46 protein-coding genes and 6 pseudogenes (2 of these 52 running past the window's edge) are annotated in these 57,671 nt (G+C 59.3%); 14 read left to right on the top strand and 38 right to left on the bottom strand.

Features of this window, described 5'->3' with window-relative positions; translation table 11 throughout:
• Positions 1-1,557, bottom strand: partial view of a beta-glucosidase family protein gene (locus U5A82_RS03095; protein ID WP_326288547.1) — the 5' portion only. Its footprint begins 906 nt before the window's first position; 1,557 of the gene's 2,463 nt are visible here — the first part of the coding sequence; its start codon is at positions 1,555-1,557; the stop codon falls past the left edge of the window.
• On the opposite strand from U5A82_RS03095, the gene U5A82_RS03090 reads away from it, so the two are divergent.
• Both U5A82_RS03090 and U5A82_RS03085 read left to right on the top strand, forming a co-directional pair.
• Positions 1,544-2,140, top strand: coding sequence for a TetR/AcrR family transcriptional regulator (locus U5A82_RS03090; protein WP_326288545.1), 597 nt, complete (start codon positions 1,544-1,546; stop codon positions 2,138-2,140). The two genes, U5A82_RS03095 and U5A82_RS03090, sit on opposite strands and share 14 nt — an antisense overlap.
• 119 nt (positions 2,141-2,259) lie before the next feature.
• Positions 2,260-2,457: a hypothetical protein gene (locus U5A82_RS03085; protein ID WP_326288544.1), complete on the top strand. Its 198-nt coding sequence runs from the start codon at positions 2,260-2,262 to the stop codon at positions 2,455-2,457.
• 112 nt (positions 2,458-2,569) lie between these two features.
• Here the strand turns inward: U5A82_RS03085 and U5A82_RS03080 are convergent.
• Positions 2,570-4,186: pseudogene (locus U5A82_RS03080) on the bottom strand (conjugal transfer protein TraG N-terminal domain-containing protein); the annotation flags it as partial.
• Between the two features lie 668 nt (positions 4,187-4,854).
• The gene (locus U5A82_RS03075) at positions 4,855-5,418 is read right to left on the bottom strand and encodes a TetR/AcrR family transcriptional regulator (protein ID WP_326288542.1); all 564 of its coding nucleotides are present in this window, start codon (positions 5,416-5,418) and stop codon (positions 4,855-4,857) included.
• Between the two features lie 106 nt (positions 5,419-5,524).
• Here U5A82_RS03075 and U5A82_RS03070 point away from each other — a divergent pair, with 106 nt between their 5' ends.
• Complete coding sequence (locus U5A82_RS03070) at positions 5,525-5,959, top strand: glutathione S-transferase N-terminal domain-containing protein (RefSeq protein WP_326288541.1); 435 nt, start codon at positions 5,525-5,527, stop codon at positions 5,957-5,959.
• Between the two features lie 324 nt (positions 5,960-6,283).
• Here U5A82_RS03070 and U5A82_RS03065 read toward each other — a convergent pair whose 3' ends face one another.
• Both U5A82_RS03065 and U5A82_RS03060 read right to left on the bottom strand, forming a co-directional pair.
• Positions 6,284-8,443 carry a beta-glucosidase family protein gene (locus U5A82_RS03065; RefSeq protein ID WP_326288540.1) on the bottom strand — a complete coding sequence of 720 codons (2,160 nt, stop codon included), beginning with the start codon at positions 8,441-8,443 and terminating at the stop codon, positions 6,284-6,286.
• Positions 8,444-8,607: 164 nt separating this feature from the next.
• Positions 8,608-10,830 (bottom strand): TonB-dependent receptor, encoded by a 2,223-nt coding sequence (locus U5A82_RS03060; protein WP_326288538.1) that lies wholly within the window; start codon positions 10,828-10,830, stop codon positions 8,608-8,610.
• A 113-nt stretch (positions 10,831-10,943) separates the two neighbouring features.
• Here U5A82_RS03060 and U5A82_RS03055 point away from each other — a divergent pair, with 113 nt between their 5' ends.
• Positions 10,944-12,032 carry a LacI family DNA-binding transcriptional regulator gene (locus U5A82_RS03055; RefSeq protein WP_326288537.1) on the top strand — a complete coding sequence of 363 codons (1,089 nt, stop codon included), beginning with the start codon at positions 10,944-10,946 and terminating at the stop codon, positions 12,030-12,032.
• Positions 12,033-12,430: 398 nt separating this feature from the next.
• Here the strand turns inward: U5A82_RS03055 and U5A82_RS03050 are convergent, their stop codons facing one another.
• On the bottom strand, positions 12,431-12,604 hold the full coding sequence (locus U5A82_RS03050; protein ID WP_326288536.1) for a hypothetical protein: 174 nt from the start codon (positions 12,602-12,604) through the stop codon (positions 12,431-12,433).
• Positions 12,605-12,706: 102 nt separating this feature from the next.
• On the opposite strand from U5A82_RS03050, the gene U5A82_RS03045 reads away from it, so the two are divergent.
• On the top strand, positions 12,707-14,140 hold the full coding sequence (locus U5A82_RS03045) for an IS4 family transposase (protein ID WP_326288534.1): 1,434 nt from the start codon (positions 12,707-12,709) through the stop codon (positions 14,138-14,140).
• Between the two features lie 205 nt (positions 14,141-14,345).
• Here U5A82_RS03045 and istB read toward each other — a convergent pair whose 3' ends face one another.
• The 18 genes and pseudogenes from istB to U5A82_RS02960 all read right to left on the bottom strand — a co-directional run bounded on the left by istB (position 14,346) and on the right by U5A82_RS02960 (position 29,596).
• Positions 14,346-15,095, bottom strand: a complete 750-nt coding sequence (gene istB / locus U5A82_RS03040; RefSeq protein WP_442802142.1) for an IS21-like element helper ATPase IstB — start codon at positions 15,093-15,095, stop codon at positions 14,346-14,348.
• Between the two features lie 42 nt (positions 15,096-15,137).
• Positions 15,138-16,691: an IS21 family transposase gene (gene istA, locus U5A82_RS03035; RefSeq protein WP_326287824.1), complete on the bottom strand. Its 1,554-nt coding sequence runs from the start codon at positions 16,689-16,691 to the stop codon at positions 15,138-15,140.
• A 254-nt stretch (positions 16,692-16,945) separates the two neighbouring features.
• Positions 16,946-17,329: pseudogene (locus U5A82_RS03030) on the bottom strand (TraG/VirB4 family ATPase); the annotation flags it as partial.
• Between the two features lie 106 nt (positions 17,330-17,435).
• Positions 17,436-18,221: pseudogene (locus U5A82_RS03025) on the bottom strand (TraB/VirB10 family protein); the annotation flags it as partial.
• Between the two features lie 144 nt (positions 18,222-18,365).
• Complete coding sequence (locus tag U5A82_RS21675) at positions 18,366-18,500, bottom strand: hypothetical protein (protein ID WP_442802147.1); 135 nt, start codon at positions 18,498-18,500, stop codon at positions 18,366-18,368.
• 265 nt (positions 18,501-18,765) lie between these two features.
• The gene (locus tag U5A82_RS03020) at positions 18,766-19,392 is read right to left on the bottom strand and encodes a prolyl oligopeptidase family serine peptidase (RefSeq protein ID WP_326288532.1); all 627 of its coding nucleotides are present in this window, start codon (positions 19,390-19,392) and stop codon (positions 18,766-18,768) included.
• On the bottom strand, positions 19,379-19,801 hold the full coding sequence (locus tag U5A82_RS03015; RefSeq protein ID WP_326288530.1) for an STN domain-containing protein: 423 nt from the start codon (positions 19,799-19,801) through the stop codon (positions 19,379-19,381). Before U5A82_RS03015 ends, U5A82_RS03020 begins: the two co-directional genes overlap by 14 nt.
• Before the next feature lie 83 nt (positions 19,802-19,884).
• On the bottom strand, positions 19,885-20,514 hold the full coding sequence (locus tag U5A82_RS03010) for a FecR family protein (protein ID WP_326288789.1): 630 nt from the start codon (positions 20,512-20,514) through the stop codon (positions 19,885-19,887).
• Positions 20,515-20,564: 50 nt separating this feature from the next.
• Positions 20,565-21,068: pseudogene (locus U5A82_RS03005) on the bottom strand (IS21 family transposase); the annotation flags it as partial.
• A gap of 94 nt (positions 21,069-21,162) precedes the next feature.
• Positions 21,163-21,618 carry an IS66 family transposase gene (locus U5A82_RS03000; RefSeq protein ID WP_326288788.1) on the bottom strand — a complete coding sequence of 152 codons (456 nt, stop codon included), beginning with the start codon at positions 21,616-21,618 and terminating at the stop codon, positions 21,163-21,165.
• Between the two features lie 53 nt (positions 21,619-21,671).
• Positions 21,672-22,565, bottom strand: a pseudogene (tnpC, locus tag U5A82_RS02995) (IS66 family transposase); the annotation flags it as partial.
• 154 nt (positions 22,566-22,719) lie between these two features.
• On the bottom strand, positions 22,720-23,073 hold the full coding sequence (gene tnpB / locus U5A82_RS02990) for an IS66 family insertion sequence element accessory protein TnpB (protein WP_278391367.1): 354 nt from the start codon (positions 23,071-23,073) through the stop codon (positions 22,720-22,722).
• The gene (tnpA, locus tag U5A82_RS02985) at positions 23,070-23,531 is read right to left on the bottom strand and encodes an IS66-like element accessory protein TnpA (protein ID WP_326288525.1); all 462 of its coding nucleotides are present in this window, start codon (positions 23,529-23,531) and stop codon (positions 23,070-23,072) included. Before tnpA ends, tnpB begins: the two co-directional genes overlap by 4 nt.
• A gap of 66 nt (positions 23,532-23,597) precedes the next feature.
• Positions 23,598-24,665 carry a hypothetical protein gene (locus U5A82_RS02980; protein ID WP_326288524.1) on the bottom strand — a complete coding sequence of 356 codons (1,068 nt, stop codon included), beginning with the start codon at positions 24,663-24,665 and terminating at the stop codon, positions 23,598-23,600.
• Entirely contained in the window at positions 24,662-27,382 is a 2,721-nt protein-coding gene (locus tag U5A82_RS02975) for an FtsZ/tubulin family protein (RefSeq protein WP_326288523.1), read from the bottom strand. Before U5A82_RS02975 ends, U5A82_RS02980 begins: the two co-directional genes overlap by 4 nt.
• 87 nt (positions 27,383-27,469) lie before the next feature.
• Positions 27,470-28,282, bottom strand: a complete 813-nt coding sequence (locus tag U5A82_RS02970) for a hypothetical protein (protein WP_326288522.1) — start codon at positions 28,280-28,282, stop codon at positions 27,470-27,472.
• A complete protein-coding gene (locus U5A82_RS02965; protein ID WP_326288521.1) occupies positions 28,275-29,066 on the bottom strand; it encodes a hypothetical protein in 792 nt (263 codons plus the stop codon). Before U5A82_RS02965 ends, U5A82_RS02970 begins: the two co-directional genes overlap by 8 nt.
• On the bottom strand, positions 29,063-29,596 hold the full coding sequence (locus U5A82_RS02960; protein ID WP_326288520.1) for a hypothetical protein: 534 nt from the start codon (positions 29,594-29,596) through the stop codon (positions 29,063-29,065). Before U5A82_RS02960 ends, U5A82_RS02965 begins: the two co-directional genes overlap by 4 nt.
• 255 nt (positions 29,597-29,851) lie before the next feature.
• Between U5A82_RS02960 and U5A82_RS02955 the strand changes: the two genes are divergently transcribed.
• From U5A82_RS02955 to U5A82_RS02940, 4 genes are all read left to right on the top strand, one after another.
• Positions 29,852-30,355, top strand: coding sequence for a hypothetical protein (locus U5A82_RS02955; RefSeq protein WP_326288519.1), 504 nt, complete (start codon positions 29,852-29,854; stop codon positions 30,353-30,355).
• Positions 30,352-30,948: a hypothetical protein gene (locus U5A82_RS02950; RefSeq protein ID WP_326288518.1), complete on the top strand. Its 597-nt coding sequence runs from the start codon at positions 30,352-30,354 to the stop codon at positions 30,946-30,948. Before U5A82_RS02955 ends, U5A82_RS02950 begins: the two co-directional genes overlap by 4 nt.
• A 302-nt stretch (positions 30,949-31,250) precedes the next feature.
• Complete coding sequence (locus U5A82_RS02945; RefSeq protein WP_326288516.1) at positions 31,251-32,540, top strand: AAA family ATPase; 1,290 nt, start codon at positions 31,251-31,253, stop codon at positions 32,538-32,540.
• A gap of 3 nt (positions 32,541-32,543) precedes the next feature.
• Positions 32,544-33,446, top strand: coding sequence for a hypothetical protein (locus U5A82_RS02940; RefSeq protein WP_326288514.1), 903 nt, complete (start codon positions 32,544-32,546; stop codon positions 33,444-33,446).
• A gap of 95 nt (positions 33,447-33,541) precedes the next feature.
• On the opposite strand, the gene U5A82_RS02935 is transcribed toward U5A82_RS02940, so the two are convergent.
• Positions 33,542-35,650 (bottom strand): protein NO VEIN domain-containing protein, encoded by a 2,109-nt coding sequence (locus U5A82_RS02935; protein ID WP_326288512.1) that lies wholly within the window; start codon positions 35,648-35,650, stop codon positions 33,542-33,544.
• 223 nt (positions 35,651-35,873) lie between these two features.
• Positions 35,874-37,808: a sacsin N-terminal ATP-binding-like domain-containing protein gene (locus U5A82_RS02930; RefSeq protein ID WP_326288510.1), complete on the bottom strand. Its 1,935-nt coding sequence runs from the start codon at positions 37,806-37,808 to the stop codon at positions 35,874-35,876.
• 393 nt (positions 37,809-38,201) lie between these two features.
• Here U5A82_RS02930 and U5A82_RS02925 point away from each other — a divergent pair, with 393 nt between their 5' ends.
• On the top strand, positions 38,202-39,080 hold the full coding sequence (locus U5A82_RS02925; protein ID WP_326288509.1) for a Ros/MucR family transcriptional regulator: 879 nt from the start codon (positions 38,202-38,204) through the stop codon (positions 39,078-39,080).
• Between the two features lie 345 nt (positions 39,081-39,425).
• On the opposite strand, the gene U5A82_RS02920 is transcribed toward U5A82_RS02925, so the two are convergent.
• The 3 genes from U5A82_RS02920 to U5A82_RS02910 all read right to left on the bottom strand — a co-directional run bounded on the left by U5A82_RS02920 (position 39,426) and on the right by U5A82_RS02910 (position 41,362).
• Entirely contained in the window at positions 39,426-40,076 is a 651-nt protein-coding gene (locus tag U5A82_RS02920; RefSeq protein ID WP_326288508.1) for an SOS response-associated peptidase, read from the bottom strand.
• A 64-nt stretch (positions 40,077-40,140) separates the two neighbouring features.
• Positions 40,141-40,719 carry an alpha-ketoglutarate-dependent dioxygenase AlkB gene (locus U5A82_RS02915; protein WP_326288506.1) on the bottom strand — a complete coding sequence of 193 codons (579 nt, stop codon included), beginning with the start codon at positions 40,717-40,719 and terminating at the stop codon, positions 40,141-40,143.
• Between the two features lies 1 nt (position 40,720).
• Positions 40,721-41,362, bottom strand: a complete 642-nt coding sequence (locus U5A82_RS02910; RefSeq protein ID WP_326288505.1) for an SOS response-associated peptidase family protein — start codon at positions 41,360-41,362, stop codon at positions 40,721-40,723.
• A 363-nt stretch (positions 41,363-41,725) separates the two neighbouring features.
• Between U5A82_RS02910 and U5A82_RS02905 the strand changes: the two genes are divergently transcribed.
• Both U5A82_RS02905 and U5A82_RS02900 read left to right on the top strand, forming a co-directional pair.
• On the top strand, positions 41,726-42,451 hold the full coding sequence (locus U5A82_RS02905; protein ID WP_442802135.1) for an ImuA family protein: 726 nt from the start codon (positions 41,726-41,728) through the stop codon (positions 42,449-42,451).
• Positions 42,366-43,886 carry a Y-family DNA polymerase gene (locus tag U5A82_RS02900; protein WP_326288501.1) on the top strand — a complete coding sequence of 507 codons (1,521 nt, stop codon included), beginning with the start codon at positions 42,366-42,368 and terminating at the stop codon, positions 43,884-43,886. Before U5A82_RS02905 ends, U5A82_RS02900 begins: the two co-directional genes overlap by 86 nt.
• Positions 43,887-44,055: 169 nt before the next feature.
• Here the strand turns inward: U5A82_RS02900 and U5A82_RS02895 are convergent, their stop codons facing one another.
• Positions 44,056-44,397 (bottom strand): glycine zipper 2TM domain-containing protein, encoded by a 342-nt coding sequence (locus tag U5A82_RS02895; protein ID WP_326288500.1) that lies wholly within the window; start codon positions 44,395-44,397, stop codon positions 44,056-44,058.
• A gap of 453 nt (positions 44,398-44,850) precedes the next feature.
• Positions 44,851-46,353 carry an aminotransferase-like domain-containing protein gene (locus U5A82_RS02890; RefSeq protein WP_326288499.1) on the bottom strand — a complete coding sequence of 501 codons (1,503 nt, stop codon included), beginning with the start codon at positions 46,351-46,353 and terminating at the stop codon, positions 44,851-44,853.
• A 63-nt stretch (positions 46,354-46,416) separates the two neighbouring features.
• Between U5A82_RS02890 and U5A82_RS02885 the strand changes: the two genes are divergently transcribed.
• Entirely contained in the window at positions 46,417-46,650 is a 234-nt protein-coding gene (locus U5A82_RS02885) for a DUF7661 family protein (protein WP_326288497.1), read from the top strand.
• On the opposite strand, the gene U5A82_RS02880 is transcribed toward U5A82_RS02885, so the two are convergent.
• The 7 genes and pseudogenes from U5A82_RS02880 to U5A82_RS02850 all read right to left on the bottom strand — a co-directional run bounded on the left by U5A82_RS02880 (position 46,647) and on the right by U5A82_RS02850 (position 57,117).
• Positions 46,647-47,876 (bottom strand): pyridoxal phosphate-dependent aminotransferase, encoded by a 1,230-nt coding sequence (locus tag U5A82_RS02880; protein WP_326288496.1) that lies wholly within the window; start codon positions 47,874-47,876, stop codon positions 46,647-46,649. The two genes, U5A82_RS02885 and U5A82_RS02880, sit on opposite strands and share 4 nt — an antisense overlap.
• A 14-nt stretch (positions 47,877-47,890) precedes the next feature.
• Positions 47,891-49,129 (bottom strand): (Fe-S)-binding protein, encoded by a 1,239-nt coding sequence (locus U5A82_RS02875; protein ID WP_326288786.1) that lies wholly within the window; start codon positions 49,127-49,129, stop codon positions 47,891-47,893.
• Between the two features lie 168 nt (positions 49,130-49,297).
• Positions 49,298-50,831 (bottom strand): annotated as a pseudogene (locus U5A82_RS02870) (FAD-binding oxidoreductase); the annotation flags it as partial.
• Positions 50,828-52,117 (bottom strand): 2-oxoadipate dioxygenase/decarboxylase HglS, encoded by a 1,290-nt coding sequence (gene hglS / locus U5A82_RS02865; RefSeq protein WP_326288494.1) that lies wholly within the window; start codon positions 52,115-52,117, stop codon positions 50,828-50,830. The pseudogene U5A82_RS02870 and the gene hglS, both read right to left, overlap by 4 nt.
• Before the next feature lie 97 nt (positions 52,118-52,214).
• A complete protein-coding gene (locus tag U5A82_RS02860) occupies positions 52,215-53,819 on the bottom strand; it encodes an N-acyl-D-amino-acid deacylase family protein (RefSeq protein WP_326288493.1) in 1,605 nt (534 codons plus the stop codon).
• A 10-nt stretch (positions 53,820-53,829) separates the two neighbouring features.
• Positions 53,830-54,849, bottom strand: coding sequence for a GTP-binding protein (locus U5A82_RS02855; RefSeq protein ID WP_326288491.1), 1,020 nt, complete (start codon positions 54,847-54,849; stop codon positions 53,830-53,832).
• Between the two features lie 102 nt (positions 54,850-54,951).
• Positions 54,952-57,117 (bottom strand): TonB-dependent receptor, encoded by a 2,166-nt coding sequence (locus tag U5A82_RS02850; protein ID WP_326288490.1) that lies wholly within the window; start codon positions 57,115-57,117, stop codon positions 54,952-54,954.
• Between the two features lie 274 nt (positions 57,118-57,391).
• Between U5A82_RS02850 and U5A82_RS02845 the strand changes: the two genes are divergently transcribed.
• Positions 57,392-57,671 carry the 5' end (the start) of a pyridoxal-phosphate-dependent aminotransferase family protein gene (locus U5A82_RS02845; RefSeq protein WP_326288489.1) on the top strand. The gene runs 833 nt beyond the window's last position, so 280 of the gene's 1,113 nt are visible here — the first part of the coding sequence; it begins with the start codon at positions 57,392-57,394; its stop codon lies off the right edge, out of view.

Below are 57,671 nucleotides of genomic sequence, written 5' to 3'. Positions count from 1 at the left end.
GGCCTTGATCGCCTTTAGCGGCGAGGAGGGATGATAAATTTTGGGCATAGCAACGCCCATGCCACCGACACCATCGACGACAAGGCTACCGACCGGCGAGACCGAGGCAGACCCGCCGCCTGAGAGTACACCGGCATCAGCATGGCGGCCTATGACAAGGATCCTCTTTGCCCCCTTGGCGGCAGGAAGAATATCGCCTTCATTTTTCAGCAGGACGATGCCACGCTCGGCCGACCGCTGCGCGATCAATCTATGAGCTGCATAGTCGATATCGGCCCCAGGGGTTGCCGGCCTGTCGATCGCGCCGACAGCGAACAGGCTGCGCAATTGACGACGGACCATGTCGTCGATCCTTGACTGGGGAACCCGCCCCTCCTTGACGGCGGTCAGCAGCGGCGCACCGAAAAACGCTGTCGGGTCGAGGTTGGCGCCCGACTGAACGTCCAGGCCGGCAAGGGCGGCCTTCTCGGTAGAATGCGTCGCGCCCCAGTCAGACATCACCCAGCCGGGATAATGCCACTCTCCCTTGAGAACCGTGTTGAGAAGATAGTCATTTTCCGATGCCCATTCGCCGTTCACAAGATTGTAGCCCGGCATAACAGCGCCTGGCTTCCCTATTTCGATAGCCAGTTGGAACGCGAGCAGGTCGGATTCATGGAGAGCAGATTTCTCAAGATCCGAGCTCACCAATACGCGTCCGGTTTCCTGCGGATTGACCGCGAAATGCTTGACCGTCGAGACAATGCCCTGGGATTGGATGCCCGCCACAGAGTTGCCCGCGATCATGCCAGTGAGGAGTGGATCTTCAGAGATATATTCGAAATTCCGTCCGCCTCTAGGCTCACGGATGAGATTGGCGCCTCCCGCGAGCTGAACGTTGAAACCCTTTGCGCGCGCTTCCTGGCCGACCAGAGCGCCGGTTTCATACGCCATCGCAGGATCGAAGGAGGCGCCCAGAAGCAGGGAAGAGGGTAGAGCGGTCGCATTGTCGCCGGGCCTGACATCACCCAGATTGCCAACGCCCAGGCTGGCGTCCGCCTGTTGTTGAGCCGGTATGCCAAGACGCGCGATGGCCGGATAAAATGCCGCAGAGCCTATCGCGCCGTCGGGTTTCTTCATCTCCCCTATGGGAATAGCCATCGGTCCAGAAAGCCAGGCAAATTTCTCTTCCTGTGTCATCGCGCGCACTACCATTTCGGCGCGTTCATCAGGAGATAAGAGGCCGTTCTGCCAGGGACGGGACCCGCGCGGCTGCCTGGATTGCGCCTTGGATGCGCCAACGGCCATAGCGCTGCCGAGCAATATGATTGTGGCAACGCCAGACAGGGCGAGGGTACGGACGCGTCGGTTCATAAATTTGGAGATCCCTGATACACTTGTCATGGTAAAGATACGCCGCGTATCGTTTGTTCCGTTATTCCGAATTTTTGACTTTGTAAGGGTTGTCATGCGCAAGAAGAATGGAATGTCGCCGGTGCGCCGGCAGGGCAGGCCCAGCGCATGGGAGAGCGCCGAGATCGACAGGGGCATATTGACGGTCGCAATGGCTGTCTTCACCAAAGAGGGCTTTGCAAAGGCGCGAATGGAGCAGATTGCGACAGATGCAGCCGTCTCCAAAGCCGCCTTGTACCGCCGTTATGCAAACAAGGCGGCACTGCTCATTGCCATCGTAGACGCAATCACTGATGATCACGCCGCGCCGTTCGAAGAGGCAGAAAACGCGCTTGGCCCAATCGCGCAACTCGAGGCGATCATGCGCATGCACCGGGCTAAGCGGCTGGAGGAGCCGCAGATCGAGTTGACCCGGCTGGTTGCTAGTGTGGCCGCGCATGATCCGACCGTCGGATCGGCCTTCGATGCCGCCCGGCGACGACTGATCGACCCGATCGACGGGCTTATCGGCGAAGCGATCGCGGCAGGAAAGATACGCGACTTACCCGTTGCAGCATTACGGGAGTCCATGTTCGACCTGCTCGTCAATGGGGCAGCGCTCCAACTTGTTTTTGGCATGACGCCGGACGAGGAAACCGGGGTGTTTGACTTTCGCTGGGGCCTTTTGATGAAAGCCGTCGGGACGCCGGACATTCATGACGCGGAATCGATGCGTTCAGCGCCCTGTTTAAAGGTGTTCGGCCTCTAACGCGACGGGATTTGCGCTTTAACAGCCTTGTCAAACTGCGCTTTGGTGGTTGAGCCAGCCGGTAAAGGGATAGGTGAAGTATTTCCCAAGCATACCAACCATCACAATCGTGCCATTGGATGCGGCAGTTCACCACAAACACGCCGCCGTCTTTGCAAACGCTGTCTGGTTTCTACAGTTCGGCATTTGCTGGTTTTACCAATGTGCTTTTCTTTCCGCCGCTGATGCTGCTTGTTTTGCTGCTCGGTTACATCAAGGCCAGACTTAATATGATTGATGTCGGTGGTGTGCCAGACACAGCCCCATGTCTGGATTGACAAAATGACTGTTATGGTCCTTCCGGGACGCTCTGCAAATTTGACCCGCTCGATCCGATGTCTGGAGCTTTGTGGGTGGGTAACCCGCTCAATCCGCTCAACGGCGCCTATATCAATCGGCACCCTTCTTAAACGCGGGTTTACCGTCAAACGGACCAGCGCGGAAATCTGTTGAAAAGCGTCCTCGGTCAAGCAGAGTATTTTGTTCGAAGGAGGTGAGGGGCGCCGTGGGATCCACTACCCCACGCCCACTGTCAGCATCTCCAAGATACCGGTTTCTGATCCCTCCGGCGCCTAATATTTCCTTTGCCAGTTGATCGGTGAAAGCTTGGGCCGGGGCTGGAGATTGGGAGGCCGATCGTTCCGCATTGGCCAGAGCCTGACGCACGTCGTGTTTCACTACATTCAGTTGCACGCTCGCTGTTTCGGTGGTCGTTCCGCTTTCTTGGGTCGAAATTCCGAGCGATCCCCCGGCGCGACCGAATGCGCTATCCAAGGGCGCGGCTTTTGCCGACCTACGTGATGCCGCAGAGCCTGTTCCTCCGCTAATATCGCCTTTAACAGATATCGAGAAGCCGTTTTGGTCCTGTGCAGTTCGCGAGATGGTGCGCTCCCAACCAGTTTGCGCCACGATCGCCTGCACGTCCCGTTGGAGAGTGTCGGCGACCTGGGGTTTGAGGCGCCAATTGCCCTTGCGATCCATCTCGAACCCGCCGCGCAGCCAGTTCGCCATGGCAGTCTTGCCTTCTGCGCCACCGCCCATGAAATGTTCGATCGTGTCGGGTCCAGCCTGTTTGCCGGCTTCAAATCTCGTGCTTGTATCGTTCCGCGCCGACTTCTCAAAGCCGGCGCTGCTGGAAACTAGGAGATCATTGTGCGCGAGGCTGAAGCGAGCATGGCCACCATTTGCGACGGCACCAAGCTGGCTCTCATTGAGGAGGCCGGCTTTCCACATCTGCGCTGCAGTTGCGGGGGTGAGGTTCAGGCTGAAGTCGCCATTCTGGTCCATTGCGATCTGGCGCTTGGTCATTTCTATACCGTTAGACTTGAGGAGGGCTTGCATGCGTGAAAGTCGTTCCTTCTCCACAATGCTGGTCATTCTGCCATTGCGCGCCCGCTCGGCCACGCCATCGGCACCGCCCTCAGCCACGTCGAGCTGGTTGCCCGCGCCATCGCTGAGGGCCCGGATGAAGCTATCGAGCTTGGCGGCCTCGCGTGTCGCCATGCCGGCGGCGGCGGCGCCTTCTGCAAAGCCGAAATTCTCCGACTGCCTGCGCTGCTCTCCGATCCTGGCGGCGCTGCGTGTCCCGTCATGACCGACCTCACGCTGCGCATCGAGCTTGCCTGACCGTTCGGCGAAATCATAGCCGGCAGCCTCGCGCGTGCGGCCATAGACGCTTGTACCTTCCCGGGACGCCTCCGTGGTTGCCCCATCGGCGGTCCCAACCTCGCTTGCGGCTCGGTAGGTCTCGAGCGCGTGCATGACCTGCGCTTCGCTGCGGCCAGTGGCGCGGGCGAGTTGGGAAATGGCGCTAGAACGCGCTTCGCCGGAGAGCGCTGTGATGAAAGAGATGCGGCGGTTCATTTCATCTATCGGCAGGCCCAACATCCGGGCTGCGAACCGCTGGCCCTCGTTACCGCCCGTTCGCCGCGCCTGTTCGGTCGCGACATTGCCGCGCTCGACGGCAGCAATCCGGTCGCCGGCATAAGCGGCTCGATCCTCTGGTGCCTGACACAGGCGGATCTGTTCGCGCCTGCGATTGCCCAGGCTGGGCTTGATCCTGACCGGATCATCTATGTCGAAGCGCGCGATGAAACCGCCATTTTGAGCTGTTTTGAAGAAGGGCTGCGCCATGGTGGCCTTGGCGGTGTCGTCGCCGAGGTCGCGCGATTATCGATGACCGCCTCGCGGCGCCTTCAACTGGCGGCTGAGGACACCCTACAGCATGGCCGAGGTTGTTCCGTCTCGGCCCATACGGAAAAGTGCGCCCACCTCACGGGCTCGATCAAAACAGCGCACATTGCATACCGGGTCAGGGAGGCAACGCGGCCTAATCGCACCCAAAGCCCCTGCCAGCCTGCCTATGATGGGCAAGCTGGCACGTCTGCCTCAGTCAACCAGATCCACACCAAAGCCCTTTTGCCCATAGATCGGTGGATGGGGCCCGCGGGTTCCTCCATGTCAGGATTCCGTACACAAGAGACTGAAACCCTTGGACAAATCCGCCGTTCCTGCGCACGACTGCGAGTGTCTGGTTTCAGCTAACCTGCCAATTGTTATGCCGGGGGCCAGTGGCGGCATGACAATCATTGCGGCTCCCACGCTGTCGGCAAAATCCCGAAGTGGGAGGTTGCTGAAAAACACCTGATTTTCGATCATGGGCTGTGGCTGGCACGTTATTCCGGCAGGAGACCAACGGTGCGGTAAATATTGATTACCGAATCGTAGACCGAAATGTCTGCCCGGCTTCTTGATAGAAGTTGTGCGCCGACGATCGCCGCGAATATTGCACGTGCTTTCTGCTCGTTTACTTCGGAAGCAGCAAGCGTCGCAGCGGCCAGTTGTCTGCTCAGCCACGCGATGTTGACGTCGGCAAAAGCCTGAACCTCCTTCTTTATCGGTGCTGGCAGATCATCATACTCAGCGGCCATAAAGCTTCCAAGGCACATCCTGTTATCATTCTCCAGTGCCTTGCGAAACATGTTGGGGTAGCGGCGCAGACTTTCGAGCGGGTCCTGCGTCTGGTCGGACAGCACGTCCAAAGCAGCGGCTGCGTCCTCCCAATAACGCCTTGCCACTGCAGCACCAAGTTCCGCTTTGGCCGGAAAATAATAGTGGATACTGGCCGCCTTAATGCCGACCTCCGCTGCCAAATCGCGAAAGTTTAGCCCGCCATACCCATGTGCCTGAGCAGTTCGCCGTGCAGCATCCAGGATCAGTTCTCTTGTATTTACGGTCATCTGATATCCATGCGTTGGCTCGCCTATCAAATGACAGATAGGGCGTTGAAGTTCATCGGAGCCCCTGATAGCACATCTATCAATTGGCAGACAGATAGGATGAATTATGAAAATCTATGATCGTGAAGCTGCGCCACACCCAGCGCGCATTCGTATCGTGCTTGCCGAAAAGGGGCTGGGCGAGCACGTAGAGTTTGTCAGTATCGATCTTATCGCCGCAGAGCAGAAGCAGCCTGAGTTCCTGGCCATGAATCCGATCGGAAAAATCCCGGTTCTGGAGCTTGAAGATGGCACGATCATTTCTGAATCGACGGCTATCACGGAATATCTCGACAATCTGGATGGCAATCCGATCCTGACCGGCAAGTCCGTCGCGAAATGCCACGGTGATCCCGTCGCGCACGGCGTTGTGGGGTCATCTTGCGCCCTACTGTGCGAAAATCACTGTCGGATTGCAAATGTGCGCGACAACCTCACGAACAGGGTTTCCCGTCAGGGGGCATCGGCGCTGATATTGCCGCCTACGGCAAGCGTCACCTAGGAGCGGCATCCCTCATGTGATTGCCGTCAGAGGTAGGCACTCAAAATGTTACAAAATCACCATAGCCGAGTTGCTGTGCGAGCGTGGGAGTAGCCGTAACGCCAAGCCTACGACCTAAATCCCCTCGGGTCTTAGGCTTGGGGTCTGTGATAGGCGGCATGAGCTTAATCCAACTTCCGTAGGAATGTCGAACGACGCGGGCTTGCAATCATGATCGCAGAATTTAATTAACGCCCACTGCTGCTCACCGAGTCCAGAAGAGATAGGAACGCTGACCATCCCGCAAACTACTACGAGATAATGACGCGCGACACCGCTGCGTGTTCAATCCTTCCACGTCTTTGCTGCTATGCGGACGATAACGGGTTCATCCAGTTTTGCTGCACTTTCGCCGAGAGCGAAACTGTAATTACCACCCTTAATTACCCAGCTGCCGTCTTTCCAGTCGGCCAGCAAGCGATTGTCGATCTCAAATTTCAACGCGCGACTCTCACCCGCTTGCAGAGCCACTTTCCGAAAACCTACCAATCGCTGGAGCTTTTCGTCATTGCGACCGACCAGATAGAGTTGCGGCACATCTGCCCCAGCCCGATCGCCGTCATTGCGGATTTTAACGTGCAGCCAGACCGACGCGCCGCTATTGGCAGACAATGCACCATGAGAAAAGTGAGTGTAGCTGAGGCCATGGCCGAAAGGAAATAGCGGGGTCTTGCCTGACTTAGCGAACGCACGATAACCGATGTCAGAACCTTCTTCATATACGACCTTCACCGCAGTGCGATCCGGCAGGCCAAGGCCCGGCACGGGAACCTGCGAATATTGATCGGTCGACATGGGATAGGTGACGGGCAGGCGGCCAGACGGATTGACCTTGCCGGTCAAAGTTTCGGCAATGGCCTGCCCGCCCTCCTGGCCCGGATACCACGCCTGCACAACCGCCTTGCTACGGTCGAGCCAAGGCATCGTCACCGGATTTCCTGTTTCCAGTACAACCACAAGATTGGGATTTGCGTCGGCCAATGCGGAAATAAGCCGATCCTGTCCCTGTGGAAGCGAGAGCGAACCGGAATCGACCCCTTCCCCTTCCCATTTAGTCGCAAAGGCGATCACCAGGTCGGCTTTGGCGGCGTAGGCAGCGGCAACTTCCGCTGAATACCCGTTCTGGAAGCTGAATTTGGCGCTGGGCAGCATCTTGCGCAAGGCTTCGAGCGGCGAACCAGGCATATAGATTTGGCGGTTAAACAAGGCCATTACCCCGTCGCCGCCCTGTTCGATGATGCGCGCTGTTCCGTTTGACGGCGTCACCTGGCTGGATCCACCGCCCGACAAAACACCGAAATCGGCATTGCCCCCCACCACCAGGATGGTGCGGGCTTTGGTGGCCAGCGGCAAAATGCCGTCGTTCTTCAGCAGGACGATACCACCGCGAGCGGCATCAAGCGCGACAGCCGCATTCGCTTTGTAATCGATCGTTTGTGGCACGTAAGGGCTGGAAATGCCTACGGCGAACAGACTCCGGAGGTTGCGGCGAACGGCGTCGGAAATGCGACTTTTCGGCACCTCGCCGCTGGCCACACGATCGGCAAGCGGCTGTCCGAACCAATGCTGCTTGTCGAGTTGATACCCCATCTGCTGGTCCAGGCCTGCCTTGATATAGGACACGTCATCGACCGCGCCCCAATCCGACATGACCCAGCCCTTGTAACGCCAGTCACCTTTCAGTACGCGGTTCAACAGATATTCGTTGTCGCACGCTTTGTGCCCGTTCACCAGATTATAAGCGCACATAACCGCGCCCGGTTGCCCGGTTTCAATGCCAATCTGGAAACCCAGCAACTCGCTTTCCCGTAACGCACTGTCCGTGATGATCGAATCCGCCGTATGACGCAGAGTTTCCTGCCCGTTCAGGGCGAAGTGCTTGATGGTAGAAACCACCCCCTGCGATTGAATGCCACGGATGGAATAACCGGCAAGTGTACCGGCGAGCAGCGGGTCTTCGCCCAGATATTCGAAATTGCGCCCGTTACGTGGATCGCGCGCGAGATTCATCCCACCGCCAAGCAGGATGTTAAAGCCCTTGGCCCGCGCCTCCGCCCCAATGGTTTTACCGACCTGCTGGGCCAGGACAGGGTCGAAGGACGACGCCAGTAACAGGCCAGAGGGCATGGCGGTGGCGACATCGCCCTTACGCAATTGGGCCGGGTTCGCAATCCCCAGGCTTGCGTCGGTCGAGAGCTGGGGCGGGATGCCCAGTCGTTCGATGCCGCCCACATAGCCGGCCGTAGCAGGAACGCCCTGGGGGATATTCGTGTCAAGACCTGGAAAAGGAATCGGCATCATGGCCGACAACAGGCTGACCCGTTCGGCATCGGTCATCGACGCTTCGAGCCGCGCCGCCTTCGCATCGGGATCCTCTGAAGCGCCTTGCGCCATCACCGGCTGTGTCGCCAGCAGACATGACAAGGTAAGCAGAGCCGGGCGCATGGTGATTCCTTTCTCAGGCTCGGCCGCTGGCCGACCGATCGTTAATAGTCAAAAACATCAGGCAACGGAGTGATGAGGCCTTGAGACGAGCGCCAGCATGGGGCCTCATCTGGGCTAAAGCCGTAGGAAAACCGCATCCCCGTCGAATCGAAGATGCGGCCATTTCAGAATTTCACACCGACACGCCCGCCATATGTACGCGGATCGGCGATCTGCACCGTACCGATCGCGCCCGATGCTGCGCTCGACACGACTATGCTGTTTTCCAGGTTCTTCACAAAGGCCTGGGCATACCAGCGATTGTCCGGCGCATTATAAGCGATCAACAGGTCCGTTTTTGAATAGCTCGGCACGCGGAACTGGTTCTGCGTATTTAAAGCGGCCAATTGATAACTGTCGGAAACGCGCGTGCGGACGCCGGCCTGAAAATTGCCGCCGTTACCCAGTTCAAAGGTTTGAGTGTAGCCTGCCGTGACGGCAAGGGTTGGCGAGCGATCGAGCTTCTTGCCCGACCAGTCGAAGCCCGGCGCAGGGAAGAATTCCGCATAACGGGCATTGAGCCAGGCGACCGAGAAATCGAACTTGCTGGACCGCGCTGGCGCTATCACGCCTTCCAGTTCGACGCCGTCGACCTTTGCCGCCGCGGCGTTGGTCGTGATGTTGCACGGACCACCGCAGATGGTCGACGTCTGGCTCAGCTGGATTTTTTCATAGTCGTAATGAAATACCGACGCGTTGAGCCTAACGGCATTATTGAGGAATTGGGTTTTAAGTCCTACCTCATAGGACGTCAGCGTTTCCGGTTCGTAGTAGAGCGCCTCCGCAGGCTGCGAGCAGACGGCGCTGGTGCCTGTTTCACAGCCATCGTTGAACCCTCCCGCCTTGTAGCCAGTCGCTACGACACCATAAAGGAGCGTGCGCTCATCGACATCGAAGTCTGCGCCGACGCGCCACGTCACCTTGGAGAATGTTCGGTTGGCGACATTCGGTATCTTCGCATCGCCTGGCTCGTCGCATGTGATTGTGCCGCAGAATATGGTGAAGCCGTCACGCGATTTCTTGTCATTGGAATAGCGGATGCCTCCGGTCAGGCGGAAACGTTCCGCGATAGTGTATGTCGCCTGGCCAAATCCGGCCCAGGACTCGGAGATTGTAGGGTCCTGCGGGAAGCCGTACACATAGCCGAAGGTGCCGGGCGTCGGCGATATCAAACCAAATACGCTCAGGTCGACGGCCGATTTTTCCTTGAAATAGTAGAGGCCTGCCTGCGCCTTGAGCGGGCCATCACCATTAGTCGAAAGCCGCAATTCCTGACTGTTTTGCCAATAGTCGCCGTTGAAGCGGAACGGGAACACCGCACCTAAGCCGCCCAGCACATAGGCATCATTCTCGCGCCTTTTGAACTCGCGATAGGATCCAAGGTAATTCACGGTCACGGGACCCAGATCGTAACCCAGGTCAGCGACGATACCCCATGTATTATTATCGCGCCCGATCGAACCGGTGAAGGATGGGCTGACCGTGCGCAATCGCCTGGCATTAGCTGTGCCGACATAGATCGGATCAACGCCTGGCGTATCGAAATTGGAATAGAAATTGCTGGTCAGTAGCGAATTAGCCGGCGAGCCCTTGATCGAAGAATAGTCGCCGCGAAGCAGTAGTTCGCCCGCGCCGAGGTCGAACAGCGCGGAAAGACGCCCTGAAATATTTTTCTTGAACGGATCCAGTGGGGCCGTCCAGGCGGGGCCGGCAATCAGATAGCTGTCGCGCCGGTCATAATTTGCTGCGGCCCGGATCGCGATCGTCTCGCTGATGGGCACATTGATGACGCCCGTGATTTGCTGCGTGTCGAAATTGCCATATGCGGCGTCGAACGAACCGCTGAAGCGTTCAAATTTTGGCTTGTTGGTAATGATGTTAATAAGGCCAGCGGTGGTATTGCGGCCAAAGAGGGTGCCTTGCGGGCCACGCAGTACTTCGACACGCTGAATGTCGAAGAAGCTCACCTCCTGCGCCTGGGCACGGGCGATATAGATGCCGTCGGCCATGAATGCGGCGGACGGATCTCCCTTTTCGGTAACATCCGAACTGGTTACACCTCGGATCGTGATCTGCAATCCGCCAGCGTTGCGATCGAACGACAAGTTGGGAACCTGATCGGCAAGGGCGGTGGGGTTTGTAATGCCGCCCGACAGCAGGGATTCACCACTGACTGCGGTCAGCGCGATTGGCGTTCTCGAAGCCAAGGATTCATTTCGGGTCGCCGTTACGACAATTTCCCCCTCAGGAAATTGAGCCGCCTCCTGGCTTTGGGCAAACGCGTCACAAGGAACAGAAAACCCTACGAAAAAGGTGAACGCGGACACGCAAAGACGACGACTGATCATGTTTATAACCCCTCCCAATATGCGCATTCTGCTGTGCGCAGATCATCAACTTGCTTGATGTTTGACAAGTATTATCACGATTGTCAACGTTGACAATATGGTTGGAATGATCGTTGACAATCTATGCGCAGGGATCGACATTTCCTCTGGGAGTAGCCGAGCGGATGAGCAGAGATACCAAGCCAACTTTGCACGACGTCGGCGCGCTCGCGGGCGTTACGGCGCGAACTGTTTCACGCGTCGTCAACGGCGAACCGAGTGTATCGAAGAGCACAAAGGAGAAAGTCCGCAAGGCCATAGAAACGCTGCATTTTCATCCGAACTTAGCGGCGAAGGCATTACGGAGCGAACGATCGTTTCTCGTCGCGATCCTTAACAATAACCCTTCGCCGCATTATGTCGCCGATGTGGTGCGAGGCGTTTCTCAAGTCTGCCGCCAGACAGGTACCTTCCTCACGCTGGAAGAATTTTTACCAGACGATGTCAATATAGCCAGGAGCATAGCAGCTCTACTCGACAGGATAGGCTTGGCGGGGGCGATCCTTATTCCTCCAATGACCGATGATTTGGCGGTCCTCGACCTGCTTGAGGCGCGCGGGGTCCCCATAATCCGCATGTCGCCTGCCCACGACGTGGCACGAACCCCGGCCGTATTTGCTCGCGATGGAGACGGTGTCCGGGCGCTGGTCGAACACCTCCACGAGTTGGGACATCGTCAGTTTGCCATTATTGGTGGGCCGTCGAGCCATAGTTCCTCACTCGTCCGGATGGCCGCGTTCAAAAGGGCGCTGTCGGATCACGGCATCCCACTTGCCTCAATCATTATTGAACAGGGCGATTATACTTATGATTCGGGCGCAAAGGCGACCAGAAGAATATTGGAGCGGTCCGGAGATACGCGGCCCTCCGTCATTTGCGCTGCCAATGATGAAATGGCGGCCGGCGTGATCGGCGTGCTGGGCGCCAGCGGTATTGCGGTGCCAGCCGAAGTCGCAGTAACGGGCTTCGACGACAGCGAAATTGCCCGCATGATCTGGCCAACTCTTACAACTGTCAGACAGTCAATCGTCGAACAGGCAGTCTCAGCCGCGCATCTGCTTCTCGACCGCAACAGATTGCCGGACGAACCAAGACGCATCGATCAGAATATAGAACTCGTTATCCGCAAGAGCACTCTGCGCGACAATCGAAGTTCACGATAGTTTCTGGGCTTTTCGATCGTGCCCCTACAATGCGAAGGGTAGCTCCCTTTGGCACGTCAGCCACCCGGATCGTCGGCTGCTTGGCTGCACAAACGGTCTCTATCCCTCTTAATGTCTGATCTGTAATTGCAGAACTCTGGCAATGTGATCCCTTGCGGGTTTCATGGATCTGTCCGCACTGGCCGAACTGAAGTTCGGTCGTGCGGTATCGGTTCTCAAAAGAACGAACGCTGCATTGATTCGAAGCGGGCTACGGGCGCCGATCGGGCTACGTCGCAGATCGTTGTCACTGCGTTCACTCGCGGGACATTTCCCTCGGGTCAGCTTTAGTGCCTCACCGCTAGCAAACCGCTTTTACATCGTCTCCAACCTGGAACAAGGTGGCATGGCGTGCATGATTACTTCGAACCGCCGGGCAGCGCAACGCGCACCTTCTTGAAGCCACGGCGCTTCGCGATATTCATGGCCATTGTTTTCAGCGCGAACTTCTTCTGGCACCGACACAGGAACGAGTTGGCTGCCTCGCAGAGAAGCTTGCGCGTATCCATCCGGCGGCGCTTGCGATTACCCATAAGTATTTGAATCACTTACGGGCCTGAGAGCAAAATTTGTTGAATCAGATGAATCTCTTATGATTCATTCACAGGCACCATGGTGTGTTCGTGAGGTGGGCGATGTCGGCCGGAAGGGATAAGCAGCAGGCTCTTGGTGACCATTGGTCGCAGAGTGAAGTTGATCAGGCGGCGTTCAAGGATGCTCGCCTCGGGCGCCGGTTCAGCGATCTTCTCTGCCGTCTGAGCGACAGAATGGGAGGGACAATCCCCCTCGCTTGCCAGGATTGGGCGGGCACGAAAGCCGCATATAGGTTCTTTTCAAACCCGAAAGTGGAAGAGGGAGAAATTCTTGCGGGCCACATGGATGCGACCAAGGCGCGGTATGCGGCATCGGAAGGGCCAATCCTGGTATTGCAGGATACGACGGAGTTCACATATCAGCGCCGAAATCCGCATGACATCGGTTTTACCAAGAGCGTCAACAGCGGCCGTGACAAGAATGGTCGTCTCCGGCATCACGCCGTTTGCGGAAAACTGATGCACTCCAGTCTGGTCGTCACCGAAGAGGGACTCCCTCTCGGTCTCGCGGCGGTCAAATTCTGGAATCGCGACAAGTTCAAGGGCACTGCCCAGCTCAAGCGAAAGATCAACCCGACGCGAGTTCCAATCGAAGCAAAGGAAAGTGTCCGCTGGCTCGATAATCTCCGCCAGTCGGTTGCTCTGCTGGGACAGCCAGATCGATGTGTCCATGTCGGAGATCGAGAGAGCGACATTTATGAACTTTACTGTCTGGCCAAGAATCTCGGCACCCACTTCGTTGTCCGCACCGTTGTCGACAGGCTTGCCGGTAACGGGGACCACACCGTGAAAAGCGAAATGCATGAGGTACCATCTGCGGGCACCCATAGTATCGATGTGAGGATCGATGACGATACGATCGAGCGCGTAACCCTCGATATCCGGTATAAACGGATCCATGTCCGACCGCCGATCGGGAAGCAAAAACGCTACCCGGCGCTTGATCTGACAGTGATCCATGCGTCGGAAGTCGGCGTTCCATCAGGCCGCAAGCCGATCTTGTGGAAGCTCGTCACCGATCTGGAAGTTGCCGACCTTGACGCAGCGATCGAGAAAATACGTTGGTATTCTCTGCGGTGGAAGATCGAGGTCTTCCATAAAATCCTAAAATCAGGATGTCGCGCCGAGGATGCCAAGCTTCGCACCGCCGATCGCCTGACCAACCTGGTTGCATTGTTTTGTATTGTCAGCTGGCGGGTTTTGTGGATGACCATGATTGCACGCACTGCTCCCGAGGCCAGCCCGACAATCGTGTTTACGGCGACAGAAATCTCTATCCTTGATCGCCTCATTGCCGATAGCGGAAACCGTGGCGCAAAGCCCGGGACGCTTCAGTTCTACCTCAACAAATTATCGCGCCTCGGCGGCTATCTTGCGAGGATGTCCGATCCACCACCGGGAAACACCGTCGTCTGGCGTGGATTGCGGCGCCTCGTCGATATCCAGATCGGCACCGAGCTTGCGACTTATGGGTAATCGCAAGCCGGCGGCGCCCGCCTTGTCGTGAGGTAGTGGACTGCTCTTAAGAATGCTCTCGAGAGTAGGTTTAGGAGCGGTTCATGGGGCAGATAACGGTAATGTGCGTATTTCGCAAAAGCCGGACAGCTGCTTCGTTAAATCCCGGACAAGCGCTTCAGTAAATCCGGGACAGCTGGTGTAGGCAGTGGATGCCTGGTTGCTGTCATGGTTGAGTGATTTCGATATTTGCGTCCTGGGTCAAGCCATGCGGAGCTTTTTGTCGCCGCATGCTGTCACCTTTTAGCGTGATGCGATGGGCATTGTGGACGATGCGGTCGAGGATAGCATCGGCGATCGTGGGCTCGCCGATCATTTCGTGCCAGGCCGCCACCGGGAGCTGGGCGGTGATGAGTGTGGATCTACGGCGATACCGTTCCTCGAAGATTTCGAGTAGATCAAGGCGTTGCTGATCGTTGAGGCTATGGGTACCCCAGTCGTCCAGAATGAGCAGCTGAACGCGGGCAAGCTTGTCAACGACGCGTGGGAAGCGACCGTCGAGGCGCGCAAGAGCAAGATCCTCGAAGAGTCGCGGCATGCGCAGATATAAGACGGAGTGATCCTGGCGCGCTGCCTGTCGCCCGACCGCACATCCCAGCCACGTTTTTCCCGTGCCGGTTTGGCCGGTGATAATGAGATTCTCATTTGCCTTGAGCCAGGCGCCCTGTGCGAGAGAGAGGATATTGCGGCGATCCAGTCCGCGGTGCGCCCCGAAGTCGATATTTTCGACACAGGCGTCGACAAAGCGCAGTTTCGCGCTGGCAAGACGATTGGTCAGCCGTCGATCGGCGCGAGTGGCGATCTCGCGGTCAAGCATGAGCCCGAGCCATTCGTCTCGGGTCAGATCGCCAGCGGTGTCCTGCTCGGCAATGTCGCGCCATGCGGCCGCCATGCCTGCTAGCCCCAGGCTATGCATTTGATCAAGGGTAGGATGCGTCAGCACAAGATCGTCCTTTCTTCATTGATAATAGGACCCACCACGGATGTTGCCGTGCGCCGGTGTCGGTTTGAGTGGCCCCGTTGCCGGCTGGATCTTGTCGAGCCCGGCCTTGAGGATGGCGTTGACGGATGAGTAGGTGACAGCGCCGATCACCAGCGCCCGATCGCAGGCGGCTTCAAGCCGATTGCGTTCGTAGCGCCGGGCCAACGAGAGGATGCCCATGGCGGAGCGATAGCCCTGCTCGGGATGCGGCTTGTCGACCATCAGCCTTTCCACGAACGTCGCTGTGTTAGGACCCGTTTTCCTGGCGCGCTCGATCAGGCTCGCTGGCGATATATTCGCGTAGCGCTGATGCGCTTTGGGCATGTGCTCATTCACGGTAACGTGCCCACGGCGCTGCGATGTCCGCATATGGCTGGCGACCCGCGCATGATCGTAGAAGATCTCGACTACTCGATGCGTCAGGCGGATATCGACCTGCCGACCGATCAGTCCGTGCGGCACGGAGTAAAAGGTCTTGTCGACCTCGACATGATAATCAGGATGGACCTTGGCGCGTTTCCACTCGGCATATTCGAACACCGACGTAGGTAACGCTGCCAATGCCGTCCGTTCGATCTCGTCAAAGATTGCGCGACGGGATTTGCCGACATGGCGCATGGGCCGATCATTGAGATCAACCAGCAAGTCTGCGATCGCGGCATTGAGATCCGCCAGACTGAAGAAGCGCCGATTGCGCAGCCGCGCCAGGATCCAGCGCTCCACGATCAACACTGCGCCCTCGACCTTTCCTTTGTCGCGCGGCCGCCGGCTCCGGGTAGGCAGGATCGTCGTATCGTAATGCTCGGCCATCGCCGCAAAGGTCGCGCTGAGCGTGGGCTCGAACCATAGCGCTTTGGCAACGCCCGCTTTCAGATTGTCGCACACGATCGCGCGCGGAACGCCGCCAACAAAGGCCAATGCCCGGCACTGCGCGTCGATCCAGTCCGGCAACTGCTGGCTCAAGCTAGCCATTGCGAAGGTGAAGGATGAAGCACCCAGCACCGCTACGAAGATCTGTGCCTGGGTGATGACGCCGGTCACAGGATCGATCAGCGGCACAGTCTGCCCAGCATAATCGGTTTGCAGGACAGCTCCAGCCTCATGCCGATTGCGAAAGCTGACATGGGTCCGCCGCTGGAAGGACAGGAACCGATCGCAAAACCAAGTATAGCCATAGCCGTTGGGATGGGCAGCCCGATATTCCTGCCACAGCAAAACCAGCGTCACGCCCTTGCGCTTGATCTCCCGCGCAACCACTGGCCAGTCCGGCTCGCCCAGATCCTGAGGAGGGCGGCCGACACGGCGGAACACCAACCGTTCGATCGCTGTGTCATCGTCGTAGCCGGCCGGCAACGGCCAGCCTGTCAGCCCAGCCTCGCGCGCCCGCAGTAAATAGGTCGACACCGTCGTCTTGCTAAGCTTCAGCCGCTCTGACACGGCCCGTACCGACAAACCCTGATCGTAGGTCAGCCGGAGGATCGATCGCATGTCCTTCACGTCGGTTCGTCTCGTCTGCTTCCGCCTTGGCATCACCCCTCCCATCGCAACGATGAGGAGCAACAATGCCAGAGCGGCGCATCACAAAACCTAACCTTGATCCTGTCCCAAACCCTGTCCGGGATTTAGCGGAATCACTGTCCCGTATTTACCGAAATGCCTGTCCGCGATTTAGTGAAATAACTGTCCGGGATTTTCCGAAACACGCAGTAATGACCGGGCCGGAACGGCGGCGGCGTTGGAGCGACGAGGAAGGCCTTGCGATGATCCCAGCAGGAGCACGGGTGGCGGTCGTCGCCATCCAGCGCAAAGCCCATGTCGAAAGGGTTGAGGACCAGCGCCTCCTCGCCGATGTCGATATAGCGCCCGGAGCAAAGGGTGCAGAGCTTCCTGTAGCTCCCACCAATATCGATGATGCGGATGAGCGCGCCTTGGGCATAATATTGGAGGCAAAGATTGTTGAGGAGGAAACTCTTGCCCGCCCCGCTTTCGGCCGAGACGATGAAATTATAATTGTTGATGCGCGGGTCGAAGAGGTCGAGCGTGATGAGCTGGCCCTTGCGACCGACATAGAGCAGGGCAGGGCGGCCGCCGCCGCGAAAATCGGTCTGGACGGGCGCCAGCAGCGCGGCCGCCTTGGCGGGCATGGGCAGATCGCGCTCGAGCAGCCGGGCAAGGTACAAAGCAGGACGAGAAGGGCGGGGCTCGCGAGGCGCGCCACGTTTCGAGAATGGAGATCGGACATGGGCGTGTTTCCCTGAGGTTGGCGGGCGGACATCAGAATTTGGTGGCTGTGGTGGACTTGATCTCGAGCGCGAGGCCTTCCTGGATCACGACCACCACATCTTTGGCGGCGCCGACCTCGACGATGGGCCCCGCCTGGCGGGCGAGATCGAGATAGAAATCGGTGAGCTTGTCAGAGGATTTGGAAAGCCCGCTGGCGATGCCGGTCTTGAGCGCATCGCCCGCGTCCAGGGACCGGACGGTGCCGAGCGCTGAGGTCGACGTGTTGCCGAACGTGTTCTCGACGCTCTGGCTGACGCCCGCGATCGTGCCGGCGATGAAGCTGCGGGCGAGCGCGGCGCCGGCGCGGGTGACGACCTTGCCCGAAAGCCCCTTTTTGCCATCGGTATCGACGAAGAAGCCCTTGATCGGCTGATCGATAACCGAACGCTCATCGAAATCGACGCAGGAGAGCGAGATGAGCTGCACCTCGACCCGCTCTTTGGCAAGGCTTCCCGTCGCGTTGCCGATAACGAAGCAACCCGAAAGATTGGCCTTCACATCATTGGGAAGCACGGCGGGGGCCTGGACGCGGGCGATGAGCGGTTCCGGGTTGCTCGTCGCGTCCCGGCTGGCGAGCGCGTCGATCCCGGTCAAAAGCCGTGCCCTCATGAAACCAGGTGGCAGATAGATCGTCCTGGTCTTTTTTTTAGCGCCATTTGGAGCGGATGATCCCTCCGCTACGACCGCACTGATGGCAGCGCCGATCGCGCCGACCTGGCGTTCGACCGGCGGCGCTGGCGGAGCAGCCGGCCCACTCGGCATCGGTGGCGCGGGCAGGACCGCGCAGATGGAGGACGCTGTTGTCCCTGTCCGTCGGTGTAGATGCGGGGCGTGTTGGCCGGGAATGGCCCTTGGCGCCGCTGCCCTGCGCGGGCGATCCGGGTTCGTCAGGGCCTTGTGGCATATCCTGTCGCTCATCGCTCATAGCCCGTCTCCCCGGCGCAGGATGATAAGTCGGGCCGTTTCACCGGCGCGAATTGACAGCCGGTCGAGCGTTGCGCTGAAAATCCGGGTGCCAAGGGCAGCGTCCAGAAAGAGGCGCTCATCTACCTCAATGTCGCTCGCCGCCTCGATCCGATATTCCGATGCGTTGAGGTCTGGTCAACCAGCGTCTCGACGAAATACGCGAGCGGCTGATGGATGGTGAACTTGCCCGGCACCGGCTTATCAGTCGATCAGCCTTGGATGAGGTGCTTGTACGTGGTCCAGCTATCGATCGTCACTATGTCCGTCTCATGGCGCTTCTCGACATGGAGGCGTGGATAACGCGTTGGCGAGCAATCCCGAAAGGTCAGGCCCATCATGCACCCAGTTTTGCCTCTCATTGAATCAAGTTTCCTCGCATCTGCTGCCAACGCTCAGCCTCTTGGGCTGCTTGACCTGCGCCATGAGGCAGCTTGTCGAGCAACCAGAAATTGAACCAGTCGATAGCCCGTCGATAGATCGCAGCCCTGTGAGCAGGTTGTCGTTTCACATGATGCTCGTCGGGGAAGACATAGAGATCCACGGGCTTGCCGGCGCGGCGAAGGGCCGTGAGGGCTTCGAGCCCTGAAAGATATTCATCGTCCGACATCTGGGCTAGGACGGGGAAAGGAATGCGATCCGCATTCCGCGACCAGGATAGGCCCTCCCAAAGAGGCGGATTGTCGGTAGGTGAGGCGGGCCAGCCTCGCTTTTCATATTCTGCCTGGATAACAGGCCCAAGAAGCCAGGTTTGCGACCCTTCCCAGCAGCAGCTGCTGATCGCAGCGGCTTTGAAAAGCGTGCTGTGAAGGGCAGCAAATTGCACGGTCGATACGCCATCGCTCAGGCCCGTGATGCCGATGCGTTCTGGATCGACGAGGCCGGCAACGATAAGCTGTTGAACCTTCGTCTCGATGGCTGACAAGATGCTGCGCCGCTCCATAAAGCCCTCGAGTTGGCGCCGCTCACGTTCATGTGGGTCCATCTTTTGATTGCCCAGTGGCGCGGGTGGCCGCTGGACCGAGAGAACCAGATATCCGGCTTTGGCGAGCAACTGGATAGGGTACCTCCTCGCGCGACGGCGCGTCTCGCCCCCGCAGGGTGATGGTGCGATCCCTGATCTCGGCGGTGAGGCCTGACGGCGCGAGGAGGGCGGCCACGGCTTCTTCGACCGTGTAGGCGCCGGCGAGGGAGGGGGCGCGCGCGCCCTTGAGGCTTTTGGCATCGGCGACAAGCTGGTAATCACTGCCGCGCGCGATCGTGCGCAGCGCTGTGGAAAGATCCTGCGCAGGAAGATCATAGGTCCTGACGGGTTCCTGCGCTTGCGCTTGCCCAGTAACAGCGCTCATACAAAGTGCAGCGCTGCTCAACAGCGCGATCTTCATGATGCCCATTATTTGCCCCTGTCTTTCATTGCCCCTTTTTGGGGTTCAATGAGAGAGACGGGCGCGCGTTATTCTAAAGCTGTTCGCAAATATTATTTCTTGGCGCCGAGGACCAGCTTGCCGGGGTGAGATCGATCGATGTCCACGTCGAGGAAGGCGCTGATCGCCTGGGCGACCCGTTCGATGTCACGAATGTCGATGTCGGCGAAAATCTCGCGACGGCCAAGCGCCGGTGACGCCAGCTCGATCTTGGTCTCGCTGTAGCTGTTGGCTTCTGCGATGACATCACTGATCGGGACATTGTCGAAGCTCTTCACGCCGGTCACCCACTGCTGCTCGGAACGAGGGGCAGAAATGACAGAGATCTGAGCGCCTTGTCCAGCCTTGAGGGTAAGGAGTTGCCCCGGCCGCAGCTGAAGCCTTCTGGCTTGGCCCTCGGCAAGCGCACGAGCAAAGGATAGGTCCAGCAGCGTGTCGACCGGATTGAGGCGGAGCCCCTCACGGACGGTCATGTCGAAACTGCCGCTTTTGGTTGTGACATCCGTTCCGGCGCCATGGACGACAAAGGGGCGACGGGCGTCCTGGGCGACGGTGAACCGTGCGCGGCCGCGCTTCACCTCGACGCGGCGCTGCGTGGGGGTCATGGTGACAAGCAGCAGCGTGTCAGTGTCGAGGAGGACGGATGTGCCGTCCTCAAGGCGTTCGGTCCGGACCTCGCCGATCCTTGTTTCGATTGGCGTGCGGGCTTCGCTCTGGGCGATCAGCGAGGGGGATAGGCTCGGACGATGAAGGCGCGACTATGCGCGAGTTTGGTATGAGCGACCTGCAGTTTCGTCACTTTGCCGTCCAGCACGGCATAATCCTCGCTCCAGTCGAACTGGAAGGCCTCGCCAGGCTGGAAAACCAAAGGAACGAACGTCCCGCGTCCGCTGGTCTGCTGTTCATACTGAAGCTCGGTCCGCCATCGGCGGGCAAAGGCGGCCACCCGGTTATAGGAGCCATCGTAACCCAGCTCCACTAGATCCACGTAGAGTTGCTTGGCGGTCCGCTTCTGCTTGCGGGATTTCTTGGATTCCACCCGCAGCCAAGCCGACAGCTTGTCCGCGAAGGGATCGAGTTTGCTGGGGCGCACCGGAACTTTGAAACTGGGCTCCACCGCATCGGAACGCAGGTATTTGCGAATGGTGTTGCGCGATAGGCCGGTCCGTCGCTTGATCTCCCGAATGGAAATCTCCTGCCGGAAATGCCATCGGCGGATCACACTGAGTAAGTCCATGTTGATCACTCCGAGACCCTCCGACTGACAGCCGGAGGGGAGGGAAACATGGGTCAATTCTCAGTGGAAACTTATAGCGCCCCCGGGTCACATCTCAGTGGCAATCAACAGCGTAGGGATTGACGTCCAGCATCTTGCAGGTTTCGACCAGCGAGGAGATCGCTGCCCAGTTTTCGGCGCCGAGTTGGTGGCCGGTGAAGAGTGCATTTTTTCTTTGGAGAGTCACCGGCCTGACGGCCCGTTCGGCGGCGTTGTTGTCGATCTCGATCCTGCCGTCGTCGAGGAACCGGGTAAAGCCCGCCCAGCGCTTGAGCGCATATTTCATCGCATCGCTCGTTGCCGATCCAGCCATCATGCGCGGTGCGGTGGCGGCGAACCAGGCATGGAGCTTGTCGACCAGTGGACGGGTTCGCTCCTGCCTGACGGCAAGGCGTTCCTCGGCCGCGCGCCCCCGGATTTCCTTCTCGATGCGATAGATTTCGGCAATGCGCTGCAAAGCGTCCTGCGCGACCGGGGCATCGCTGCCTGCATCGACGAAGCCGCGTCGCAGGTGAGCCCAACAAAGGACTTCGTGACGCCGACGTCGGCGCTATCATCCTTGCCGAACTGGTCATAAGCCTGCCAGGCATCGACCTGTAGGATGCCCTGGAATGACCCTAGCAACTGCCTGGCCCACATTTTTCCGCGTCCCGGCATATAGGTATAGAGCGCCAGAGGCGGATCGACGCCGCCATGAGCGCGATCGTCGCACACTATGACCCACATGTAGCCGGTTTTCGTCTTGCCCGTTCCCGGTGCCAGCACCTTGACCGTAGTTTCGTCGACGAACAGACGGGCACGGGCAAGCGCATCGGCGCGCATCCTGTCGGTGATCGGCATCAGCGCAGCGATGCCGCGACCAACCCAGTTCGCCAGAGTGGCGCGGCTGATCTCGATGCCTTGCCGGGCGAAGATCTTCGACTGACGGTAAAGCGGCAAGTGGTCGCAATATTTGTTGATCAGAACATCGGCGATCAGCGCTTCGGTCGGCAAGCCGCCCGGCACGACATGTGCCGGTGCCAACGCCTGGCGAACGCCGTCGCTACAGCAGCGGCAGGCATAGCGGGGTCGGATCGTCACCATCACACGATGCTGGGCCGGGATGATGTCGAGCCTTTCGGACCGGTCCTCACCGATCTTGTGTAGCGCCCCGCCACAGGCACATTCCAGGCTTTCGGGCTCGATCACTGTCTCGAAGCGCGGCAGATGCGCTGGCAGTGATGCGCGCTCGGCATCCGGAGCCCGTCGACGACGCGGCCTGAGGCCATAACGTTCGGCCTCCTCGGCGGTCTTGTCCTGCAAGCCATCGGCTTCGCCAAGGGCGACGCCCTGGTCTTCCAGCGTCAATGCCAGTTGATCGACCGGGAGCTTTTCCGAACGCTTGCCGAAGGTCGAGCGGTTGATCAGCTTGAGGATATGTTCAAGCCGCGCCGCGCGAGCGCGCTCGGCCAGCACCATCGCCTTGAGCTGCTCCACATTATCGGGAAGCTCGTCATATCCAGCCTCCGGGCTGGTCTCGAGAGGGGGTTCAGGATGCGCCGCCACGCCCGTATTCTAGCCGGTTTCGCACGGCTGGGAACACCCCTGCGCCAGACAGAATCAGGCGTGCGATCTACTGTGCATGAAGTGGTTTTGGCACGCGCGGCACATGCATGCGCGACCAGTCCAGCCCCTCGAACAACGCCGAAGCCTGGGCCGCCGACAGCTTCATCACGCCGTCTCCCGGTCGGGGCCAGCGGAACTTCCCATCCTGCAACCGCTTCGTCACGAGTACGAGCCCGGTGCCATCCCATAGCAGGAGTTTTATCCTGTCTGCCCGGCGTGCCCGGAAGACAAAAAGCATGCCTGAGAATGGGTCGAGCCGCAGTTCCTGCTGCACCAGTGAGGCGAGGCCTACCATGCCCTTCCTGAAGTCCACGGGCTGGGTTGCAACCAGCACCTTCAACGGCCCGGGCGGGATGATCACGTGGTCACCCGCGCGGCCAGGAGCACCCGCTCGATATGGTCGGCATCGACGTGCGACGGGATGCGGATCGACAGCCCGCGGGTCTCGATGACGATCTCACCGCCACTCCTCAGGCTCGCGGGCAACGATGACACTGAGGGCGCCGGTGGCCCGGAAGATGGCGGCGGTACGGGAGGTGCAGCCGGGTCTTCGATCACCGCGGGAACAAAGGCCATCCCCTCGGCCCGCTCTCGGAAACGCCCTCGCCAGTTATAAAGCTGTTGCGGGAGCATGCCATGACGCCGCGCCACCTCAGACACATTCGCTCCCTGCTTGAAGCTCTCCTCAATGATCCGCGCCTTCGCCGCCGGAGTCCATCCACGGTTGCCATTCGACAAGGGAATGACATCAAGACGCTCGGCCTTGCCTACCCTCTCAGCCCTTTCAGTTTCGAAACCCGTTTCGAAATCACCACTCATCGCAACCTCGCAAATGCAAGGCGCACTAATTACCAAATCGCCAAATCATGAAAATGTGGGGGATTTTTACCGCTTACGATCAATCGCATTCTCGTCTCGTTCGTTCGACCGGCTCCGTATCGGACCGCCTGGCTCTATCTCCTTAGATGGGTCATCTAGCGCTGATCCCCAGAGATTACGCATCAACGTATCAAACTGATCGAGAAACGAATTTCTGGTTGCATGATTCGGCAACTGATATTGCAGCGATTTGCACCATTGCTCGCCCGCAATTCCGCTACGCCAAACCGTATATTGCCCCATGGCATCAAGCATGAGGTTGATCATCATACGACCATCATCGCCCGCTGATGGTTTGTTTTGCGTCATGAGACAGTCACTGACCGCAGCTTTCGCTTCATTGCCTCCGCGATATATTCTTGCTCTTACCGCTGTCAGTTCCGGAGCCTGCTGATCGTCACGTTCGAGCTGTGAGACCGCTCTCATCATGTAGAGACGGGCAGGGGCCAAGGGGAATAGCGGTTCGAACTTTGCGATGCGTTCCTTGTGATTTGCGATGTAGCGTTCGCGTGACACAAGAAAGCTCAAAGCATCATCGACATTCTTGCCCTCTTGGTCGTCTGGTTCGAATATGCTCTTAGACGCGCGAAGATACGCTGCTGTTCGCTGAATATCCTGCGCATAGAAGGCATCCACTGCCCGCAGGCGCATCTCTTTGTGGAAATATTTCGCCTGTCGCAGTGAATAGGCCTCATGCCGCGTCCCGAGCCACTCCAAGAGTGAAGTCATCGGCCGTTCCATGAAAGTCGAGATTTCTGCTGCGCCAGGACCATCGGCCTTGGTTGCGCTTCGCTTTATGAGGCCCCAGCTGCTCCAGGCGAGCAGGATGAAGAGGCATGCAAATATAAGGCGATGCCTTGCGACAAGATGGAGAACGCCCGTCCTTGCAGCGACAAATCCGGCGATCACAAGGCTTGCTATAGTCAACTCGGGAAGAAATGTGTCCCAAGCGTAGTAAAGAAGTTTAATATTCTCGAAATGCGGATCGAACGTGACGATCGCAACGATAATACTGACGAGCGCCAGGAACCAGCGCGCGCCCTTGCCAGATGGCTCGGATTCTCGCGCTGTCACAGTTCTTCCTCCAGAGAGTTGTTTGTGTCTTCTGGTCCGTCATCGCCTTCTATCGTAGTCGCTCCGAGATATAGACGCACAAGTTCTGGATCGATGATCGGATTGCGTTCCACGCGTTTCAGGGCTGCCTGTATGAGTTCGGCGTCCGATGGCGGAAAGGGGCTGAATACCTCATCAGCGCGCTGCTTCCGCACGGCCCAGCGGCAAGTGTCGCTTTTGCTGGCCTGCGAGCAGTTTTCCAGTTCGCCCTCGTCGATCAGATCCTTTGCTGCTTCATTGACCTGGTGTCCAAGTTCCTGGTCCGTAACACTGTAATCGGCATCCTCGACGAGATGGCGCCAGGGCGGGAACAAGTCAGGCCGATATGAGCCGCTATCGAAATCATGCGCCCAAAAGATGATACGCGCGAGCAGGAATGAACCCAGCGTTGCGGTATCGCGATCAGAAGATCTAGAGAGCCGGTCGAATTTCTCGCGCGCCCGAGAAAAATCAAGAAAATAAAATGCCCGCAGGCCGGATAGATACACCCCGAGATCGCCATCGATTATTGGTTCCTTCGCTAGACCTCGAGGAATAACGACATCATATGTTACGGCGCTGCTCCGTGTCGCGCCCTTATTCTCTTGCCGTACATAAGCAATTTTCGTGAAATCGCTGAAGCTGCGGCCGGCGTCGAAAATTTTTGATGGATCACGACGGCAGGCTGCGGTGTCCCTGAAGGCAAGTGCCATCAGATAGTGACGATCGGAAAGGGCAATGTCGGTCGGCGCTTCACGCTTCCAGGCGAAATGGCGATCAACCGCGGCCCTCACCGTACGGCAACCGGCAATGCCCAGGATCGTGTCAAGATCTCCGCCAGCCCCCGCGGCGGCATAGACGGCGAACATGTCCGAGGCGGCTTGGTCCTTGGATACGTCGGCGAGCTTCGCGAAGCGTTCAAGCTCCGGGAAGATACCCAATGCGAACATCGCTTGGGCAGGTGACGAAGAGACCGCTTTAAGATAATCGGCAACCAACCGTATTTGACCGGTTGTCATGGCGTTGCCGACCTCGACGAAGGCAAATGGAGGCTTGGCATCATTAAACCTGTCCAACTGAAGATAGCCCTGCTGGACAGCCCAGAGATCAAGATGAGAGGTCTGGACCGATGGCAGTGCTGCGGCCAGGCCCATCGTTTCATATCGCCCGTAGGTAGCTGGCGTGAATTTGCTTGCTGCGAGGATACGGAACTTGTCTGCATCCACAAGCTCTTCCCCGATATCTATAGGTGTGTCGTTCATGGCCAGGCTGGCACGGACTATCGACTGCATATTCCATAGTATCAGCGACGAGGTCGCGAACGGGATAGCCACAAGAAGGCCGATGATCGCCACACTACGCCAGTTCCACAGTCTCGATCCGCGACGATTGCGCCAAGCACCGGAGATGCTGGCCAGAGGCGCGGTCTTGGGTGGCGGAAGGCGCCAGCCATTGGCTCTAAATGCCGCCCAGAGGATTTTTGTCACATTGCTCAGTTGCGCTCCGCTCGCTTCGATGTGCGTCAGCAGCTCATCTAACCGTGCAAGATAGCTGCCTTGGGCAAATCCCGATGGACCGGTAGAAGGCCGGAACAGACTCCGTATCCCGATGAACATCGACTTACGTTGGCGATCCACCGGAACCCTGGTCGCCGCTCCCGCCACCACAATCTGCCCTCCGGTCAAACCAACCTCGCGGCCGGCGATAGGGCTCGGAATGGTTCGATCAAGCCAGGGCATTAATGGGTTCCAGGGCTGCAATTGCAAAGTCCGCGAGACGCGCGCCATCAGGTTAAGCGGTGCAGGACAGAAACTTACGAACTCAAGGCCAAGCGCGTCGCCGCAGTCCTGGTTGCGCCGGGTGATGAGATCAAGCTGGATCTCGGGAGGGAAGGCCTTGGAGAGCGAGTAGGTAATTTGACCGACGATCGCAGCCGAAGGCTGCCTGTAGCTTTGCACGATTATGGTAACGTCGCTTGCTCGGGTTAACTGGACATCTTGTATATTGGGGTCTGAGGTCAGATGGGACCAGAGCTGCGCTACCATGGCGCTCTCTTCGCTGGGGCGGAAAAGATATCGACGAAACAGTCCGAGGTGCCCACGTTCGGCTGCGCGCGTCAAAGCTGCGCGGGCGACGAGATTGGTCGGAAGGGGCGCACAACCGATCTGAAGAACGCGATCCACATACTCATAAAGGTCCTGGGCCTTCAGGGCATTCTCATCATCCTGAAGAGAGCCCAATATCCCTGGGTCGATGGGGGCGAGGAAAGTCACGTCGCTCATGTCGACTATCTGATCAAGGCTGTTCAGCGCTCGACTTACCTTCGTTTCATCCTCGCCATGGGCGGGAATCAAAGCAATGGTGAGACACGGAATGCCCATCCGTCGTGCGGCTTCAATCATGGTGATTGCTCCAACACTGCCGGCTATACCGCCAATGCCGGCGACCACGACGCAAATATCAACGCCCCCCAGGATTTTCGAGAGTGCCTTCAAATCAGCCATATGCAGGACATCCATGTTCGCATGTCCAGGGAGACTTCGCTTTAGATGGATTTTCTGCTCGATCTCGGAACGTTCAAGCTCGGATGCATCACTGTCTATGATGGCGTATCGAATCTGACGCAAATGCTTGATTGCGGACCAACGCAACATGACCGCTCCGGCTTTGCCGGCTCCTGCCGCCAATACTACTGGCATGTCGACCCCTTCCCCCCGATGAGCGACATCCTCTTGATATCGCGCCGCGAGATGCCTTTGCTGGCATCTGCGAGATAATATGAAACCTCAAATTGGGCTTTGTTGCTCGAACCGAGAGATATTCTGACACTGCTCGTCAACCAGGCTCTGAAAGGCTTCGAACGCCCGGTAACAATGATCCCGTTCGGCAGCGAGGAGGTCGGCGACCTGAGCGAGATTGAGCGGCGGGCTTCTACCGATCCCATAGGAAACCTGCCCATTCTTGCGCACTTTACGCGTCACCATAGCACTCATCCCGATGAGGAGACGCGCAGAGAAGCGGTGGTTGTAGGCATTGCGAAAATCCTCTGTGGCCTCCTTGAAGGCCGCGCCGCCGATTGGCTCGACTCGTCGTTTGAATGCCCGAAATCGCCGCCAACCACGACAGACGTCCTCGATATCATTAAGATAGAGCACGCGGTCAGCAGGGAATATGTCGCGCCAGCCTGCCATGTCCTTCGCCATATTGGCCTGGTGGCCAAGATGGCCGGCTGCGAACGCAAAGCGTGACTTGATCGCATAGGGCCGGCCGAGAGCGACCGTTCCCAAAGTGTCGACAAACTCGTGGGAGACGACAAGCTTTTCCTTGTCCGTCAGCGACGCGCTGACATTCGCCCACGCCCGCAATCGATGCACGTCATGGGTCAGGCTATTGATGATATTCGCAAGCTCCGTTGCATAGTCGCTCAGCATGCCGGAGAAAGCCATCCAAGGGACGCTCAGTGGGTCGGGAAGCGACCACCATTGGTAGGGCATGAACTGCCCGTCCACCGCGCTTTGGTCGAGCGCGTCGCGATAGAGCTGGTAGAGCCGGATCGCCTCCGTGCTTTGCTGCCGGGTGAAGTCGTCAGGCTCAGGCATTTTGAGCAGCCCAGTTCACGACCGAGAAGACAAGCTCGTCAAGGGTGGAGCTTCCGACATCGATGTCGCGATGGCCTTCCACCCGATGATATTCTCCCAGAGGAGCGGTACCGCTGGTAAAGCCTGTCCGCCGAGCGATGATGTTTCTGGTGCGCCGGTTCTCTTGCCAGTAGGTCACAGTCGCGCGGTGTCTGGGGGTATTGGGGCTTCCCGGATGCAGCGCCCTGACATCGGGAAAAGTCAAATGGCGATGATGCGCACGCAACAGCGTCACATCATAGAGCCGCGCTATGAATGCGCGCATCTCGTCAAGGCTACCTGCTGTACGGACATCCTTGCACTCGATTGCGACGCGCGGGCGGCCGAAGGGAATGCCTCCATGGACCCGTAACGCCGCGCCGACGCTCGCTGGAACGATGGAGATGTCGATCTCATGGGTGGCAGCGCTCCGCCCCGCGAACTGTATACCGTTCCAGATTTCCCAGGCCGGACCGTTTTCCCGCCGAAATCCAATGACGCTCGCATTTTCAGGCCCGTCCGAGGCGGGAGCAACCCCTGTCGGCGCGCCGCCGCGCTGAATGAAGCGGCGGTCTGGATCGCCGGGATGGATGATGCTTCCATCTGAGCGTTGTACCCAGACGCTGAAGTGAGCATTACGCAAGCCCTGCGCGATGCTGGTCATGATGAACAACTCGAAAATGCGTCCGGCGCCCGAAGCATGGTCCAGAGCGGTAACATGCCCGACGATAGCGTCGAGCGCGGACTGGATATCGGTCTGCATCATGGCAGAACCTCATCCGGCGACTGTCCAGCCCATTGGCGCAGCGCCGCGCGAAGTTTGGGAAGACTCTTAATTGCATTTTCGACATCTTCGCGCCCACATTCGCGCTCGCTCTCCCCATCCAGCAGTAGCGCAGAGGCGCTTACTGCGCGTCCAACGCCGGGACCTCCTATGGCGATCTTGGCATCCTGCTGCTCGATTGTTCCGTCTACAAGGGAATCGAGAGCCTCGATCGACGCGCCAAGCTGCCCCAGAGCATCGCCAAGCCTGCGCTCTACATAGTTCGCGGCCCACGCGAGCTGCGCGTCGGTTGGGATGGGGGCAGGTTGTTCGATCAGGCTAACTGGCTCGCTACGCGGTTCGACAGGGCCCCCTCTACGGATCGCATGTCGGGCTATCTCGAGCGCTTCTTCGGATTCCTCAGCATGGCGCCCCGCTTCGACAACAAAGACGAGTTCGAACGCGAGCCAATCGAGCCGCGCGGCGACCAATATTTCAATCAGTTCCAGGAGGCGCGAATCAAGAACGGTCACTCACGGTTGCCCTCTCTCTAAAGCGTGGGGCGGCCATAGACCTTGCACCTCATTCTGGTTGAATCATCTCGTTTCGGTTGTGGACCGAATGTTTAGAGATTTGGAACGTCGGGCGCCAGTCGCAATTCCGCAGGTCTTAATTGCTTGGTCGAAACTTCCGCAATTTCATCTCACAATTTTATATGCGCGGCCATCGATCCGCCCTTCCCTTGACATCTAACATCAAGTTGATGATGATTGTATCAAGGAGATGTTATGGACTTTCCCAATCATGCCGCATTTAGTCGTCGCGATCTTCCCGCCCTGATCGGGGTGCCTGCATCCAGACTGGGCAACTGGCTAGATCGCCTTTCGCTCTGGCAGGATATGCCTATCATACCGGGCGCTGCCGTCGCATATCGCTTGAGCCATTTATTCGATCTGGTGGGGTTGGCTGCGATGCTGGACCTCGGTTTGCCCGCTGCGGAAGCCGCGAAGATTGTTCGCAATTTTGGCTTCTACCGCACATTTCTCCATGATCCGGAACAGACCTTTCGCCTGACCAGGCTAGGTGACAACTGGAGTGCCTCCTGGTCACCCGATGACATCCTCACCGTGTCGATCAACACGCGGGCGATCGGGCAGCATCTCCTTGAACATATTGCGGCGCTTGACCTCGCACCAAGCTATCGCGTGAGTTTCGAGGCTCTCATCGGCGAGCTGACTAAACGCGATCGGATCGACGCGCGGCGTATTCTCGGCGCTCGGGTGATGGCATGAGCGGCCAGAGTGTCTGGCCAAAGCCTCTCTTTTCCCTGATCTCTGCATCGCATGGCCAGGCCGCAATGGAGCGGTTTCGCGATGCCGTGCCGGACGATCCGGCGTTTGAGTTGGTCTGTGACATTGCAAAGGGCATGCTCCACAGCGTGCCGCCCACTGGAAGCAGTTGTGTGATCATGAGCGCGCTTCTGGCGGCATCGCTCGAAGAGCCACTGGGGACGATCGTACCTGTCGTAGCCGGCGCGCTGAAACTCGACAGCGCCTATATGTACGGCAGCGATCGCAGCTTTGATGGACGGCGGGTATTTTCCGGCGAAGACGGCGAGCACTGGGACGGCCATTGCTGGATTTTGTTTGGCGACCTGATAATTGACATCTCGCTTGGCCGCACGGCCGTAGCAGGCCATTGCCGCCCACCTTTGACTGGGCGGATTTTGGCGGTCTTTGGATCACGCCCAGGCATGATTGCCTTAACCCAGAAGGGTGCCCGGGATGTTGGATTGCAGTATTTACCGCAATATGTGCTGACGCCCGAGCAGGTCCTTGCAAATGCCGGCGGTGCGCTTCAGATATTCGGTCTCCTGAAGGGCTGACGACAGGCTTGCTCCTTGGTTTCCTTTGAGCATCGCATCGCTGCTATCGGTTGGTCGAGCGCCCACCTGATCCTGCTGCTAGGGACAGCATGGCCCCGATGGTGCTGGCGCCGATGCAGCGTTGGCGCGCTCCCGGCCTGTATGGTAGCATTGGTCTGGAGCTATCTGAGATGGCGAGTAGTGCGTGACACAAGCCAAAAGCTGGCACGTCGGATGAGGGAAGTGTCGATCGCAAGACGACACTCGCATCTCGCAAGAGCGCGGACTATGATGCGATCGAACCTGGCCGAGGCTGTCTCTGAATGTATGTGAAGTCGCTGAAAATCGAAAATCTTCGGTCCTTTCGGACGGCAGAGACGAGTTTTCTCGCGCCAGGCATTGGCCCTGATGGAGGGGGCAAGCCGCCCCGGCTGTTCAATGTAAACGTTCTGCTAGGTATCAATGGGTCGGGCAAGAGCACCATACTCGATGCTATCGCCCTTGCACTCCTCTCTCCGCTCATGGGCTCGACCGGCTACAGGCCATACGCGCTCATCAGGCGCGGCGGGGCCAAGCCGGCCAAGCAGGCCAAGGTTTCAATCAAGGTGTCCCTTGGTGCTCAGGATTTTGTCGGCGCGAGGCAACGGCAGGATGACTATGAGCTCAGCGCCAGGATCGAGCGGCGGGGCGACGTCGAGTTCGTCAAGCCCGGTACTGTGGATGATCAATGGCTCGAGAATCTTTTCCTCGATTCATCGCCCGCCTTCTTTGTCGCTGGCTACGGCGCCATGCGTCGGGTCGAAGCGCAAGGGTCGTCCGAGCACCGAGGCACGTCGCGTCACCCTCGTTATCAGCGGGTGGCGTCTCTGTTCGAGGACCAGTTTCCCTTGGCGCCGCTTCGAACATGGCTGCCCGAATGGCATGGTGACACCCAGCGATTTGATGAAATTGTGCGTCTGATCGGAAAGCTCTTGCCGCCAGGCATCAAGTTTACCGGTGATATGGAGTCTGGAGAATATCTCTTCAGGGCAAATGGGGCGATTGTCCCTTTTGGTGCGCTGTCGGACGGGTACAGGGCTTATCTCGGCTGGACGAGCGATCTTTTGTCTCACCTCTCGACCGCCTGCCCACCCAATGGCCGCATTTCGGATATGGAAGGCGTTGTGATGGTCGATGAGGTCGATCTTCATATCCACCCGGAATGGCAACGGATACTCATCCCCAAGATCGCCAAAGCGCTGCCCCGCTTGCAATTCATCTTCACGACCCACAGCCCTATCATCGTCGGTACACTCGAACGGGCCAATATCTGGATCGTCGAGAATGTAAGGGGGCGGCCGGTTATCAGCCGGCCCGAGGAAGAGGTGTTCGGCCTCTCGGCAGACCAGATACTGAGGTCGGACCTGTTCGGCCTGGATTCCACGCGCGATGTTGGTTTTACACAGGAACTCGACAAGGTCGCTCAGCAGGCCGTGAGCGGCGACGCGGGAGCTGCGATGACCTTCATGCGAATGGCGGCGCGGGGCGAGAGTGGTACCGTTGGCCGGCAGCTCAAGTCAGCACGTGTCGATGCGCCTGAATGGCTCCGGAAGCTGGCGACTGGCGAAGGCTGATCGATGATCCGTTACCCGGAGGCGACGCAGGCCCAAATCCTTGCTCAGATCGCTGCACTAAAGCCTGACTGGATGCAAAAGGCGGCTGAAGAAACGGCCAAGGTGGTGACGGCTGGCTATTTCACGCCGCCCAAACCCACTGTGAAGGGCGGGAAGAAAGGCAAAGCGCCTCCATCGATCTGGTCTGACGTCAAGATCGTCTACATGCGGCTGCAGCAGTTCAAATGCATCTTCTGCGAGCGTGCGATGGCGGAAGAGGAGGGGTCGATTGAGCATGATGTCGAGCATTTTCGCCCGAAAAATGCACTGAAGGCTTGGAGAGCGCCCAAGCCTTTGGCGACGGTGCCCCATCTGGCAGGTGGCGCCGCCGACACGGGTTACTATTGGCTGGCCTTTGATACCGGCAACTACGCGGCTGCCTGCAAGCCCTGTAACTCCACCCAGAAGTCGAGTTATTTCCCCATTGCGGGCGCGCGTGGCAAGGCGGTCGATAGCATCGCGCAGCTCGATCATGAAGAACAGCCGCTGGTGATCTTTCCAATGGTGGAAGATCCTGCTTCCCTGATTACGTTCAACGGAATTCTTGCGGTGCCCGTCCACAGCTCCGGCCCCAAACATGTACGAGCGGCGGTGACCATCGCGCTCTTCAAACTCAATACGCGCGAGGAACTGCGTTCCGACCGTTTCAGGGCAATCCGGTCGGTCTTCAGCGCCTATGAACTTCTGCAAACTACGACGTCTGACGTGAAGAAACAGGACGCGGCCCTCCAGCTTATTGAGCTGACCAGTGTGAATTCCCCTCAGTCGGGCTGTGCCAAAGCCTATCTGGATGTCCTCAAGTCAGATCCGAACCGTGGATGGGAGGTCTATCTCGAGGCCCGAGCCTATCTCACGAAGGGCGAGTGACGGGTGAAGCGTCGGGAGGCCATGTCAGGTCCGCGCTTTGATGGACCCGAAACCTGGTCATCGCCAACCCGAATAGTGCCCTGAAGGCCAGCTTGCTAGATCGTCGCATTGAGCCTGAGCTCCTTGCGGTCTTCGATCTTGCTGACGTTCACCTCGCATTCCTGCACGAGTGCGGTCGAGTAGTGCATGGGATTTTCGATGATCGTGAGATGCGCTGATGCCCGATTGGTATCGAGCAGGATCCGGTAGATGAAGTAACGCTTCTTCTGCCGTCGTGCGGCTCGCTCCTCATTGCGTGTGAGTTTTACCTGGCCTGACTTCACTTCGATGAAGCGTGCAACGAGATCCAGCCGATGCGGCGCCGCCTGAAAGGCGGTGCGGTCTTCATGCGCCGCAAAACTCAGGCAGTCACAGCCGAACGCGCCTTCCCCCTGTAAACGCGAGACCAGCACAGGAAAACGCCCCTGGCTCTCCTCGTAGAAAATTGCCCAGGTCTCAGCATCCGCCGGCGCCGAGACGTCTCGTGCGGAATGTCCCGTGTTAGATGGGGGGGCACCGATCCTTATGCCTACATATCCCACCGTAGAGCTGGTGCCTGAACCAGAGTTTAGCTCGAGCGGTGTCGCTGTCACGCCGGTTGCCTTGGGCGGTAGTGCGGGTGGGGGTGGCGGAGAGGGAGGTGCCGGTGGGGGAGGTGGCGGTGGGGGAGGCGTAGCCGCAGAGGAATGGGTAAAGGCGGCCGTAGAAGGCGCGACTGGTGCAGAAGCGGTAGGGCTCTGGGCGCTGTCTGATTGCGTTTTGGCGTCTTCTATAGCCGGCTCTTGTGCTGCGGTAGCGCGTGCGAAGATATCGGCATCCACACTCGGACCCGGATCGGACCTGGCAAGCTCTTCATCAAGGGTAGCGAGAAGCATCTCGATTTCTTCAGCGCTGTGATGACTGAGTAGCCGTTTAAGCTGCAGCATCCGCAAGTCGTTGTTCACTGCTGAAAGCAGCTTTTCGAAATCATCACCAGTCTGTAGTTCGAACAGCTCTGCAAGGCCGTCGCTGATCGCACTGGTCGCACGGGCAATGGCCAGATCCTCCTGTTCCGCGCCATCGATGGCGATGATGAGCGTGTCACCGTCGAGCAGATAGCTCCCAGGTTCCAGCATACCCTCAAAGAGACTGCTTCCAAGGCTGAATGCAAGTTTGGCTTCCGAGACGATTTGCAAGTCCAATCGGTCAAGCCGCCGAAGGTTCTGAACCTCAGCATTGATCGCGGCCCGATAGGCCTTGATGAACGGGAGTGCGCCAGCAAGACGATCTCTCAAGACTGTGCGTACACCGTCCCTTGCCTGGATCACCTCCGATACCGTTTGCGTGAAAGCCTGCCGGCTCACCGGGGCAGTTCCGAACCGCGTCTGCACGTCCTTAGCGCTGCGCCGTGCGGGCAAATCGATGATCGCAAGATGATCACGCGCCGCCACGGGGAAATTATCCCGATCAAGATAGAGCGCTTGCCGGACCGGAACCCAGCACAGCGTCCCATGCTGGCGTACCTGCACCTTCCCTTCATCAAAAAATATCTTCGCTTCTGGCGTATTCCCAGGCTGCAGATCGTCGATCTCGAGAATTTGGCCGTAAAGCCGCCGCACTACGTCAGGCGCCGCCCCCTTTTCCTTGAGGCTTAAGAGCAGCCGATAGATTTGACTGGCCGGTACATCGGCAAGGCGATCGGGAACGCCTGCGTGAAGCAGACCCCGGTGCCAGACTTGCCGCGAAATGCCATATGATTCGACCTCCGAGAGGGTTGGCCGCTCGGGCTGATGGAACAGATCACCAAGCCGCCCAGGAATATGCATGGCCTCGATGGGGGCAACGCGGTTGCCGCCGGCAACCTCAAGCCAGGATTGCGTAGCGATGGCGTCGCGTACAAGATCGGGAAGCGCGCCATGATAGCGTCTATAGGCCGCAGCGCCGGACTTGGCCTGCATATTTGTCTGAAACCGATGTGGTCTGATCATGTCGAAACGCGGATCGAGCGCAAGCCAGGCCAGGATCGCGGCACTTGGTGCGTTTGCCAGAATGCCGCTGAGACCCGCCACGCTTTCATGATCGCCAGTCCAGTTCGTGCCCCATGCCAGCTGGTCTCGCTGGATGTCGCGCCGGTAATTTTCGTCTGAGACTTCGAAATGCGTCGGCAGGGCCTTCTTGACGCGCATTTGCTGCGATCTGGACAACGGCTCGCGCACGCCGACGGGCCATTCCTGAACTCCAATCCAACGGAAGAACGCCGAGATTTCGTCGGGCTGGCCTTCAAGTCCATTTCCCTCAATAGATCCCAGCAGATATGAGGGCTGCGACCCGTACAGTGCGCTCAGAACAGGGCCGTGGCCTCCGTAGGAGCTGGAGAGGTGAACCTGGCCACAGTCGCGCCATCTGCCATCAGCGCAAAAAAACTTCAGGGCGCCCCAGCGTATAAGCAGTGTCCTTGGCGATCGTTTGCCTCAGGCTTAGCAGAGCGGCCAGGAACTCACGCCGGACCTTCGATCGCTCCATCTTTCCGCGCTTGATCGTCTCGATCGCCTGCCGTCGCAGCGCGCTGATCACACCAATGGCATTATATTCGTTAATGCCAAATGCAGAAAGGCGATCGAACCGCTCTCGGGCATTGCCCGGCATTTCCTTGCAGATTTTCTGCCAGAGTTCAGCATGAATGAACCGTGCGCGCGCCCAGCGCGGTAATGCAGGCGGACGTCCCGTCGATGGCGGCGGAAAGCAGCTATTATCCCGCGTCAGTCGCCGTTCCTGGGTGTCGAGCAGCAGGGTACGGTCGTGCAGCTTTGGTGGCAAATCGCGTGCGATGCCGGCGATCGCCTTTGCTCTTTCATCAAGGCTCAAGGATGCCCCCGCCAGAGCCCGCACCATCTCTGCGGGATCAAGTTCGGCCACTTTGAGCCGCTTCAGGGTCGCGCGATCATGCTCATCCCTGCATCTGGCAAGCGAACGAAAGAACCGCCGGGGAAGATATCGCCCATAATCTTTGGGACCCACCTGCGTTTCGCTGCTTTTGACGCGCTTTGCCCCGTTATTGGGAATGATTGGAGCAAGGCTTGCGGCCATGTAGATGGCCGATTCGAACGCCTGAAGCGGCGCTGGGAAGTTGGTCTCGCGTCTCAACAGCGTGAGCGGTTCGGCAGCAGGATCGAGAACTGCCAGCTTCTCGATATGCTTGGCATAAAGGGTCGAGAGCGCGCCTAGAACAATTTGGTTCGCTGGCGAGTTCGCATTGAGAAACTTCCGGTTTGAATCGAGATCGAGTGTGGCATGGAAGAGGGCCGGGAAGGGAACCTCGAGCGAGGTCGGGAAAAAGCAGTGGAGGTTTCCGCTCTTCGTTGCCACATCCTTGCGGGTCGCAACAGCTATTTCGTAACGCTGCCTGAAGCCCAATTTCTCTGCCTCGACCGCAAGATCGCCCGCATCGCGCGTGCAAACCCACTGCTGTACCTCCGTCTTCTCCTGCGTGATGATCTCGAGCGTGAGGAGCTTGCCCGTTGGTGTTTTACGCCATATGCGCTCTTCACCGTCCTCGACGATCGCGATTTCATCCAACGCCTCTACAAATAGCAGAAAATCCGGGCGAAACTCGGTGAGTTGATTGAAAGCTTCCTGCCTGGCCTTCGCGCTCTGGAAGGCGGAGACGACCACAGTGTCATATGTTTCTCGCAGCGTTCGGGCACGCGAAATGAGCCGTTGCATTGCCGGGTCGTTCTGCTGCTTGATCGCTTCGCTCATCATCGGGAAGGCCAGTACGGGCGCTGGCGGTACTCTCGAGCTCTCGATCAGTCTGGCGATCTGGGCGCTTTTCTGCCCCAGCATGCGAACCTGTTCCCTCGCATGAGAACGAGAGAAGCCGATTTCGAGAACTCCGCTCGTCACAAATGGCTCTGTTGACCAGTTGAGCAGAGAACGAAAGCCAAGTCCTTTTGCGCCGATCATAGGAGTGCGCCGGGTCGGCTTGTCACTCGTGTGAGCGGTCATAAGGGATCGGATACCGCCAGCCCTGAACGGCATGCCTGTATTCGCGACGCAAAGGCCGTCTTCGCAAATCTCAATCCGTACGCGACCATGCCCGCCAATCTCCGCGGCTGCATCTGCGGTATTCTGCACGAGCTCGAGCAACTCGCGCCCGGCATAGTCGCCGGATATGGAGGCTTCTCCATTGTGGTGGCCGGTCAGCCAATCAGGTTTTGCGAGGTAGCCCGCTGCGGTAGCCGAGATCTGTTCACTGATCCAGCTTTCCCATTGAGCAGCTGTTGTCGGTGTATAGCTTTCCGGTTCAATTACCTGCTCTGCCACTCTGAGAAATTCTGGCGTCATATATCGTGCTTTGCCTGAACTAGCCTTTTACTGACCTTGCTTGTGTCTTGGCAGTCGCAATTTGTCGACAGGGATAGTGGGGTTCGTAGGGGACATGTTTTACCCGCGACTGGTGGAGTTGATTTATCGCTATGTGCATGTCTCGATTTTATATTCCTTGTGATGCGAATGGCCGGTTGATGAACCACGCCTTGGGCGACCCATAATGCAATCATGTTCATTGCGCCGATCGATGCACCGCTGGGCAATCCAGCCCGCCGGATTACGGAAATACGCGCCTTGAGGGAAGGTCATTCTGCGACTCGGCAGTGTAAAGAACCCGCTTGATTCACGTTGATTTAACGCAGATGAAACATGACTGCGAGCGAACCAGGCCCGAAGAAGGAAAAGACCATGTCGCAAGCCAATGAAACAGACCTCACGACACTCACCGTTCAGTTGCTCAGCGCTTATGTATCCAACAACAGCGTGGCGAATGAAGATCTAGCCGCATTGATCACGGCGACGCGTACTGCGTTGCAAGGGGATACGGTTCCTGGAATCGCGGCCGAACCTGAGGTCACGCCTGCTGTATCGGTCCGTAAAAGTCTTGCGTCCTCTGAACACATCCTAAGCCTGATTGACGGCAAGCCATACAAGACGCTCAAGCGTCATCTCTCGACCCACGGTTTGACGCCGGCACAGTATCGTGAACGCTACAAGCTCCCGATTGATTATCCGATGGTGGCGTCGGCTTTTGCTGAACAGCGACGCGTTATCGCGGCAAAGATCGGGCTCGGCCGTCGGCAAGCTGTCCAGCCACTGGCAGCATCTGAACCCGAACTCCTGGTCGCAACGCCTCCTGCCAAAAAGGTCGCCACCCAGAAGAAGTCGGTTGCCACGAAGGCCAAGGTCGCTCGGGCAAAGCCTTCCAAGGCCGTGCCTGAACCAGGCAAGAGTGTGGAAGCTCCAGCCGCCGCACCCACGGCCGTCGAGGGTGAACCTGCGATCAAGCCGACCCGATCCGCAGCAAAAGCGCCTGCGACTGCAAAAGTGACGGCTGCAAAGCCGGCCCGCAAACCCGCAGCTACGCCGGTGGTCGAAGCCGCTACGCCTTCTGTTCCGGCTGACTCTCCTGCTCCGCAAAAGCCGAAGGCCGCGGATAAGACCGCCATCAAAGCTGAGCCCGCAACAAGGGCGAAAACGGCCAGAAGCGGAAAGGGCGGACGTCCTGTGAAAGACATCAAGCCGGTCGACAAGAAGGTTGAGACCGAAACGGCAGCTGCAGGCTGACATCGATCAGACGGGCATAGTCCCAATCAGCGTTGGCCGACTTTTGCGATAGCATCGCTTTTAGGAACTCGGCTCGCTCAAATTGTGCAATGCCGATGAGCGACACTGATTTCGCCGATACAATGGCGTGCAGTGTCGCTCATTCAAGAACAAGGCCCTTGCGGTTTGCGATCCAGAAGGGCTTCGAGGCTGAGCAGATGACGCTTTCTGTCTTATGATCGCTAAACCTGCACAAAATCAGAATGGGTATGCCCACGCAGTTGCATGTCAACTTTGCTCAACCGCGCGCTGCAGCCATAAATATGTACTTGATCGACCTGCGTTGGCGGCGCTGAGTCCGAGCTTCTAGAGCAACATCGGATTTTCAGGTTGGGGCGAGCGCGCTTTTACCCACGGGTCCGTCGTTCGATCGATGGCGATCATCGCGTCAGGGAAGGAGCGCTCCTGAAAGCCTATGATCTCGTCGAAATCGCCATGGAGCCAGCGATCATATTCGTCGGCGAGAAGCAGCACCGGCATCCGGTCATGGACCGGTCGGATCGCCTCATTGCAGTCGGTCATGACCCCTGAATAGACCGGTCCCCATTCTGCGCTGTCGCGCCAGAGCGCTGCCCATCCAAAGATCGGTCGATCATGGAGCGAGAACCAGGTCCGGGTCTTGCTTCCCTTCGCGCCTTCGGCTTCGGCGAAGCCAGTCAGCGGAATGATGCAGCGCCACTGCGGTTTTCGCGCAAAGCCCACCCACATGGATTTCTTGAGGTCCGCGATATTGTTGACTGGCTTGGGCTTGGATTCAGGTTTCATGCCCTTCAGGCGCAGGGGCCAGCCCCAGACCATGGATTGAAGGTGACGCTCGCCGTCCTGTTCGCGGACCACCATGCCGGGGTAGCCCGGATAGACATCCTCGGGGACATTGAACTGCGTGACGGGGGCCGACACACCAAAGTGCGCGGCCACTTCTGCTGCCGACTTGCGGACCGTGTACAGATTGCACATGCCGCGAGGCTAGCATCAAACAGCGCCGGCGCAATGGGAAGGGGGCTTAGTATTTGAGCGTGGGCTATCGAGCGGGCCGCATGGTCCTGAAGGTGATCGACCAGCGCGGTGCTTCCATCTCGGCAATACTATGCTCCCAATCATTTCGGGCCTCGCCGGCCATTTTGTAGATCGACCGTGGTTCGAGCGGCGCCGTTCGCCGTTCGAAGCCGGTCGCCTGGCGCCTGCGAAACCGCATGGGCGCGGATGACCCGAGCGACACCCCGATGACGTCCTCGAAAACCGGTCGATCCTTGTGCCAGCCGATCCCGGCGCCCGCGTCGTAACGGATCAGCAGCGCCTGAACGAGGGCGTCTGATTCAAGGCCTGCGAAGCCTGCAGCGCGGTCTCGGGTCGGGAGCAGCCAATCGGGCAGGGGATCGGTCGGTCCGAAATGCCCCGTCCCGAAATCATAGCTCCAGCCAAAGCTATGCGTGAGCCGCTTGCCGGTCCACTGCTGATAACGGAAAGGGGCCAGAGGCTCAGTGTCGATCCGGGCGATCAGCGCGGCCTCTTCCGTTAGCGTCAGGAAATCTCGGGCATAGTCGAGCCCTGGCAGCAGCGGCTCAGCAAACATGTCCATCTGAAATGCAGCGCTGCCCATGTCAGATGAGCGCCAGTTGGGGGCTGGCCGATGGCGGCCCTTTGCCGCTGCGCCAGAGATCATCGGTCTGCTCTACCCTGAAGCGCTCGGCTGCGAAGGGTGGTCGAAACTGGAAACCGATGACATCCCGGATCGACCCATGCAGCCATGGCTCATATTCGTGAGGGTCGAGCAGCACCGGCATCCGGTCGTTGGTCGGCTGGATCGCCTCATTCGCATCCATGGTCATGCCGGCATAGAGCGGCCCCTGATCGGGTATGTTTCGGCAGAAGCCGGCCCAGGCCATGATCGGTTCGTGCTTCAGGGAGAACCAGGTTCGGGTACGCTCGCCAGGCACGCCGTCAGGGTTCGCGAAATGGGTCATGACGATCAGGCATCGATAGCGTGGATCCGCAGCCATCTGATCCCATTTTGGATTGGTGAGGTCTGCCACGAGCCCGATCCGGCCGGGCTCCTCGCCGCGTTCGCGCATATCACGGGTGAGCCTCTGGAAGCCCCAGGTGACCGCCCGCATCAGCCGCCTGCCACGGTTCTCGAAAATGACGAGCCCAAGCGCGCCCTCCGTGGTTTCAGAAGGCAACTCGATCGGTGCGGGCATCTCCGCCTTGAAATGATCGGCGACCTGGGAAAGGCCTGCGGCCATGCAATGAAGCCGAGACATGGGCTGCTCGCTGCTTACCAGGGGATCTCGTCGTCGCTGACGAGTGCCGGATCGTGGCTCGGATGATAATGGAGGCCGGCCGAGTCGGAGGGGGGCTTGGTGGAGCCGGCGGCGTTTCGAGCGCCTGTTCCTGCTTGCCTTCGTGGCGTAGGCTTAATTTCTTTCGTGGCGCATTCGCCATGATATTCCTCACTTGTTTCGCAGCCGTCGGGAGTGTCGACCGCCATGCGCCGACTCCGCCCGTTGACTCTTTCTCTCAATAGAACAAAATGAGAACGAATCCAACCGCCGAGCCAAGGAGGCCCTTCGATGACGGACAGAGGGGCGCGCGCCCATGTTGCTGCTTTGCGCGCCCGGATTGCTGAGATCGAAGGCGCTGAGCGCAAAGCCAGACAAGTGCTGCCATTTGGGATCGACGCCATCGACTCGAAGCTGCCGGGCGGCGGCCTCACACTTGGAGCGTTGCATGAAATCGCTGGCGGCGCGCAAGGCGTGACCGATGGCGCTGCACCCGCGCTGTTTGCCGCCGGCATCCTGGCACGGGTAAGCGGCTCGATCCTCTGGTGCATGACACAGGCGGATCTGTTCGCGCCTGCGATTGCCCAGGCCGGGCTTGATCCTGACCGGATCATCTATGTCGAAGCGCGCGATGAAACCGCCATTTTGAGCTGTTTTGAAGAAGGGCTGCGCCATGGTGGTCTTGGCGGTGTCGTCGCCGAGGTCGCGCGATTGTCGATGACCGCCTCGCGGCGCCTTCAGCTGGCGGCTGAGGACAGCGGCACGATCGGGATCGCGATCCGGCGGTGGCGGCGCCTGGCTGAAGCCGCTGATTTTGGCCAGCCTACCGCGTCCTCGACGCGGTGGCGGGTGATGGCTGTTCCATCCGATCCACTTCCGGTGCCGGGGGTTGGTCGACACCGCTGGTTCGTTGAGCTCATCCGGTGCCGGGCAGGCGAGAGCGCCGATTTTCTTGTGGAAGCCTGCGATGCGACTGGTTGTCTCGCTCTTCCTGCCGACCTGGCCGACCGATCGGCTGCGTCGCAGGCTTGGGCAGAGCGCGCCGCTTCATGACGCGCCACTGATCCTGGCTGGGATGGATGGGCAACGCCGCGTCGTGACCGCGGCGAATGCCCCCGCTCGCCTGATCGGCCTGCATGCCGGAATGGCCATCACCAAGGCGCAAGCGCTGGTGCCCGATCTTCAGATCATGGATGCTGAGCCCGAGGCAGATCTTGAAGGGCTTGAACGGCTGGCGGTCTGGTCGCTTCGGCGATACGCGCCGATCATCGCGGTTGATCCACCCGACGGGCTGATGCTTGACATCACCGGCGCCACCCACAGGCACGGCGGCGCCGATGGGTTGCTCAAGGACATGCTGACGCGCTTGGGGCAGGTGGAGACGGCTGGCCGGGCGGTCTGTGCGCCTACCTTCGGCGCAGCACATGCTTTGGCACGCTATGGCGCCGATCCGGTGCGCATTGTCGATCCGCTTGACCTGAACGCAGCCATTGGCGGCCTGCCTATCGCAGCCCTGCGGCTCGATGTCGGCATCGTTTCGGCTCTGGGCAAGCTGGGCATGGAGACGATCGCAGACCTTGAAGCGATGCCGCGCGCTTCCCTTGCCCTTCGTTTCGGCTCGATGCCAGGCCTGCGGCTGGACCAGGCATATGGCCGGGTTGCTGAGCCTTTCGAACCGGTCGCAGCGCCAGAACGCATCGAAATCGAGCGCTGCTTCGCCGAGCCGATCGGCGCGCCCGAAACCTTGGCTCGCTACACGCACAAGCTGGTGGCGCAGCTATGCCAGCAACTGGAGGAAGCTGGCGTGGGCGCGAGGCGGCTCGATCTGCGCTTCCACCGGGTCGACAATCGGATCGAGGCCATTCGTGCGGGCCTTGCAAAGCCTAGCCGCGATAGGAAACAGATGGGGCGTCTCCTTTGCGATCGGCTGGAAACTATCGATCCGGGCTTTGGGGTTGAGCGAATGTTGCTGGCTGCGCCTTCGGTTGAGCCACTTGGTTATCGCACCATCTCCAATCTTGGCGAGACGCCGTTGCCGGACGTCGCCGCGCTGGTGGACATATTGGGCAACAGGGTAGGGGAGGACCGCCTGTTTCGCCTCGCGGCTCGCGAGAGCGATATTCCCGAACGGTCGGTCACCCGTATCGCGCCGATGGCGGACCCTACGCTTCTGCGCTGGCCCGAGCGATGGCCCAGACCCTCGCGCTTGTTTGCACGTCCAGAGCCGATCGATACGATGGCGCTGCTTCCCGATCATCCGCCTGTCCATTTCATCTGGCGCGGTTCGCGGCGCCGCGTGAAGCATGCTGACGGGCCGGAACGCATCTATGGCGAGTGGCATGTTAGCGACGCGGAATGGCTCAGCGTCAGGGACTATTTCCTCGTCGAAGACGAGACCGGAGCGCGCTACTGGGTTTTTCGGCAGGGCGACGGCATGGACAGCGCGACCGGTGGACAGGGCTGGTTCCTGCATGGCCTCTTTGGCTGAATTTTTTAAGCGAAATAGTTACGTAGCCCGGTTCAGAATGGCCAAGCTGTACAATATCCGCATCATAGACGTGGTAAGTTTTCCATGCGACCCGAAGGCTCTTGGCTTTGAGCCAGAGAGGCTTCTATCTGGCCCGGCCATCCTGAAGGATGGCCGGGCATTTTGTAAATTAGCAGTTCGAATTGCGATCGATCGCCCGGCCGGCAAGGGCGCCGGCGCCTGCGCCGATAATTGTGCCGGGCGCGCGGTCGCCGCGGGTGTCGATCGCGCGGCCAAGAAGGGCCCCCGCAACACCACCCAGAAGGAGGCCGGTGGTGCCGCCAGACTTGCGGCAGCTATAGCCGCGATCATTGCGATAGCCACGGTCGTCGCGGCGATCCGAATAGCGGACCCGCTCGTAGCGGTCATACCGGTTCCAGCCGCCATCGCGGGCAAAAGAGGGTGCAGGCATCGCCGCCGAAAGGGTCGCGGCTGCGAGAGTCATGGCAAGAACGGATTTGCGCATGGACATATCTTGTCTCCTCACAGTGTGTCGTTGGATGACCTTATGCCGAGGAAGAAGTGGCGTGATCCTGAACCTCTTTGTTATCAACGGTTAAGCTGATCAAAGTCATAGGCGCTTGGCATCTGATCTATTGGCGCGGCTCTGCCGGATAAGCTAGCCAACCACTGTCCCTTCCGCTCTCGATGGGATCAGTCATTCGTTGGTGCAGCGGCGGCTTGGCTGCTAAGCGCCCATCCAAGCCATTCGACAGCGAAATCGCCCCGATTGGAAGCGGACATTCAGATGATATTGGGTCTGAGACTCTGCGATTCGTGGGAAGCCTGCATGACGGCCGGTTCAACCTAAAGCTGACACTCATCATTAGACAATCCGGACTTTAACCTGCCCAGAATCTGGGCGGATTTTGCGGAGGTGGCGATTTTCTAGTTCAATTGACCTACGTTGCTGTGCCTGCCGTCGTCAGACGACGGGTGCCGACCTGCGAGACCGTTTGGCACCGACGTCGCGGATGGCCGCGCCGATGCGATCGATGCCTGATTCGATTTTATCGAAATCGGCGATTCCGTAACTGAGGCGGAAGCTTTGATAGTTCTCAATATCCGGGAACAACGGAGCGCCAACCAGAAGCGCCACTCCCCGCTGGGCTGCAGCCCAGCACAAGTCGACGGAATCGATATGGGGCGGCGTCTCGATCCACATGTTGAACCCACCATCAGGGACGATAAATCTGAACTCCGGGGGCAGGGTCGCCTTCAATTTATCGATCACGAAATCCTGCACGCGCGCATAGGCGACGCACTGCCTTTCCACATTGTCCCTCGCCGCTGGAGTGCCAAGGTACCTGGCGAAGGCTTCCTGAAGCGGCCAGGATGTGTGAAGGTCGGTCATCGATTTCTGGCTGGCGATGTCCTGGAAATAGGACGGGGGCGGCATCACCATGCCCAACCGAATGCCCGGGACATACGATTTTCCAAAGCCGCGCCCGTAGAATATCGGGTCTTCCGGCCGTGCGAGTGCGCGCAAACTGGGCAGCGGTTCACCGCGGAAGCGCATCTCTGGGGCATGGTCGTCCTCAAGCACCGGCACACCATGTATGCGGATTAGTTCGAGGATCTTCTTTCTCTTGTCGAGCGAAGTCGTCACGCCGGTCGGGTTGTGGAAGTTGGGCATGAGGAAGAGTAGCTTCACATCGTGACGCTCGAGCGCGTCGCTCAACTGATCGAGGTTGAGCCCATCGGGTTCCAGATCGACCCCGATAATGCGTGCGCCAATCGACCGGGCCACATCCAGCGCCCCAAAATAGCTTGGCCGTTCCATGACTATGGTGTCGCCCGCGCGCAAAAGGGCCCGCATCACCAGAGCAATCGCCTGCTGTCCGCCGTTCGTTACTAGAAGGGGGCCATCGATGCCGCTCTGCGCAGGCAATAGAACATTCCGCACCGCATCCTTGAGAGCCGATGCGCCATCGGGCTGATGATAACAGTATAGAGATCCGGAACCTTCGGCGAAGGTCTCGCTCATCGCCCTTTCGAAGGGTCTGAGGTCAACGGCGGAAGCGGTGGGGTAGGCCTGGGTCAGTGAAATGGCGCCGGGCAGCGCTGAGGCATCCAGCATCTGCCGGAATGTATCTTCGGGATAGCGCGACCGCCAGTTGCCCGCCAGCTTAGCCGGTTCAGGTAATGGGTGCGACGCCGCTTGATCGGTCGTCACGAAGGTGCCCAGCGGTCCGCGGCCGACAAGAAGGCCCCGCGCGCCCAGTTCCTTGTACGCGCGCGACACGGTCAGCGCGTTGATCCCGAGATGGTCGGCCATGGCTCGGACAGGCGCAAGCCGTTCCCCATTGCCCAATGTTCCTTGCTGAACAGCGGAATCGATGCTGTCCACGATCTGCTGAAATATCGGCGTATCGCCACTGCGATTGACATTGAGCCACGGAAACGGCTTGTTTTGCATGTTGTCCATGCCCTGCCCATAGTCCGTCACGTATTGCAGCACAATGTATTGTTATGTATTGCTTGTTGTGAAATGAGCGAAATTCCCGCCAGTCCCCTGCGCTTCGACATCTACGGTCGGTACCAGCTGGAAATCAGCATGATCGACGGCCATTGGAAGATCGAAAAGCAAATCGGCGAGCGGCATGTGGTGTTGCATGACTTCGTCATACCTCACTTCGTGGGACCGGATGAGCTGGCCGTATATCTGGATGATATCCTTCACGAAAATTCCGGGATTGGGGAAGTGATCAGGCGCATCGCCTAGTTCAGTTGCGGCGACTTCCTCAGCGCAGCGCAGGCTGCGGCAATGCGATCCAGTCCCTTTCGCAGCTCGGCATCGCCACAGGCGTAGGAAAGCCGGAAGAATGGTGAGAGACCGAAACACGCACCAGGTATGACGGCAACGTCGTGCGTCAGGAGATGGTCTGCAAAGGCGCGATCATCGTGAATGATCCGCCCATCTGTGGTGGACGCCCCCATTAGCCCCGCGCATGAGATGTAAGCATAGAACGCGCCCCCCGGGGCCGAGCAGGACAGACCCTCGATGGCGTTGATCTGCGTGACCACGATGTCGCGCCGCGTCTGAAAGGAGCGCTTCATCGCAACCACGCAATTCAGCGACCCTTCTAGGGCGGCAACGGCAGCGGCCTGACTAACCGATGACGGGCAGGATGTGGATTGGCTCTGCACGATCGCCATGGCGCCGATCAGCGCAGCGGGGCCTGCGCCGTAGCCGATCCGCCATCCCGTCATTGCAAACGCCTTAGAGACACCGTTCACCGTCAACGTGCGGTCCGCCAGGCGCGGGACGGCGCCCGCGAAAGTGGTGAAGGTGGCCCCATCGAACAGGATATGTTCGTAGATGTCGTCACTGAGTATCCAGACATGGGGATGGCGATCCAGCACCTCGCCCAGCGCCATGTAGTCATCCACCCCGTGTACCGCGCCTGCCGGGTTTGAGGGAGAATTCATCAGCAGCCAGCGCGTCCGCGCAGTGATCGCGTTCTCCAGTGCTTCCGGCTTCAACCGAAAGCCGTCGGCTTGCGAGCACGGAACCATCTTGGGGACGCCTCCGCAGATCCGGACAATATCGATGTAGCTCGTCCAGAACGGCGCCGGGATCAGGACCTCGTCGCCAGGTTCCAGGCTCGCCATGAAGGCGTTGTAGAGTATCTGTTTCGCGCCTGCACCGACCGTCACCTGGTCCTGCGAGAATGACAGGCCGTTATCCCGCAGGAACTTGCCGCGCACCGCCTCCTTCATCGCGGGCGATCCGTCGAGTGCGGTGTATTTGGTCTGCCCGTCGGCCATGGCCTTCTCGGCAGCGGCCTTGATATGATCGGGCGTGTCGAAATCCGGCTCTCCCGCCCCGAAGATGATTACGTTGCGCCCGACCTTCTTCAGCGCCGTTGCATTGGCAGAGCGCACGAGGATTTCGGAGACACCGATGTCAGCTAGACGCGTAGCTGACTGGAAGACGGACGTTGACACGTCAATGAGACTCCTCAAGCGGTAATGGTTGAAAGATGCGCTAGGAGCGCCTCCGCTGGATGCGGTGCGCGGGTATGCATCATGCGGTGTATCTGGCATCGGCAGGAAAACCCGGTAGCGACGGTCTGTTCAGGCGAGCGTTCCACCACCTGCCGCCAACTCATGTCGAAAAGGCGGTGCGACATGGCGCGATTGTTGGTCCGATGGCCGAACATGCCTGCCATGCCGCAGCATCCGGTCTGCTCGACTGCCGCCGGAATGCCGAAATGGGCGAAGATCGCTTCCCACTGGCGCAGCGCATCGGGACGCAAGGCTTGTTCCGTACAGTGGCCGAGGACGCGCAGCGGATCTGCCGAGGACCGTTCACGTGCCGCTCCCAGATGACCCGCTTCGATGTCCTGGGCCAGAATCTCGTCGAGCAGCATGAGCCGGGGAGACTGCGCGGCGACTGCACGATATTCCTGCTCGAACATGAGCGCCGTCGCAGCATCCAGCCCCACCAGTCGCACGCCGGTTTGGGCCAGTGCCGCCATTTCCGACGCGCGCGCGCTTGCCAGTTTGACGAAGGCGTTGTTCAGTCCAAGAAGATGCAGCATCTTGCCGTTGCTTCTGGCCGGCACGCGATAGACTTTGTAGCCGAGCCGCGTCAGAACCGCAGCCGCGGCAAACGGCACGGCGGCGTCGAAGCTGGCGGTGAACCCATCTTCGACAAGGACGAGGGTCTTGGCGCGCGCGGATGCATCCAGTTTCGACAGTTCCCCGGCGTCCGCCAATGGAAGCCTCAACCGCTGATCCGCCGGGCTGAAAGTCGGCAAGTCTTCGAGTTGCAGAAACCTTGCCACTATCTGGCGCAGCGTGAGTGAGCCGCCAACTCGGTTCGCGATCGACGGCATGGCACGGCCCGCGCGCAATGCGACTTCCATTAGACGCATCGCATGGTGGCTGAACGGTCGGCGATGGCGCTTGTAGTAGCGCGTCCAAAATCGAGATCCCATTGTGGGGACATCGACACGAACCGGACATTGGCTGGTGCAGGCCTTGCAAGACAGGCACGTCGAAAGCGACGCGGCAAGGTCCTCCTCGATTTGGGCGAATTCTCCCCCGTCGTCGCTTTCGGCCAGGCGGCCCCAGGCGCGCAAGAGCGCTGCCCGCCCTTTGGGCGACTGGGCACGATCTTTGGTCGCCTTGTAGGACGGGCACATCGCATCGTTCGCGTCCCATGAGAAGCACAGGCCGTTGCCGTTGCAGGCCATGGCCCGATCCAGTTCGCCTGCGAGCGCTGGCGCGATACGCCGGTCATGCTCCCCCCGCAGCGCAACCTTGTCGATGCGGTCGAGTTTGTGATCGTCGCTCGGGGTAGCCAGTTTTCCGGGATTGAGTAGATTGTGCGGGTCGAAGGCCCGCTTGATCGCCTCGATCTCGGCATACAGGACAGGGCCGAAGAAGAAGGGCGAATATTCACCGCGATAGCCGCGCCCATGTTCTCCCCAGAGCAGTCCGCCATGCGATCGGGTCAGCTGCGCGACCGCGTCCGAAACGGGCCGGATGAGCGCGGCCTGCGCCGGATCCTTCATGTCCAGGAACGGCCGGACGTGCAGACAACCCACGTCCGCATGACCGAACATGCCGTAAACGAGCCCGTGGCTATCGAGCAGTTCGCGGAACCGTGCGACGTAGTCGACCAGTTCCTCGGGGGACGGCGGTATCCTCGACGAACGGCATCCCCTGCCGCCCCCCACCGGCGTGGCCGAGCAGCCCGACCGCCTTTTCCCGCAGCTTCCAGAGCTGACTGATCTGCCTGTCTTCGCGCACCACCGCCCAGTCGATCATCCCCTGCCAGCCGTCGCGCAGTATGCCGGCGAGACAGTCGAGCGAACGGTCGAGGGTTTCCTCGTCGCATCCCGAGAATTCGACGAAGTTCATGGATGCCGCAGTCACGCTCGCGGCGCCATCTTCACCGCCGAGAAGCGCCCCGATATGGGTCCACACCACATCGTCGCGCGCTGCCGCCAGGACCTTGTCGTCCAGAATCTCGACGGCAAGTGGATCGGCCTTCAGAATTTCACCGACGTGCGCTAGGCCGCTGGCGAAGCTGTCGTATCGGACCACAGCCAGTCGACGCAGGGTTGGGCGAGGTGCGACCCGAAGGGTAATACTTTTCGTCAGAGCCAGCGTACCTTCTGACCCCGCCAACAGGTAGGCCAGAAAGAACCGGTCGGCATCGGCATCATAGAGCCGCTGCAGATTGTAGCCCGTCAAACCGCGATTCATCTTTGGAAATACGCGGGCAATTTCGTCCGCGTGTGTATCGACGATGCGCAGTGCCTCGCGGTGGATCCTGGCGATCAGACCGTCACCGGAAGCGATCTGCTCGGCCTGTGCCCGGGTCATCGGCTCGACACGCCAGTCACTGCCATCGGCGAGGACAATGTCGATGGCCTCGATGTAATCCGAGGTCTTGCCGTAATGGCGCGACCCTTTGCCCGAGGCATCGGTCGCGACCATGCCGCCCAGCGTGGCACGGCTTGCCGTCGAAACCATCGGAGGAAAGAACAGGCCGGCGGGGTGTAGAGCCGCATTCAGTTGTCCCAGCACCACGCCCGGTTCGACCTCGACGCGCAGGCGATTTGGCGAAACACCGGTGATCGCCGTCATATGCCGGGCGAAGTCGACGATCAGACCGGTGCCCAGCGACTGCCCGTTCGTGCCCGTGTTGCCGCCACGGGCGACAACAGGCAGTTGCGCGGCGGCGGCGGCCTGCATGAGGCGGTTGAGGTCCGCGCCTTCTCGAGGATAGGCGATCGCAGCGGGCCGCTGCTGGTAGATCGAATTATCGGTAGAGGCGACCTCGCGTGCCCCAAGACCGGTTTCCAGATCTCCTGCAAATCCTGAAGTCTCAAGTGCCGCGCGCAGGATAGGCGTGCGGCTCTCGTCAGGGACGGAAGCAAGGATCATTGGCTCTGGCCGGTATCGCCCAACACCGCCAGCGACTGCGCTTCGATGTCCGCGTAAAGCGCGAAAGGATCGAGCACGGCCTTGCCGAGGGCGGCCTCGAAGGCGGCCTGATTTTCGGCTATGCTATAGCTCTGCCGCGACGCCCCGGACAGGTTCGACTGGAAGATGCCTGCAGCGCTGACGGGCAGGAAATCTTCGTATGTCACGGGGTGCGCCACCACGGATCCGTCTGGATCGACCGCATACCGGAAATAGGCCAACTTCTGCTCTCGCAGCGCTTCCAGGTCGTCGGGAAACGCGGCGAATATCCGGGCAAGGCGTGCCCCGTGATCTTCGCCGGCCCCGGAATCTTGTCGTGCCTCGTTCAGCAGCCTATCGTACAGGCTACGTCCCTTGGGCGTGAGCGCAATCCCGCGCTGTTCTATCTCCCCGAACCGGGCGGTGTGGCGGCCTTCGTCGCCGGCCTTTTGGTCAGTGAACCGAACTCGTTCCGAGAGCGCCTTGAAGCTGGTCTGACGCAGCAGGATTGGAACCCTACGTGTCGGCGGCCCCTCAATCTCGTCCTTTGCGTCGATGCCTCGGGCCCGCATCTCCGCCTGTGCCGCATCAATGTCGAGCACGCGCGGCGTCAGGTGATTGATATGCGGCCCCTTGAAAGCCACGATGTCGGCGATCAGCCGATGGGCTTCCACTAGGCCCTGGTAGGTCTGCGCGTCCACCGTGGCATCCGGATGCCAGCGGAATGTTTCCATCAGTGCAGCCACGAACCGGGCGGCGTCTCCGGCACCGAGCCCGCCGTCGCTTTCCGCACGCGCGATCAACTCCACGGCGACATTGGAAAAGATCTGGCGCCGCGCCAGGATCGAGACGACCTGTTCACGCAGGGCCTCGTCTTCGATCAGTTCCGTGCGCAGGAGCGAGGTGAATACGCGAAAGGGGTTCCTCTCAAGTTCCGAACTCAGGATCGGCCGGAAGGCCGTGGAGTGGACCGGCACACCAGCTGCGGCAAGATCGTAGTAGCCTACCGGCTCCATCCCCATGACCGCGAAGGCCCGGGCCATCGTCGCCAGTTCGTCATCGGTGCCCAGGCGGATTGCGCCGTGCCGCTCGACCCCGAGGCGAGCCTCCGCCGGGCTCCCGCCTGATGCGGCCAACGTCCTGGCATTCACCGTATCAACGATGTCGATCAGCTCGGCGTAAAGGGGAACTTCGGTACGATACATTTCCGACAACGCTGCGCAAAACGCAGAGCGTATTTTGCTCGTCTCGACGAATTCTGAAACCATGGATTATTTCCTTTTGTAATATGCACGTAGGTACCCGAGCAAAGATGCGTCCTGACGCAGGGCGCGGTTCCTACTTTTCAGAGGTACTGTAAGGCCGTCACCGCCTGCCGACGGTTCCGGGCAGCGCGTTGGTGGCCTCACCGTTCCTCACGACCGGAACCCCGTTGACCAATACGTCGCCGATACCGGTGGGCAGCTCGCGCAGGCTGCGGGGCGATACCCGCGTGCCCACTTTCGCAAGATCGAACACAACAAGGTCAGCCTGCATACCGATCTCGATCACGCCGCGATCGCGCAGGCCAAGCTGTTGGGCCGGACCTGACGCCATGCGCGCGACCGCCTGCTCGATCGTGCACAGACCCATGTCCCGCACGAACTGCGACAGGAAGCGGGGAGCGTATCCCCAGTCCGACGGGCACATATCGAACTGCGACCCGGGGCCGTCGAGCACGCTGGTGGCGCCATCGCCCATGATGAGGAAGGACGGGTCCGAAAGGGCGGATACGAGATCCTTCCATAGCACCCAATGCTCGACGATCATCACCGTCTGGAAATTGTCGCCTGCCCGTTCAAGCAGCCAGTACGCGGCCTCGGCTACCGACATACCCTGCGCTTCTGCGATTTCCGGCAACGTCTTGCCATGCATGCGACCATCAGCGCCATCGCAGGCGACGAACATCGATTCCGCAAGCCCGCTCTCCACTGCCGCTCCGAACATGCCATCCAGGCTTGACAGAACCTTGGTGCGGAAGTCCGGGTCGGCCAGTGTCTTGCCGACATTGTCACCAGCCTCGCTCAGCATGGAGGGAGGCAGGAGGACAGAGAGCGGCGTTGGACCGTAATCGAAGGGAAACACGTCCGCGAGCACTGTCATCCCATCCCCGCGCGCCCGCTTGATCTCCGCCCAGACGTGGCCGGAGACAGCTGGGTCGGCATAGGGTCGCTTAATGAAATGAGAGAGCTGGAGCCGAGTCTGGCCACTGCGGGCGACGGCGATCGCCTCGCGAGTCGCCTCGACCATCCGATCGCTGCGATTGCGGCAATGCGTCGCGTAGATACCGTCGAACCCCCGCATGGCTTCTGCAAGCGCGATCAGTTCGTCGGTCGAGGAGGAAATGCCCGGTGCATATTCAAGCCCGGTGGAGAACCCCACCGCGCCCATTTTCATGGCGTCCTTCAGGAACGCCTGCATTTGCGCAATCTCGTCGGCTGTAAGCGGACGATCCTCGAACCCTGCCACCGCCATCCGCATCGCACCGTGCGCGATAAGAGGAAACACATTTGGTCCAACACCACTCGAGGCGAGCTTGGTCATGTATTCCTGGAAAGATGACCAGGTGAGCTCTAGCCCGCCATCGCGACGCCATCCTGGCGCGTTGCCTGCGATGATCCCGGCCGACACGGGCGACACTGGAGCGATGCCCAGTCCGCAATTGCCTACAACCAGGCTGGTGACACCCTGCATCACCGCACTGTGCGCTCGACCGTCGAGCAGCACCGTGTAATCGGCGTGAGAATGGATATCGATGAAACCCGGAGTGACGATGCGGCCCTGCGCGTCGATCATATCCTTACCGTCGAGAGCTCCTGCATCTGCAATGGTGGCAATCTTGCCGGCGCTGATGCCGATGTCGCCCAGTCTGCTGGGATCGCTGTTTCCAGTGACGACGGTTCCGGCACGGATGACTAGGTCAAAATGCATTTCTTCTCTCTCATGCCTGCATACGATTGGAGGAGCTCGCGCTTCCATCCGCCGCGTTCGCTGATAGATACAGGCCGACTGCGGAGGTCAGTTCCTGCGGTCCGGCCTCGGCGTCAATCAGCTGCAACACCCCGTCCACGAGTTCCGTGCCGGAGCGCGCAAGCCACTCCAGTGGTTGCAGCCGTCCATTCACGATGTGCAGCAACAACCAACCTTCTGGTTCGTGTTGCAGACGCACGCGCATCTTGAGGCGCATCAGCCGGGGATAGAGGCACAGGAGACCACGAGCGAACGCCATCACTGCTTCGATGTTCTGCGGATCGCGCAAAGGAATATCGACGACCTGCAGACCGGTATGGCCATTTCGCCCTTCACTGCCAGCGCGGACGGCCAGCCTTTGGCTAAATCTTCCGTCTGCAACTGGGAGGCCGCCCATTATCGCCAGCAACACTTCCATCGTTGGCGTAGGCATCACCGGAACGCCCGGCGCGATATAGTCGCGGAGCATCTCCTTGACGCTGGCTGCATTCTCCAGCGCCTGCTCGGGGGGCAGCGTGTCAAGATGTGTGATCAAACACAGGTCCGCAACACCCACCTGGTGCCGCCATTCAAGCGTGCCCGCATGTGCCTGCGGATCGGCCGCGCCGTCAATTAGGGAGACCACGCTGCGCAACTGGAAGCCGGCGGTGAAACGCGGGTCCTCGGTCAGTCGGTCGATCAGGGTGACGAGATCCGATAGCCCAGAGGTTTCTACGAAGACCTCCTGCACGTGTGCGCCATCCCGCGCCTGTGCGCCGATATAGGCCAGCTCCTCCAACGCACGGTCGTAACCTCGACAGCAGATGCAACCGTTCGGCGAGGCACCGCTGGAGGCAAGCCCCAGCACATCTCTGTCGAATGCCGAGGTTGCAAAGTCGCTGACCAGGAAATGACGTGCTGCGTCACCGTCCAGCGCGCGCAGCGCGGCCATCAGGCGCGTCTTGCCTGTTCCCAGGAAGCCCGTGACAAGATGAACATCGATCGGCGCCACACTATCTTCCCTGCCGTTTCGTTATTCTGTGAGGCACAGTGCCGTGCGGCCCCACAATCTCGCGCCCGGCGCTGACTATGGCGTCAACGCCGGGCGATCCCATTAGAACCTGTGCGCTGCCGTCACGCCGATGGTGCGGGGCTGCAAGATGACCGCGCCCGCATTGCGGCGCGTCACGATTGCCTTCTCGTCGGCGAGGTTACGTACGTAGACACCGAAGGACCAGTTTCCGGTATCGACACCTGCGTTGAGGCTGACGGTATTGTAGGCGCTCAGGCGGATGCCTCCCGGATTGGAACCCGGAAAATCGGACCAGCGCGGGCCGACGTAGGACCACGTCGCACCCACATTCAGCTTGCTGTCGTCACTCAGTTCATGGGACCAGTCGGCCGTCAGGGCCCCGCTCCACTTAGCCTGATTCGGCAGTGGGAACCCGGACGGAGCCGCCAGTGCGGTATAGGCGCTCGTGAGATGGGCATCGGTATAGCCGCCGTTCAATCCGACACGCAGATCCGGAGTGATACGATAGTAGGTCATCAATTCGATGCCTTGGCTTCGCGCTCCGCCGCCATTACCGGTGTAGGTGGCGAGACTGCCCTGACGCTCGAACGTGTGAATATCGTTCCACTCGATATAGAAGCCGGTGAGATTGAAGACAAGCTTCCTGTCGAGCAGCGTGGATTTCAAGCCAATTTCATAATTGGTCGTGGTGTCCGGCTTAAAAGTCGCTGGCACGTTGAGCAGAAGATTGGGGCCACCTGGACGATAGCCGGTCGCGATACGGCCGTAGACCATCACGTCAGGATTGAAGAAGTATCGGGCGTTCACGGCGTAAGTGAACTTGCTGTCGGATGACTTGAATACCGGCGAGAAGAATTCGTAGTCCGCCAGTACGCCGTAGGTGTCGGCTTGAGCATGCTGCCGGTTCGAAGAGTATCGCCCGCTCAGATTAACATCTAACTTGTCGGTGATCTTCCATTCCAGCGAACCGAAGCCTGCGACCTCTTTGTAACCGCTATCCGTGGAGCTAAAATAGTAAGGGTTGAGCGTCGAGGAGGTGGCGCCAGTCGTCTTGTCGTAGGCAATGGCGTTTTCGACGTATGCGCTGTCTTCCGAGGTGTAGAAAAAGCCGGCATTCCATTTCAAGTTGTCGCCGATGTCCGACGACAAACGCAGTTCCTGCGAGAACTTGTTGGTGGTGAAAGTATAGCTATCCTGACCGTTCACGCCCAGGGCGATGCTGTAGTTCTTGCGCGACAGGTCGAGCATGTAGGACGATTTGAGGTGCGAGTAGCCGGTGACTGAGGTGATGTTGATCCCACCAAGGTCCAGGCTGGCGTTGGCGCTGAAGATCTGCGTGTCCTGCTTGGAGCCGTTAGCGAGCGGGAAATCGGAATTATAGTAGCCGTCGAGCGGCGCCTGCGTGACAGGGTCGATCTGGATGGCGCTGAGCCCGTTGAAATCGGTATGCTGCACGATAGCGTTCAGCTTGATGTTGAAATTGTCGTTCGGCACGAAATAGAGGGTAGCCCGGCCACCGCGCTGGATACCGTGGTTCTCGTCCTTGATGCCGCGCCTGGCATTGTCGAGGTAGCCCGGCGTGTACACCTGCTCGAACGCGAAGCCCAGGCTCAGCGTGTCGTCGGCGATCGGCGTCTCGCCCTTGACGTAGATGCGCGTGCCCACTTGGCCGCTATGGGCGGTGATGGCCGCGCCTCCGCCGATTTCGACCGACGTCTCCGTGAGGCTCGGGGTCGGCGTCACATATTTCATAAGGCCGCCCAGGCTGCTTGCACCGTACAGCGTGCCCTGCGGTCCCTTGAGGATTTCGATGCCGCCCACTAGGGACGGCAGAAGGTCAAGACCCGAGTATCCAGCGTAGGCGTTAGCGGAACTGGAGTTCACGGGCACGTCGTCCAGCGTCGTGGCAACCGTGATTGACGACGCATCAGCGGTCGAGATGCCGCGGATGTTGAGCGAGATGCTGCCCGGAGCGCCTGTCTGCGATGCCGCAGAGATGCCCGGCACGGTTGCAAGTATATCCAGGATCTTGCTCGCACCGACGCTGGCCAGCTTGTCGGCTGCCACGGCCGTTACCGTCATCGGAACATCCTGCAGGCGTTCGCTCTGCTTGCGGGCGGTGACGACGATGTCTCCCCCATCCGAAGGCGCAGCGGCCTGACCCATAGCCGCCGGGGCGTAAAGAGCCGCGCAAGCCAATGCCAGAGCAGAAACCGTCATGGCTCGATGCGCACCCATCGCGCCCATCCTGAAAAATCCTACGGAACACTCATAACGGTAATCCATGGTATCTCCACCCCTTCGCCTTGACCTATTATGTATTAGCGTCGTATTGATTGTATTGCATGTCAAGAAAATATTATTTGCTAGTTTAACCATCTGAAAATAAGGAATCTTTTTATATTCGGGACATATCATCGGCCGAATCTCACTTGATGCACGAACTTCCCTATTGACGAATAACACAACAAAAAAATACATGTACCAATACATAAGACAATACATTGAATGGATAGTTCGCATGGCAACCTCACATGGCACGCTGAACATGACCACTGGCCCGGTCGAGGTTTCGCCCTCCGTCGGTAATGCCGGCGTGGGGGTGATCGCTTCACCTCATATCGGGAATTTCTGGGAGTTGCATGACCGCACCGTGGCGCGCCTCGGGACGGTGCTGGGCACCAGGAGCACGGTGCTAGCCGTGCCCGGGTCGATTCGCATGGGCATCAGCCTTGCATTCGCGAATTTTGTAGAGCCCGGCATGAAGGTTCTCGCAATCAGCAATGGCTTCTGGGGCGAGC

This window comes from Sphingobium sp. CR2-8, assembly GCF_035818615.1.
In the GTDB taxonomy this organism is placed as follows: Bacteria; Pseudomonadota; Alphaproteobacteria; order Sphingomonadales; family Sphingomonadaceae; genus Sphingobium.
Note: the sequence above shows the minus strand (reverse complement) of the source record. Positions and strands in the feature narration are given on the sequence as shown.

Bases quoted from the DNA above. Each gene is read 5' to 3' on its own strand.
- U5A82_RS03090 (WP_326288545.1), top strand. From the start codon at position 1,544: ATGGCTGTCTTCACCAAAGAGGGCTTTGCAAAGGCGCGAATGGAGCAG.
- U5A82_RS03085 (WP_326288544.1), top strand. From the start codon at position 2,260: ATGCGGCAGTTCACCACAAACACGCCGCCGTCTTTGCAAACGCTGTCT.
- U5A82_RS03075 (WP_326288542.1), bottom strand. From the start codon at position 5,418: ATGACCGTAAATACAAGAGAACTGATCCTGGATGCTGCACGGCGAACT.
- U5A82_RS03070 (WP_326288541.1), top strand. From the start codon at position 5,525: ATGAAAATCTATGATCGTGAAGCTGCGCCACACCCAGCGCGCATTCGT.
- U5A82_RS03065 (WP_326288540.1), bottom strand. From the start codon at position 8,443: ATGCGCCCGGCTCTGCTTACCTTGTCATGTCTGCTGGCGACACAGCCG.
- U5A82_RS03060 (WP_326288538.1), bottom strand. From the start codon at position 10,830: ATGATCAGTCGTCGTCTTTGCGTGTCCGCGTTCACCTTTTTCGTAGGG.
- U5A82_RS03050 (WP_326288536.1), bottom strand. From the start codon at position 12,604: ATGGGTAATCGCAAGCGCCGCCGGATGGATACGCGCAAGCTTCTCTGC.
- U5A82_RS03045 (WP_326288534.1), top strand. From the start codon at position 12,707: ATGTCGGCCGGAAGGGATAAGCAGCAGGCTCTTGGTGACCATTGGTCG.
- istB (WP_442802142.1), bottom strand. From the start codon at position 15,095: ATGCATAGCCTGGGGCTAGCAGGCATGGCGGCCGCATGGCGCGACATT.
- istA (WP_326287824.1), bottom strand. From the start codon at position 16,691: ATGCCAAGGCGGAAGCAGACGAGACGAACCGACGTGAAGGACATGCGA.
- U5A82_RS03020 (WP_326288532.1), bottom strand. From the start codon at position 19,392: ATGGACCCACATGAACGTGAGCGGCGCCAACTCGAGGGCTTTATGGAG.
- U5A82_RS03015 (WP_326288530.1), bottom strand. From the start codon at position 19,801: ATGGGCATCATGAAGATCGCGCTGTTGAGCAGCGCTGCACTTTGTATG.
- tnpA (WP_326288525.1), bottom strand. From the start codon at position 23,531: ATGAGTGGTGATTTCGAAACGGGTTTCGAAACTGAAAGGGCTGAGAGG.
- U5A82_RS02975 (WP_326288523.1), bottom strand. From the start codon at position 27,382: ATGCCAGTAGTATTGGCGGCAGGAGCCGGCAAAGCCGGAGCGGTCATG.
- U5A82_RS02970 (WP_326288522.1), bottom strand. From the start codon at position 28,282: ATGCCTGAGCCTGACGACTTCACCCGGCAGCAAAGCACGGAGGCGATC.
- U5A82_RS02965 (WP_326288521.1), bottom strand. From the start codon at position 29,066: ATGATGCAGACCGATATCCAGTCCGCGCTCGACGCTATCGTCGGGCAT.
- U5A82_RS02955 (WP_326288519.1), top strand. From the start codon at position 29,852: ATGGACTTTCCCAATCATGCCGCATTTAGTCGTCGCGATCTTCCCGCC.
- U5A82_RS02950 (WP_326288518.1), top strand. From the start codon at position 30,352: ATGAGCGGCCAGAGTGTCTGGCCAAAGCCTCTCTTTTCCCTGATCTCT.
- U5A82_RS02945 (WP_326288516.1), top strand. From the start codon at position 31,251: ATGTATGTGAAGTCGCTGAAAATCGAAAATCTTCGGTCCTTTCGGACG.
- U5A82_RS02940 (WP_326288514.1), top strand. From the start codon at position 32,544: ATGATCCGTTACCCGGAGGCGACGCAGGCCCAAATCCTTGCTCAGATC.
- U5A82_RS02935 (WP_326288512.1), bottom strand. From the start codon at position 35,650: ATGCGCGTCAAGAAGGCCCTGCCGACGCATTTCGAAGTCTCAGACGAA.
- U5A82_RS02930 (WP_326288510.1), bottom strand. From the start codon at position 37,808: ATGACGCCAGAATTTCTCAGAGTGGCAGAGCAGGTAATTGAACCGGAA.
- U5A82_RS02925 (WP_326288509.1), top strand. From the start codon at position 38,202: ATGTCGCAAGCCAATGAAACAGACCTCACGACACTCACCGTTCAGTTG.
- U5A82_RS02920 (WP_326288508.1), bottom strand. From the start codon at position 40,076: ATGTGCAATCTGTACACGGTCCGCAAGTCGGCAGCAGAAGTGGCCGCG.
- U5A82_RS02915 (WP_326288506.1), bottom strand. From the start codon at position 40,719: ATGGGCAGCGCTGCATTTCAGATGGACATGTTTGCTGAGCCGCTGCTG.
- U5A82_RS02910 (WP_326288505.1), bottom strand. From the start codon at position 41,362: ATGGCCGCAGGCCTTTCCCAGGTCGCCGATCATTTCAAGGCGGAGATG.
- U5A82_RS02900 (WP_326288501.1), top strand. From the start codon at position 42,366: ATGCGACTGGTTGTCTCGCTCTTCCTGCCGACCTGGCCGACCGATCGG.
- U5A82_RS02895 (WP_326288500.1), bottom strand. From the start codon at position 44,397: ATGTCCATGCGCAAATCCGTTCTTGCCATGACTCTCGCAGCCGCGACC.
- U5A82_RS02890 (WP_326288499.1), bottom strand. From the start codon at position 46,353: ATGGACAACATGCAAAACAAGCCGTTTCCGTGGCTCAATGTCAATCGC.
- U5A82_RS02885 (WP_326288497.1), top strand. From the start codon at position 46,417: ATGAGCGAAATTCCCGCCAGTCCCCTGCGCTTCGACATCTACGGTCGG.
- U5A82_RS02875 (WP_326288786.1), bottom strand. From the start codon at position 49,129: ATGGCCTGCAACGGCAACGGCCTGTGCTTCTCATGGGACGCGAACGAT.
- hglS (WP_326288494.1), bottom strand. From the start codon at position 52,117: ATGGTTTCAGAATTCGTCGAGACGAGCAAAATACGCTCTGCGTTTTGC.
- U5A82_RS02860 (WP_326288493.1), bottom strand. From the start codon at position 53,819: ATGCATTTTGACCTAGTCATCCGTGCCGGAACCGTCGTCACTGGAAAC.
- U5A82_RS02850 (WP_326288490.1), bottom strand. From the start codon at position 57,117: ATGGGCGCGATGGGTGCGCATCGAGCCATGACGGTTTCTGCTCTGGCA.